Raw genomic sequence first — 57,671 nt, 5'->3', positions numbered from 1 at the left:
ACCGTTGTGAATATAAAGGTAAACGATTACGTAATCCCGCCGCCTGCCTTGCCCATTATAACTTATCCAACACCACAAAGCTATACATTGGACAATACGCCTATAAGCACATTACTTCCAACAAGCTCGGGCGGGCCAATTACAAATGGCAGTTTTAACAGTGTGATAACACTTGCAGGCAATGGCACCAGGGGCTCGTTAAATGGTACCGGAAATACCGCCAGCTTCAACAGCCCAAAGGGATTAACTGTTGACAATAGCGGTAATATTTACATAGCTGATACGGATAATTCACTGATCAGAAAAATAAGCCCAACAGGCCTTGTTACCACACTTGCAGGAAGCGGCACTGCAGCCTTTGCAAACGGCACGGGTACAGCGGCAAGTTTTAATGATCCTTTTGATGTAGCTGTAGATGCCTTTGGAAATGTATACGTTGCCGATTTAAATAACCATCGGATACGCAAAATAACGCCCGCCGGGGTAGTAACAACAGTTGCGGGTAACAATACCACAGGCAGTACCGATGGTGCAGGCACGGCAGCATCCTTTAACCAGCCGGCAGGGATAGCAGTTGATAATGCCGGAAATTTATATGTAGCCGATTTAACTGGTAACCTGGTAAGGAAAATAACGCCGGCAGGAGATGTAACCACCCTCTCCGGAAGTGGTGCTGTTGGCCACGGCGATGACATAGGCAACCATGCTTCATTCAACGGGCCCATCGGCATAGCCGTTGATGCAAACGGCTATGTGTTTGTAGCCGATAGCTACAACAATATTATCCGAAAAATAACGCCTTCAGGCATAGTTACCACATTTGCCGGCAGCGGGGCTATAGGCGATGCCGACGGTACTGGTACGGCAGCAACTTTTCATGATCCTATCGGATTGAAAATTGATCCTTATGGCAATTTATATGTAACAGATGCGCAGAATAACCAAATCAGGAAGATAACGCCTGCAGGTGTGGTAACAACAGTAACAGGAAAAAAACTTCCCGGCGCTACGGATGGCGACCTGGCTGCAGCAATGTTTAATACTTCATTTGGAATAGCCATAGATGCCGATGGGAATTTATATATAGGAGACACCAATAACAACCTGGTTAGAAAAATAACCGTTGACAAATTCACCATTGACAAACCCCTGCCACCTGGTTTAATATTTGATAAAAATACCGGCAGTATAAGCGGTACGCCTACAGCCTTATCACCGCCCACCACTTATACGGTAACAGCCCACAACGCGGCAGGCAGCGGCAGTACTGCGCTGAGTATTGAAGTTGACGCCGATCAACAATTGCCAGTGCCTCCAAAGTTCGTCTATGAAACGCCGCAAAACTACACTGTCGGAAAAACCATTGTTAATTTAAAACCAAAGCAACTGGGTGGGGATGTTCCGGCAAATGCTTACGGAGAAGTAAGTACATTTGCAGGCAGTGGTAGCATTGGATCTACAGATGGTACCGGAACGGGTGCAAGCTTTCATTCTCCGGCCGCGCTGGCGATGGATAAGCAGGGCAATATCTATGTGTCGGATTTTTCAAATTTCAGGATAAGGAAAATAACACCTGCAGGTTTGGTTACAACTTTTGCTGGCAGCGGCATAAAAGGCTATGTTGATGGCGTTGGTACGGGGGCAAGCTTTAATTTTATAGCCGGACTGGCATTTGATGACCAGGGGAATTTATACGTAGCTGATACCGATAATAACCTCATCAGGAAGATATTCCCCGACGGAACAGTAACCACACTGGCCGGAAGTGCAAATGCTGGTAGTAATGATAGCAGTGATGGTACGGCCAGCTTTTTTGGGCCGGCCGGCATACAATTTGGAAACGATGGCTACCTGTATGTATCCGATGAAGGCGGCAACCTGGTCAGGAAGGTGTCCCTTAGGGGTGAGGTGACAACAATTGCTGGAAATGGCGGAACAGTTTCAAACGACGGCATTGGCAGAGGGGCCAGCTTTGACAGACCTGTTGCCCTGGCAATTGACAAAGATGGAAACCTGATTGTTAGCGATAATGGACTTGACGGAAAAAGCGCGATCAGGCAAATAACTCCTTCAGGATCAGTTACAACCATTGCAGGACAGGCCCCAAATCACGTTGCGGCCGGCGGCCTGACTACGGATGCCTTTGGTAATATTTATTTTACTGATGTCGGCTTGCAGGAAGTAAGGATGTTAAAGCCCGATGGCACCATAGAAACTATAGCGGGAAACGGAGCAACAGGCGCAGCTAATGGTTTATGGTCTGAAGCTACATTCAACGATCCGATCGGGATAATTTCTGACGGTAACGGTAATTTAGTTGTAGCCGACTTTGATAATAACCTCATCAGAAAGGTAGCATTAACCGGTTATAAAATTGACAAACCTTTGCCCCCCGGCTTAGTTTTCGATCCAAAAACCGGAACAATCAGCGGAACGCCATCGTCAACTTCACCAGCTACAGATTATACCATTACCGGCTACAACCTGGGCGGAAGCGCCAGCTTTAAGGTTAACATTAAGGTTAGTGATAATGTAGGTCCATTGCCCCTGCCACCTGCTATCACCTACACTACCCCATTGGTTTATACCGTTGGTGTAACCAGTGCCATTTTAAAACCTAAAAACACGGGCGGTGCCGTGCCTGCAACACCTTACGGGCACTCACTTGTGTTTGCTGGCAGCGGCGCAAGAGGTAAAACTGACGCTACGGGAACCGCTGCAAGCTTTTACCAGGCAACGAGTGTGGCTACAGACATTGCAGGCAATATTTTTGTAGCAGACCGAGACAATTTTTTGATCCGGAAAATAACACCAGCCGGTGTTGTAACTACTTTTGCCGGTAGCGGCACAGCCGGATCAACTGACGGACAAGGAACCGCAGCGAGCTTTAGCGGCCCCTCGGGCATCGCAACAGATGCCGCCGGTAATATTTATGTGGCAGACACCTATGGTAACAGGATAAGAAAAATAACCCCGGCAGGTCTTGTTAGCACAATTGCAGGCGGCGGAACACAGGGAGATAACAACGGGCCGGTAGCAGGTGCAACATTTACGCAGCCACAGGGAATTGCAGTTGATGCATCAGGCAATATTTATATAGCAGAATATGGAACATGCCTGATCAGGAAGATAGGTATCGACGGAATGGTATCAACCCTGGCAGGCAGCGGTTCGCCGGGAATAGGCGATGGGCAGGGCACAGCCGCCAGCTTTAACAATCCGCAAAAATTAAGTATAGATGCAGCTGGAAACATCTATGTGGCCGACTTCGATAATAATTCTGTTCGTAAAATAACGCCATCGGGTTTTGTGACTACCGTTAACAACAATTCAGGCATCCAGGTAAGGAGCCCGGGAGGCGTAGCTGTTGATGCCATTGGCGACATTTTTATTGCGGATGCCGCAAATGCAAGGGTAGCTAAAATTGATGCAGCAGGCAATGTTACCATATTGGCCGATGGAATTGGCAATGGCGTTAACATATTCGAATTCCCACTTGGGATAAGCCTGGATGCTGCAGGCAACTTATATGTGGCGAACTTTGGCAATAACAACATCATAAAGGTTTATACCACAGGATACACCATTGACAAAGCCTTACCTCCCGGTTTGATATTTGACCCCACAACCGGGTTTATCAGCGGTAAACCAACAGCCATATCGCCCAAAACAGATTATACGGTAACAGCGTACAATACAGGTGGAAGCAGCCAGTTTACTTTAAGTATCGAGGTTGATGCTACCGGAATTGTATTTGGGCCCATCCCCGACAAAACAGTTTGTGATATGGGCGTTGATTTTGATCCCGGCGCGACGGATGACCTGCCAATTACCTACACCAGCAGCGACTTAACGGTTGCCACCATAGCAGCCGGCAAGATCCACATCACCGGCGTCGGTACAACAACCATTACCGCAAAGGATGGCGCAACGCCTGATAAAACACAAACGCTGAAGGTAACTCCTGCGCTAACCCCATCTATAATTATTTCAATGACTACCGCTGATCAGTGCATCGGCAGCGCAATAACCTTTGAAGCAACGCCGCAAAACGGTGGAACAAATCCGATTTACAAATGGCTTGTTAATGGCCAGGATGCAGGTGAAGCCGGGCCGTCATTCATAACTTCAACCTTAACAGCCGGCGACAAGGTAAGTTGTATGTTGACCAGCAGTGAAGTGTGTACCACCAGCGCAACGGCAACTTCAGGAGAGTTGACTTTTACACCTGAGCAACCTGCTATCCCTTCGGTTTCCATCACATCGTCGGCAACCGGCCCTTTTTGCGGTGGCACTGAAGTAACGTTCACAGCAACTCCATCGGCTGCTGCAGTTACCCCTGATTACCAGTGGCAGGTAAATGGAATAAACGCCGGCACCAACAGCGCCACATTTAGCAGCACAACACTTGCTGATGGCTATATAGTCACTTGTATCCTAACCAGCAAGGCAAAATGCCTTGTGAACCCGAGTGCAACTTCAAATCCTATTCCTATTACGCTCAGCCCGGTAAGCCAGTGTACCATTGTAATTCCAAATACATTTACGCCTAATGGCGATGGCATCAACGATTTATGGAATATATCAGCCATAACATCCTATCCAAACAGCAGCATAACCGTTTATACCCGGTATGGCTCGTTGGTTTACAGATCTACCGGGTATGCTAAAGCCTGGGATGGCACCTACAACGGCAGCACCTTGCCGGTGGGTACGTATTATTATTTGATCGATCTAAAAAATGGCAAAAAGCCATTATCGGGCCCAATTACAATAATACGATAAGGGTCTTTATTAATTGGAAAACAATTTGTTATCCGCTCGCCAGGAATTTCGATCGCGTCGATTTTTTTTCAAAATATTATCACAAAAAGCGATTTAGCAGCAACTTCTTCTACTCAATCCCGTAATAAAGTATTATGAGGGGATATGTAAATATACCGGGTTCGATTTATTGCAAGCTTTGTAAGGAGTGCGGTGCACGCCCGGTAATCGCCCAGGTGCAGGATATAGGATATGTTGTGAAATGTTCAAAAAATGACGACCATTACCAAACCATGCCTGGTTTAATTGATATGGAGGACTGGAATCGCCATAATACCATCACGGTGGCATCCATTGACTATAACCTGAGCCAGATGATGGCCTGGTAGCTAAATGCCTTAACACCCTTTGATAATTTTTGCCCAATTTGATAAATTACATGGCTACGCGCCGTTTAAGTGACATTTATTTTTTATGTTTAGTACCTTAAACAACCTAAAAATGAGCATTTCTTTAAAATCATCTCTCTCCAAAACAATTCGCCTTGCCGTTTTAACTATAATTTGTTCAATTGCCTTACCACTATTGGTAAAGGCTCAAGACGCGAACAACGCTAATCAGCCGGTTTTTAATCATTTTGCCTTATGCGCAAAGGATCTTAAAAAAACAGCCAATTTTTACCGCACGGTAATTCAGCTTAAGGAAATCCATCACCCGTTTAATGATACCGTACACGTTTGGCTAAAAATAGGCGAAGGGCTTGCGCTGCATATTATTAAAGGCGATTGCCCGCAGGCGGTTCATAATATTGGTGTTCATTTATGTTTTAGCGTTCCAAACCTGGATGCCTTTATTCATCACCTTGATGATATGAAGATAGTTTACGGTAACTGGGGCGGTGAGCAAAAGAAGATCCAGCTTAGGGCCGACGGGGTAAGACAGATTTATCTGCAGGATCCGGATGGTTTTTGGCTTGAGGTAAACGATGCTAAATAATTACAGAGGTTAGAATATATAAATGAGGTTGCTAAAAAACATAAAACAGTTTGTTGGATTTGATGATCCTGCCTTATCACTTGAAAATAAGCTTTTCAACGCGGTATGCCTGTTTTTAAGCATTAGTATGCTGGTTAGCATAACAAACAATATAATATTAGGGTTCCCATTATACCTTATAGCAGTTGAGTTATTTGTTTGCGGTATGTGCGCTCAGGCATTTTATCAAAGCAGGTATATTGGCTATTCAGAAAATCTGGCGCTGGGATATACTATTGCAGGCATAATGCTGTTAATACCCGGTTGGTTTTTTAACGGAGGTGTTGAGGGCTCAACCACCCATATTGGCATTTTCATGATAGTGCTGGTAATGATGCTGCTTAGACGCAAATATCATTTGTACTATATCGGCTTTTTAATGGCCGTATTTTATACCTGTTACCTGTTGGAAAAAAGTCACCCCTCGTGGGTAAGCCTGCCGGTAAATTCAACGCAAAAAGAGTCAGACCTTATCTCATCAGCCATAATGAATGTTTTAATGGCCGGTTTGTTGGTAAGCTTTCTGAAAAGAAGTCACGAAAAGGACAAAAATAAGCTTATTGGAAAAAGCGAGGAGCTGCTGTCATCACAAGCGGCGTTATCCACCGCTAAAGATCGTGCCGAGGATGCTACCGTAGCCAAATCAAACTTCCTGGCCAACATGAGCCATGAGATCCGCACGCCGTTAAACGGCATTATTGGCACCGCCCAGTTATTGTCGCTTTCAAATCTTAATGCCGAGCAGCGCGAGTTGCTCCAAACCCTGCAATCAAGCAGCAACCTGCTGATCAATATTATCAGCGATATTCTTGATCTTTCAAAAATTGAAGCAGACAAACTCACGCTTCACCCAAAATCGGCTAATATCCGCAATTGTATCAAAACGGTGCTTGAAATAAGTCAGCCGGGTATTGCAGTCCCGGGCAAGGCCATCACGTTAGATTGCAATATAAACGATAACCTTGCTGAATATTTAAAAATGGATGAGAGCCGGATACAGCAGATCCTGGTGAATTTGATAGGCAACGCCATTAAGTTTACTGATGAGGGATCTGTACAGCTTAACGTCTCTGCGTCAAACCGTGCCGGCGGCATCCAGGAAGTTACCTTTAGTGTTAAAGACACGGGCATAGGCATCAGCGAGGAATCGTTATCGCAACTTTTTAAGCCCTTTACGCAAGTAAACACAACGGCATTGCGCAAATACGGCGGCACAGGCCTTGGCCTTTCCATCTGTAAAAAACTGGTTGAAATGATGAACGGCAAGATTTGGGCCGAGAGCAGGGAAAACCAGGGTTCGGTATTCACCTTCAGCGTGCCTTTGGATGTTGTTTCTATTAATGCGCCGATTAAAGAACAATCTGACAACCAGACATTAAGGCAAATTAGACTGCTAAATATTTTAATTGCCGAAGACAATAAAATGAACCAGCTGATAGCACGAAAAACCTTTAAAAAGATGGGCTATGATGTTGATATTGCCGATAACGGCCGCATTGCGATAGATATGGTGGAGCATAAAAAGTACGACCTGATCTTCATGGATATCCAAATGCCTGAAATGGATGGCTTACAGGCTGCCGCATACATTATTGCCAGCGACCCTGCCGCACCTCCAATTATTGCCATGACGGCCAACGTACTTAGCGAAGATGAAGACAAGTGCAAAGTTGCCGGTATGAGCGACTTCATCAGTAAACCTTTCACCATTGAGCGCCTGGAGAATGTTATTTACAAATGGACTAATAAGAGCCAGGAACAAAGAGGCAAGAACCAAGAGGCAGACACCATAACAATTTAAAGGGCTAACTTGAAAGCCAATTTTATTTTCACCTTTCACCTTTCAGAAAACAATCCATAATTAATACCACAAATACTGTAAATAATACCATTACCTGTGGTGATATTGTATTTAGATTTGTATCATGTTACAAAGCACACCGGTATATGATATTTGCACCTTATCTGATTTTAGATCAGATGAGATCCTGATAAGCCGTTTTGCCCCCTACCTTGAACATCACAAAAACCTGCATGCTGCCCACAGGCACACTTTTTACCATGTGGTGTTTTTTACCGATGGCGCGGGCAGCCACACCATCGACTTTGAAAACTTCCCGGTAAGGCCTAATCAAATATATTTCATGATCCCCGGCCAGGTGCACTCCTGGAGTTTTGAGGGATTTGTTGACGGTTATATCATCAACTTCTCAAACTCCTTTTTCCAGTCGTTTTTATTGAATGCGGGTTATTGCGACGACTTTTCCTTTTTTAGCGGCGATGTTAGCGACGCTGTTATTGATCTGCCGGAGGGCCTGCATCAAAAGATAAAAAGCCTGTTTGAGGACATTATTAAAGAGTGGGAAACTCCGCAGGTGCAAAACGCAGATATGCTTCGGTTGCTGATGCTGCAGCTGTTTATTTCGGTTAACCGCTTTAGTGCGGGAGGCAGCAATAAGACCCCGGCATCGTATAACCAAACGTTGCTGAAGAATTTTCAGAAGCTTATCGAGATCCATTACAAGAGCCTCAAGCTGCCAAAGGATTATGCCACGCTGCTGTACATCACCCCAAATCATTTAAATGCCCTTTGTAAGGATCTGCTGGGAATGCAGGCTGGTGAGGTGATCCGCAACCGCAGCATACTGGAGGCAAAGCGACTGCTCACCAACCCGCAATTAACCATTACCGAAATTGCATACGAATTAAACTTTAGCGATAACTCCTACTTTACCAAGTTCTTTAAAAAAACGGAGGGAGTTACCCCTGAAGAGTTCAGGAAAAATATATTAAATCAAAATCAATCATGACAAACCAGGAAAAGGGCCTGCCTATGTGGCCGGCTGTTATACACGGAAAATGCCCCCGCTGTCGCCGTGGCGATATGTTTGCAACCCCTATGTACAGCTTTAAATCGCAGGTAATGAATAAAACCTGCCCGCATTGCGGCATGGTATATGAACGCGAACCCGGATATTTTTATGTGGCCATGCTGATTAGCTACGCCATGTTTGTTGCCGAAATGGTGACCTTAGCAGTAGCCATCCATGTATTAACCGGCAGCAACAACCCATGGGTTTATGTAACCGTTATCCTGTCGGTTGGCGTAATACTTTCTCCCTTTAACTTCAGGTATTCCAGGATCATCCTGTTACACTGGCTTACCCCGGGCTTGCACTATCACCCCGAGTTAAGCGGCGACAATGTATAAGAATCAAGAGCGCAAGAGCCAGGAGCCAAGAGAAAAAAATCTTCTGGCTCTTGATTTCTTGACTCTTGTCTCTTGACTTCCTGATTCTCTTCTAACTGCTACTACCAACTGCACTTCCTGACTATGGACTATGGACCATCGACTATGGACTCTCATATTCTCTTCCTCATGTCATTTAACGTCAGTTTCATTACAATTTCATAATAGCTCGTTACCTTGCGCTCATAAACTATTGATAATGAACAGAGCGCCCTTAACCAACTGGATCCCCTTTAACAATATCCTTTATATTGGCGATGAAGCAAAGGCCTGTATAAATATTATTGAAAAATTCAACGGCAAACTGCTTGAAATAGAGCGAATGTACTCGTCATGGTTCGATAGCCGGACTGCAAAAAATAAACCTGCTACTCACGACAAGCTTCAATACCATATCCAATACCATTTTGAGGGCGGAATAGCCGTTTTTAAGTTTAAGGGCGAGGATGACCTGCCAGCGGTTATCCGTAAGGAATGCTTCTCAGCCTGCAAGAACCTTGCTGCCGAGCAGTTGTATGCGGTTTGCTAAGGCTAATAATTTTGACGTTGAGGATTCTGCCTATTGTCAATAAAGGCAATTAATTCAATGGTATTGCTTTTGGGCTTAACGCGGTAAACAAGGGAAACCTGTTTAATAATAACTCCAATATGGGTATGTTTTAGCCTTGTTGATTTACGAAACATTAACGGTTGAGTTCGCAAGGTTGTTAAATATTCACTTACCCGTGCAATAAAATTCCGTATTTCCTTTTCTGTCCAATGTTCTTCCAAATAAGCTATTCTGTTATCAAATGTCTTAATAGCTTTCTTTGTCCATACTATTTCAGGCCCCATTTGCTGTACATTTTTACCACTTCCGAATGGGGAACAGTCTCTCCTCTGTCAGCTTCGGCTAAACCCTCTAAAACATCTTTTTGCTGATCTTCCGTTAATTCGTCAAACCAATCTGTTTTTCTGTCGGATAAAAATGCTTTAACATCCATAATAAGGCCCTCATCATTAATGTTCATGATGGCCTGTAGAATACTTAATTTTTCCGCTTGCAAATCCATAGTATTGAATTTAACGCTAATTTACCTATTTAAATTATTAATCTACCGTTTGTGTTTTTACTTTGTTAAAAAAACTGTTGCATCAATCTTTCTTTCCTGTATTTCCTCTTCATACTGCCCTATCAAAGAACACATCTCAAGCCGATACGCCATGTTATCATTCCAAAATCTCCCGTCGATGTTCAAAACAGCTTGTAACAGATCGCCTTCATAAAAATCACCTTCGGCAAAGAGATCATCTTTTAAAACTTCAAGTGCAATTGGAATAAGGTAGGTCAATCCCATTTGCTGGCCAATTGCTATCCGCAGGTCTTCAATTGTAAAATCGTTTAATACCTTCTTTCTGAGTTGATGTATTGTACTTGTCAGGTGGCTACCAAAAGTATCAGGTCCCCAATTACTTTTTTCAAGGGCTTCAAGTGTTTTATTGCGCCAGTTATTTTCGAACTTCATTGTTGTGCATATTAAATGTGTCCTGGATCGCCCAGGGAACCAATACAACGATACAGACGATACACGCGATACACGCCTACTCTACCGTCACCCACGTATAATCCTCTGGCGCAATGGTAAATGTAAAATCGATGGTATAATCCCGATTTAGCTTGTAGGTTTTAATTGCGCCATCTTTTACCCGCACATTAGCAACTGTTGTCAATCCTGTATAATACAATGGTATTTTAACCGTACGGGTTATGGTTTCCTTGGTTGGGTTGTACAGCATCATCATTCCTTTGGTTTTTAAGGCAGGATTTACGTGCAAGATCCCGTCCCAATCCCTGCCATCGGCACGGCGGAGGTGTACGATATCCGAACTCAGAATTGCGCGGTACTTTTTATACCAGCTGATCACTTTTATTACCAGCGCTTCGGTTTCCTTTGTATCGTATAGCCTTGGCCCACGGTAACAGGCCTGGACACCGCTTCCGTAATATTGCATCATCAGTTGTTCATAATCTTTTAAATGCGCAGACAACGGCTCAAGGGTAGCAGCAGCGCCACCGCCCTGGTATTGGGTAAGCGGCACAAAACCCCAGCTCATTGAGGGCGTTTTATCCCAGGTGCCATCAAAAATATTCTGGCGGTTAAGGATCTTTTGATTCGCCCTTGGCAAAGAGAAATTCACCTCGCGATAGCCTATAGCTATTTTATTACTGCCATCTAAAAAGTACCAGTCGGGGGCGTTGATGTAAACACCGCGTTGCTTTAGCCAGTGGTACAGGCCTTTCTGAATTTCCATTTGCCGCCATTGCGAATCGTCCAATCCCTTGTGGCCGGGATGGGTTGTTGAGGCGCAAACATCACCGGGGTACGGCCCGTCGTTCTCAAAAATATCGAAATTGGTTGCTGCAAAAAAGTGCTCGATGTTATCGCGGTACCACAGCCCCCATTTGCTGCCAAAGCAGGGTGCATTGCCAAAAAAAGCACCGCCGGGTTTATTTGTTTTTGGGTCGATAACATCCGTCTCGGGGTTGATGGAACGCGAGCTGAACAGGCTGTAGCAGCCGATCTTAATGTGCCTGCTGTGCGCATAATCCGCCATTTGTTTCCAGCGTTTAACGTTTGCAGCGCTGGTATCCTCCACATTTAAATGACTGCCAAAGCTCAGGATCAATGCCTCGTAGCCTGTTGCCGCGCATTGGTCGATAGCCGTTTTCACCTGTTCGTCGTTTTTGCTCACCAGGTGCATAAATATCGGGTTCTCCAGCGTCCATGGGGCTACGGCGCTGTACATCCGCCTCACCGCCATTCCCCTTGCTTCACGGTCATAGCTGTTCATCAGCAGTTCATGGGTGCGTACCGAGTTAAACTGTTCGCCGGGCGCTAATTCAATTCCCGGCGCTTTGTCTTCATAATTCTCGAACAGTACCGGCGTTTTCAAATTGTAATTCACCTGCGAGGTATAAGTCGAATCCGTTTTCCAGTGGCTCGTCTGGTCGCTTTGGGTATAGCGCATAGCGTTGTTGTAGGCGTAATTGGTTTCGAAATAAATGCCCTGCGGCTTCTTCATCGATTCAAGGCTGCCATCAACCGCGCTATCCTCCTCTACCATGCCCAGCACTTCGTTAACCACCCTATCCAGCTTGAACGTCTTATCCCCCTTGTTTGCTATCGACAGCGATTTAACTATCAAAGGCATCCCATCGTAAATTTCGTAGTTCACCCTTACTTCAAGTCCCGCCAGCTCCGGTGCACCTGCCTTAAACAAAAACGAGATCGCCTTACCTGTTCCGTACTTTGTACCAGGGCTCCAGTTGGTGCTTTTATAGGCAAGCTGCGCCGTTATCGGCTTAACTTCATAGGATACATAAGCAAAGTCCTGCGGATCGGCAGTAAAACTATCCACCCACTCCGGCAGCAAATAAGCCTTTTCCTTTTGACCTTTCAACCCGCCAACGTTATAACTTTTGCCGTTTATCACGAGCCTTGCCTCTTCGCGTATTGCCCTCAATAATTGACGTCCGGTAGTAAGATTTGTGTAATCAGTACAGGCAATATTAGGCGTAATCCGGAACACCCGCTTCAGCAGGCCGTTGTATAAAACAATGTCCCTGCCATCAGCTGTTTTAAAAACACCGGCTTTGGTGGCCACGGGTTTTACCAGCCAATCCTGCGCAATGCCAGGATGGCCTGCAGCGTTCCATACCGGTAACGTTTGTGCGTTGGCTGCAAAGCACATCGGCATAAAAAACACCAAAAAACATTGCTTAAATTTCATAATCCAGGTTATTCATTGTGCATTGCCGCAGGCTCTTCCAGCTTTAAACTTTCATCGTGGATGGCGTTCATCAGCTTCTCGATAAACTCGGCAGACAGGCCCACTTTTTTACCAGCCTCCTTTGCCTTGTCAACCACCTGTTGAAACCGGGCGGGCTGCAAAGGTGCAATGTGGTTTTTGGCTTTGTAAATACCTATTTCCCTTACAATCTGCTCCCGTTCGCCAATGGTTTTTATCATTTGGGCATCCAACGAATCGATCTTAGCACGACCGGCATCGAAGTCGGCTTTTGTGTTGATGGGTTTTGCCTGGGCATGGGTTGCGGTATAGCTTATGAGGGTGATGGTGGTAGCTATTAAAAGAGTTTTAAGTGTATGCATGGTGTATTTATTGGTAGGGCTAAAATCAGCATAAAAAATGAATTTTCTTTTATATCGATATAAAGACGCGAAGCGTCGCATAAAAGAAGCGGCCAGTGCGATTCCCGCCTTGGGGCGGAGAAGGGTGGGGTTTCTTGAACTATGATACCCCCAAAAGCTTGGCGCAGAAACCCCTCCCAGCCCTCCCAAGGGAGGGAATCGCACAAGCCCTTTCTTTTCCACCATTAAAATTCCTCCTCACCTTGGACTATGGACCATGGACCTCCCCTCCCGCCAATATTCCGCTACAACCTGCCAATTTTCCGTTAGTAAACTTCATGATGCGCGCCTATTTTTATCCTGCATTAATTTATCCTATATTTCACCCTGGCAAACAAATCACTGCGACTATGCACGTCAAAAATCTACAACAACAATTCAAACATTTGATAAAACCGGCGCTTATATTTTCTATTCTTTTTGGGTGGATAGGCCTGGCATCGGCACAAACCGTTCCGGCGAAATCACCGATGTATGAGCAGGCCAGCGAGGTGTCTGGACTGATCATCCAGTATGGGCAGGATATGGATGCCATCCGCAGTTTTTATTCGCCCTATACGTCTATCGATGGCTATGAGAACCAGTCGGTACAGACATCGCCCGAGGAACGCAAACGCCTGAACGACATCGGCAACGAATACCTGGAAAAGCTGAAGCAAAGCGACTTCGACAACATGAGCATTTATGGCAAGGTGGATTACACCCTGCTGAAGAAACAGATCGTGTTCGACCTGGGCGCTATTAAGCTTGATGACGATGAATACAACAAGATAACCGCCTACATCCCCTTTGCCGATGAGATCTACCAGCTGGAAAAGAAACGCCGTCGTGGTATCTCGCTGGATGGGCAGGAGGTTGCCCTCGAGCTGAACAACATTATTAAAGAAGTTAACACTGCACAGGCCTCGTTTGCATCGGTAAAATCATTGGATATGCCGCTGGCACGCAAGGGAAAAGCTGCGGTGCTTGGTTTGAAGAGCCGCCTTAAAAGCTTCTACGATTTTTATAATGGCTATGATCCTGCCTTTACCTGGTGGATCCCAAAGCCTTACCAAAAGCTGGATACCGCGCTTGATAAATATGCAACCCTGCTGCTCAGCAAGGGCAAGATAAACACCACCCAAAAGCCCGACAGCAGCGGCATTAAGGGTGTACCCGTTGGGCACGACGAGCTGGTGCGCCAGCTAAAGGCCGAGATGATCCCCTACTCGCCCGAAGAACTGATCAAACTGGCCAACAAAGAATTTGCTTTTTGCGACAAGGAAATGCTGAAGGCCAGCAACGAAATGGGCTTCGGTAACGACTGGCACAAGGCTTTGGAGAAAGTTAAGAACAGCTACGTACCGGCAGGCAAGCAACCCGAAGCCATCCTGAAACTGTATAACGATGCCCTTACCTTCATCAAGGGCCACGACCTGATCACCATACCGCCTCTTGCCGAAGAAACATGGGGCATGACGATGATGACGCCGCAACAGCAGCTGGTTAACCCTTTCTTTTTGGGTGGCAGCGAGATCATCATCAGCTACCCTACCAACACCATGGACGAGGCCGACAAGCTGATGAGCATGCGCGGCAACAACCCGTATTTTAGTCGCGGAACGGTGCAGCACGAGCTGTTGCCCGGTCACAACCTGCAATTTTTCATGAACAGCCGCTACAAAAGCTACCGCAATATGTTCTACACACCGTTCTGGATTGAGGGTTGGAGCCTGTATTGGGAATTGTTATTGTATGACCAGGGCTTTGCCCAAACGCCCGAGCAGCGCATCGGCATGTTGTTTTGGCGCATGCACCGTTGCGCCCGCATCATCTTCTCGCTCAACTATCACCTCGGCAACTGGACACCCCAGCAATGCATCGACTTCCTGGTAGATCGCGTGGGCCATGAACGCGCCAACGCCGAAGGCGAAGTACGCAGATCGTTCCAGGGGGGCTATAGCCCGCTGTACCAGGTGGCCTACCTAACCGGCGGCCTGCAACTCATGAGCCTGAAACGCGAAATGGTTGACGGCGGTAAAATGACCTACAAACAATTCCACGATGCCATCATCAAAGAAAACACCATGCCGATAGAAATGGTACGCGCCACCCTAATTAACCAGGCGCTTACCCGCGATTTTACTACGCAGTGGAAGTTTTATGATTTTGGGAGGTAGTTACTAGAGATTAGTTGATTGGAGATTAGAGATTAGGTTGGGATGGTGGTTAATTGTTTGCCGCCTGTTCACTCCGCGCGTCATTGCGAGGAACGAAGCAACCTCTACAAAGGACAATCAACGAACCTTTATGCTGATGGAACCTTACAGCTGCCTGATTGGTCGCCACAATATTTTCGCTCCCTGATCTGCATAGTTTTTGCTGATGGAACCTTACAGCTGCCTGATTGGTCGCCACAATATTTTCGCTCCCTGATCTGCATAGTTTAGAGTTTGCTTCGTTCCTCGCAATGACGTGGTGGTGTACTGTATCGCTGTATCGTTTCCACACAACAATACAAGCGATACAGCAGGAATTATATGAGGTTGGTGGGATTCACTCCGCACAACCCCAACTAACCTCTAATTAACTAACCCCAACTAATCAACTACTCCTTCACCTTATCCCAGCTATCCCGGTTAAAGGCCAGCACTTTGGTAACATTGCCGCTTGCGTCCTTTGTAAATTTTAGCGGAAACATGGCATCTTTATTGAAAAACTCGTTATCGGCTACGGCGATGAAGTTTATCTCCTTGTTGTCCCAAAGCTCTTTGAGCACCAGGCCATCGGCGGTGGCGGTTATGGTTAAAAAGGTGCCTTTTCTTTGGTCAAACTCATACTTGCCCTGGTAGGCCTTAAGCTGATCGGCGGTAAGTTGCAGCGCCTTTACGGGTTTATAATCCTTAACCCTTGTAAGTTGGTCTTTGTCGGCCACGGCTGCCCCGGTAATTTCGCCGGCATCGCTTTTGGTGAATGTGATTGGGATCGTTTCGTCACCATCATCATCGAGGGTTTCAAAGGCGAGGTCGCTTTTGCGGGTTAAAACAAATTGCTTTTTACCATCAATAACTTTGGCAATCAGCGTTTTATTGGCGACAGTAATTTGTACGTAGCCATACTGGTTGCTTTTGAGCTGGTAAATGCCCTCAAAGGCTTTCATGGGCGTAGTATCGGCAACTGCGGTTTTAACTACCGGCGCAATGGCCTTTGCAGCATGAACAAAACACAGGCTTAATACAAAAAAAGGCAGCAGCAATACATACCTGTACAGCCGCCTTGCGGAATTCTTTCGTAGGTTGGTCATTTTGATTAGGTTTATTTAGTTGATAACGTGCGGATTGAGGTTTAAGTATGAGGGGGGAGAATTGTTATGATGCCCTCTCTCCGCGCGTCATTGCGAGGAACGAAGCAACCTCTACAAAGGACAATCAATGAATCTTTATGTTTTTAGAGACCTTACAGCCGCCTGATTGGTTGCCACAATCTCCCCGTTCCCTGATCTGCATAGTTTAGAGGTTGCTTCGTTCCTCGCAATGACGCGCGAAGAGAGAACATCGCCAACAAACAAGCCTAACCTCTAATCAACTAACCTCTAATTAACCAACTCACATCCTCGTTAAACTAAAATCACCTGTAAGGGAATAATCTACCCGTTGGCCGTTGTTGTCTACAGTAAATCCGGAGCCGGTGAAGGTGCCGCGTACCTGGCCGCCTTTAAGGGGCATAGCGGTTATGGTTATATTGCCGCCACTCAATTCAAAAGCGGGTACGTCCGGGTAATTTGAGAGCATGATAGACAGGTGGGCGGAGTTATCGTCAAATGAGAAAGACCGCTGTTCGGCGGCGGTGATCACGCCGCTTACCGAGAGGCGGTCGTCGGTTTTGTCGTTATCGGCAGCAAAAAAGATCGTCAGCTTACCATTGTTATCAACCGGGTACAGCATGCCGTCGTGGTTTTGATATTGGGTCGAGAAAAATTCTTTATGTCCCTTGTAGTCTACCACCACATGAAACTTAGCGTCTGATACAATAGGCGCCGGCTTTTTTGCAGATCGTTTTTGAGCGATAGCAGCAACAGTGATCAATACGAGCAGGGTTGTAATAAATTGACGTTTCATAGGTAAGATGGTTAATTTAAGTGTTTGATTGCGTGGGCAATATAACAGCTTTGGCATTCACCATGTACCCCCTTTTAGGGTAGTTTTTTAACCGATGAAATTATCTTCACGTCATTGCGAGGAACGAAGCAAACTCTAAACTATACAGATAAGGGAACGAAAATATTGTGGCAAGCAGTCAGGCGGCTGCAAGGTCTCCCAAGCATAAAGGCCCGTTGATTGTCCTACGTAGAGTTTGCTTCGTTCCTCGCAATGACGCGCGGAGAGAGAGGCGCCGGCGCAACTGTCACCACCAACCTATCCAACCTCCGATCAACTAATCTCTAACCTCTGATCTCTAATTAACTAACCTCTAATCAACTAACGCACCTCCCACTCATGGATCCCCGTTGAATTATCAGCAGGTAATTGGATCTCCATCTTCAATGCAGTGGTTTCAACCGGTTCAAAGGTGAGCACGTTGTACTTGTCCTTTTCAATGGTGTATGGCGTAGTTGGTTTTACGGGCAACCATTGGTCGCCGCTTTTGTAGAAGATCTTGTAGGAAGCCGGGATGCGGCAGCCGCCGAAGGGGCCGTCGTCAAACCAGTAAACCTTTGATTCGGAAACGGTATGCGCCTTGTCGAAGTCGTACTGCACAAACTCGGCAGTGTTTTGCTTTGGCCACCAATGCAGGTAAGGCATGCTGGCGTCCTTGCTGTCGGCTGGGTCATATTGGTCGTTCAGCGCTTTCAGCATCCGTTTATTTTTTATGGAGCCTGATACCTTGCTGGTGCTGGCGATGGTTGGGGCAGGCTTTGGCATAGATGCCGATGCTTCATAAGGGATCCAAACCGTCATTTCACTCGGGCCACGGTTTGCCCAGGCATAGTACGGGATGGCGGTAACCGGCTGGTCGGTTTCTATCAGCTTATCGGTATTTAGCTGGCGTTTGCTGCTCTGTCCCTCTGCGGTAATGATCTCTACGCCGTTCAGCATTTCGGGTTTGTACAGGGCATTGCTTGCCGCCATTTTATTTACGGTGATGTTCTGCACAGTGCTGTCGCGGTTATCCGGACCCTCCAAACAATACACTATCGGCCCGCGCTGAAAGGCGAAGCGGTTAACATCGGCCTTAACCAATTTATTGGCCAATACCTTTTCGGTTTCCATCGGCAGGTTCATGGTCACCACGTCGCCTTTTTTCCATTTGCGGGCAATTACGGCATAGCCTTTTTCGGTTTGATAGGCCAGCGGTTTACCATTTACGCTGATGACCACCGGGGCAGGGTTTTGATCCATAAAGGTGTACAAGCCACCGGGAACAGGTTTGTTAAGCGCCCATCCGGGGATGCGGACACGCAGGGTAAACGTGCTGCTTTTTTCAGGATTTACGGCGATATCTACCTTGCCCTTCCATGGGTAATCGGTGGTTTGCACCAGGTTTACCTTGCCGGCAGTAAGGGTAATATCAGTGCTGTTGCTCATGAACAGGTTTACATAGAGGTCGTTCTTATCGTGCGCATACACATAGCCCGGAACGGATGGCAAAAAGCGCGTCATGTTGCTGATGCAGCAAGCGCAGCTAAACCACGCACTCCGCTGGTTCTGGCTCATGGACGACAACACATTCGGATAAAAGAACCTGTTACCACTCAATGATACACCCGACAGCAAACCATTATACAGCGTACGTTCTAAAATATCAACATACTTGGCATCGCCGTGCAATAAAAACATGCGGCTGTTCCAGTACACGTTGGCAATGGCAGCGCAGGTCTCGGCATAAGCCGACATGTTAGGCAGCTGGTACGGATCGCCAAAAGCCTCACCTGCGTTGGTTGCGCCTATACCACCGGTGATGTAAAGTTTCTTATCTACCACATCATCCCAGATATCGTCGATAGCATGCAGGTATTGCTGGTTGCCGGTTAGGGCTGCGACATCAGCCATACCGGTGTACATGTAAGCCGCACGAACAGCGTGTCCCTCAGCCTCATGCTGGTCGACTACCTTTTTATCCGCCTGGTTATAAGCCTCGCCCTTAGGTCCGCGAACATCAAGGAAGAACTTGGCAAGGTCTAAATATTTCTTGTTCCCGGTAACACGGTACAGCTTTGCCAAACCTATCTCTACAATCTGGTGACCGGGGTATTCCTCAATCTTACCATAACCAAAAGTGCGGGTAAGCAAATCGGCGTTTTTTATGGCGATGTTAAGGAAAGTGCGTTTGCCGGTAGCCTGGTAGTGTGCCACAGCCGCCTCGTAAAGGTGACCGGCATCGTACAACTCATGGCTCAGGATCTCTTCATTCTGCCAGCGTTTCTCACCGATCCACTCATGTGGTTTTTTGGCACTTATCGTGCGGAAGGTGTACAGGTAACCATCAGGCTCCTGTGCAGCGCCGATGATGTTAATAAGGGTATCAATATATCGGTCAAGTTTGGGATTACTCTTTACCTGCATGGCGTATGATGCACCCTCAATTACTTTATAAATGTCGGTATCGTCAAAGGGGTATTCGCTAACCTTGTCGCCATCCAGCATTTTTGCTGCGCGAAGAAAGTTATCAACCCTGCCATTGGCCTTGCATTGCGCCAAAACGTATGGGATGGTAACATTGGCATTCACCTCCATTTTGGGCTCCCAAAAGTTGTCGTTAACGTGCACCTGTGTAAAAGGTACGGGCTGAATGGGGTAATCTTTTTGTTGTGCCGATAAGCTGCCTGCGCAAAGTATCGAACTAAAAAAAATAAGGGATGCTATTTGCTTTACCATTTTTAAGGGCAGTTTTTATATTGATTTATTGTAAGTTAAAAGTAAGCAGTACAAGTTAGCATTACTAACTATAAATTGTCAGGTTATAACGAAATATTGACTGTATTTAATACACTTAATAAAAATTGGTGGTAAGATTTATTTGAGATAGAGATTGTGAATATAAGATTCAGGGGTGAACAGGTGAATGACCCATCGGGTCTACCGCTTTGTAGAAACAATTACCATGATTATTTTGCCTCGTAGAGGCTACCCGTGTACGCAATGCATTCCCGACGAAACATCATCTAAGTGATACTGCTATTTTTTAATTTGATACCTTGAACAACGACGAGGGGTAGCCTCTACGAGGCACTAGCCCCGTGTCTTTTGTATCCTACAAAGAGGTAGACCCTACGGGTCATTGTTTTTCGCTGGATAGAAATTGCTGTTTGTCAACAAAAAAGCCGGACGCTATTTAAAGACATCCGGCCCGATAATCAAATATACTCCCTGATTTAACTATTTCAATGGTGAGCTGCTGTACAAATGGTATTCGCCCGGGGCAAGTGTTATGGTGAACGTTAACGATGTTACGTTGATGGTGGTACCGGTAAAATTATCTATCCAGGTGCCTGTTGATGGGAATGTGATTGTGGTTGTGGCTGCCGTAACGCCAAAGTTACCCACCACCTCAATGTTGTTCGAGGCATCCAGCATCTGGATGGTTTTAACGGCTCCCCCCAAGCTATATTTAAAGTTGGTGCTTGTAAATACGGCGTTGTTCTTCTTCCAGTTTATCATCTGCGAATACACCTTAAATAAGTGCTGCCGGTTTACATCGTTCATGTATTCCCAATGCGGCAGCTTATCCTGCAATTTTACGTCATCCGTACCGATGGTAACATCATAGCCCCGTTCGCCAAACTGCCAAACCATTTTAGGGCCGGGCGATGAGAACATAAAGGCAGCACCCATTTCGTCGCGCTTTAAGCCTGTTGGCAGGTCCTTAACACTGTAGGTACCGCTGGCATTGCCATACATGCCGTTTTTATATTGCAGGCGCTCCTGGTCGTGGCTTTCAAAGTAGGCAACAAGTGCATAAGGGTTTGTAAATCCGTAACCGTCGTAAAACAGGCCCGAAATATCCCATGAGCCACCTGCGTCATTATAGCCCATAGTTGCCTGCTCACCGGGAGTGCTCAGGTTTGTCCAGGTCATCATGCCTTCGTTAGCCAGTTCGCCTTCTTCCTGGTTGCCGGCAAAATATTCCAGTATCACGTACAATTTGGGGTCGAGGGATTTGATGTAGTTATTATAGTTTTTCCAGATGGCAACGCGGCTGGCATCATAATTACCCCATGCGTTAACATCAGTACCCGAATTGGTTTGTGTAAAGCCTTTGGCCAAATCAAAACGGAAGCCATCTATCTTATATTCCGACGTCCAAAACTTCAGCACGTTTTTAACAAAGTATTTGGTAGCTGCACTCTCGTGGTTAAACTGGTACCCTACATTATAGGGATGCGTAGGTGTTGAATTATACCAGGGGTTGTTCAACGGCACGCCGTTTGCATCGGCATACATCTGCACCATTGGCGATGAACCGAACGAGTGGTTCAATACAATATCCTGGATCACCGCAATGCCGGCGCCATGGCAGGCATCAATAAATGCTTTAAGGTCGTTCTTGGTACCGTAGTATTTATCAGGCGCAAAATAATAGTTCGGGTTATATCCCCATGAATCGTTGCCCTCAAACTCATTAAACGGCATTAATTCAATAGCGTTAACACCCAGGCGCTTCATGTAATTCAGCGTATCGGTTAATGTTTTATAGCTGTGCGTCGCTACAAAATCACGCACTAATAATTCATAAACAACAAGGTTTTTAGGATCAGGGCGTGTAAAGCTGGTATTCTTCCAGGTGTAAGGCTGGTTGGCCTGCATAACGCTCACAATCCCGGTAGTTTTTCCTGTAGGATATGCCTTTAAGTTAGGATATACCGTTGTTGGGATATATTTATCATTATTCGGATCGAGTACCTTTTCGCAATACGGGTCGCCTACCTTTAATGATTTATCGATATAGTATTGATAAGCATACTCCGTGTTAGGATCAAGCCCGTCGATCTGGATCCACCAGCGGGTACCGTCAACCGAATTGGTCATGGCATATTTGGTATCGGTGGTCGACCAGCTGCTAAAGTCTCCTATCAGCGTAACCGATTTTTTATTCGGTGCATACAGGTTAAAAATGGCCGATTTGCCGCCATTAATAAAGGTTACCCCATCCCCTACTCCCGATGGAACATCCTTGCCTGTGGGGTTAGTCTTGGTGGTATCACCGGGAACGTTCCCGGAACCGTTGTTAGAAGAAGGCGTTTTTTTGCATGATGTAGCCGTTATCAGCAACGCGCCAACAAATAATAAGTATAAATTCCTCATATTCATATCAATTTGGTAATAATTGGTTTGTAAAGGTAAACTGATTTTTTGAGATTTTAGTATGGTGGGGAAAATAAGTTGGGTGAGGTTGTAAGGGTTGTAGTGGTTGTAAGAGTTGTAGTGGTTGTAAGGGTTGTAGTGGTTTGATTTGCACCTTTTTAACCTAACTCAAGTCATTAGCATTTACAACTTCTATAACTCTTACAACATTTACAACTTTCTCAAGTCATTAACATTTACAACTTCTACAACCCTTACAACATTTATAACCTAACTCAAATAACAAACTTCTTAACCATTTCAACAAGCACACCCATATCGAATGGTTTTTTAAGATAGGAATCGGCAAGGCCCTCTTCGGCAATCTCCTTAATGTTGCTTACTGCCGAAATAATGATAACGGGGATGTGGTTAGTTTGCGGGTTCGTTTTGAGCTCCTTGCTCAGCTGCTGGCCGTTGGCATCACTTTTCCATTCGGTAAGCCAGTTGTCCATCAGGATAAGGCCCGGGTTATGCTCGGTTACTTTTTTCAGGATCTTGGAATCGCCGGACGAAACTACGTCGTACCCCTCCTCTTCCAGGATATAAACAATAGTGTCCCTGATGTCCTTATCGTCCTCAATAACCAATATCTTTTTGGCCATAACCTTACAAGCTCCTTTACTTCATAACAATCAAGGGTATAGGTTTTGTTTTAGGGTGATGATTTATTTTTTTGGAGGGGTGATTTTCTATCTCGTCACTGCGAGGAACGAAGCAGCCTCTAAACTATGCAGATCAGGGAAAGGGAATTTTGTGGCAACAAACCACGCGGTTGTAAGGTCACATCAGCATAAAGGTTCGTTGATTGTCCTATGTATAGGTTGCTTGGTTCCTTACCGATGATAAGTTATTTTCAACTTGGGTGGGGTGTCACTCTGAGGCACTCGAAGAGCGACGTGCGCAGAGGCCAATCCGCGTGCTAAGCGTGGTGCAGAGGCCTATGCCCGCATGCTTCGAGTGCCTCAGCATGACACCCTTTTCTTGTCATTCCACTTCGTAATCCAGCGGATTTTACAACTTGCATGACGTTTTTAACGAAATGTTGTATCGCTTGTATCACCTGTATCACTCCCTAACGATACAATACAGCTACCTCAATTCCGGATCGTTATAACAGCTCCTGCACCTTGGCTCGTAACTTTCTTTTTCGCCAAGCAGCACTTTACTTTCACCAGGCACAAGCCGGTATGAATACATGGCCGGGTTGCCGCATCTAACGCATACGGCGTGCAGCTTGGTTACTGAATCTGCTATGGCCATAATGTCAGGCATGGGGCCAAACGGACGGCCTTTAAAATCCATATCAAGCCCGGCAACTATCACCCTTACCCCACGATTTGCCAGCACATTACAAACGTCAGGCAGCTCCTCATCAAAAAACTGGGCCTCGTCAACGCCTATCACATGCACATCGCTGGCCAGCAACAAAATAGAGGATGCGTTCTCAACCGGCGTTGATGGAATAGATGTTGCATTGTGCGATACCAGTGCGTTTTCTTCGTAACGGGTATCAGCCTTGGGACTAAAAATCTCCACCTTTAGCCTGGCTATTTTTGCGCGGTTAAGCCTGCGGATAAGTTCCTCGGTCTTACCCGAAAACATTGAACCACAAACCACCTCGATGCTGCCACCCAGTTCATTCCTCCGCTTAAAAATATCTTCTGTAAACAATGAATCGCCTTTTAGTTAGTTTTTTCGAGCCAAAAGCTTAAAGCGAAAAGCTTAAAGCACTTTTAAACAGTTCTGCTTTCCGCTTTAGTCTTTCAGCTTTTAGCTTCCCCGAACCCCAAATATCAGAATTTAATCTTATTTTTGAATAGCATTTTCCCAACATTGATCCATGAAGCAAAAGGAAGTATTTAAAAAGATAGGTGGCATTATACAAGAGCTGAGTGAGCAATATGAATACCTGGAAACAGTAGTTGATAATTTGAACGACCTGGAACTTGAGTTGTTTGTTTCAAACGCGCACTTCTTAACCGATCATATAGAAATATTGTGCAAGCTTAACTTACAAAATAAGCCAAAGCGCCCGCTGGTTGAAAAGCCTGAAACCTATCAGCAGAAATTCTTTGAGCCGGTAGTTCAGAAAATGAACCCGGTAGCCGATCTAAAAAGTTTAAGAACATCCAAACCGCCAATAAAACCGGTTGAAGTTGAGGTAGCAAAACCCGTTGAACCCAAGCCAGTAAAACAGGAGGAACAACCCATTGAAATACCGGCAGAACAACCTGTTGCAGCCGAAGAGCAACGCAGCGTACCTCAATTTGATTTTACTTCAAGAACTCCGGAAGATAGCTATTCCTTTATCCGTGAAGAGCCGGAAACCATAAGGCACGAATTGATTTTAGATGAAGCCGAAACCTGGGAGGATGAAGCGGAGCCTGTTGTTGAGGAAATTACTGAATCTGAAAAACCGGAAGAGGAAATCTCCACTATAATTGAAGAAGCTGAAGTTGTTCCCGAACCGGAAATAAAAGAACCTGAAACCATTTTTGAACCCGAAATTGCCATTGAGCCTGAACCCGAAGTGGTGCAGCCCGAGCCGGTGACAGCAATACAGGAAGAAAAGACTGTAGTTGAAGAACCTGTAAAGGATGAAGCTGAAGTAATAACCCGCAATCAAAAGATCTCTTCGCAGTTAGGCGATAAGGCATCAAAAAGCGAACAATTAAGTATAAAACCCATCAGCGATATTAAGCTTGCCATAACGTTAAACGACAAACTACTTTATGTAAAGGACCTGTTTAACGGTTACAACCTGGCCTACAGCGAAGCGATAGAGATCTTAAACCGCTTTAACACGTTCGAAGAGGCCCAACGGTTCCTGAAAACCAATTACGTTACCAAAAACAACTGGGAGGGCAAGCAAGCCACGGCGGATAAGTTTTATGCATTGCTGAAGAGAAGGTATGCTTAAGTGGCAGACTTCAGTAGCAGTAGCAGTCCTTAGTTGAGGATATTTAAACTGCTACTGCAACTAACTCCTGCTACTCCTTTTTAAACGATCCCCATCCGGTTTGAGTCCAGTTTCAGGAGTACAAACAACAAGATAGTAAAGCTTAACAATGATGATCCGCCATAGCTGATGAATGGTAGCGGGATGCCTATTACAGGCACCAACCCTATCGTCATGCCGATATTGATCATTACGTGGAAGAAGATTACCGAGGCCACCCCATAGGCATAGATCCGTGAGAACGGCGATCGCTGTCGCTCGGCAATAAAGATGAGCCGGAGGACTAAAAACAGGTAGAGGCCCAGCACGGTTAACGATCCTGCAAAGCCCCACTCCTCACCTACCGTACAGAAGATAAAGTCGGTACTTTGCTCAGGCACAAATGAATATTTGGTTTGGGTTCCCTTTAAATAACCCTTACCCCACATTTTACCGGAGCCAATCGCAATCTTTGATTGGTTAAGGTTATAACCCTTACCTCTCAGATCGCTCTTAATGCCTAATATAATATCAATCCTCACCTTTTGGTGTGGCTTTAAAACGCTGTTGTAAATAAACTTAACACTAAACACAAATACCACGCAAATAGCTAAACCAGTGAGCATGGTGTAAACCACCTTTTTGTTGCGGCGAAATAAACCAACAACAGCAAGTGTTATCGCTACAATTACCCCGATAACGGCCAGGGGTGGAAACAATATCGACGTTACAAACAGCGCAATAAATAAGGCACCGATTATCAAAAAGTAAGGCGACAATCCCTCGCGGTATAAAACAAAAACAAGCGATAAAAACACCAGCGTTGAACCCATATCGGGCTGCAGCATAATCAGGAACATGGGTACGCCAATAATTGCCACCGCTATGGCAAACGCCTTTGGCTCAGCAACGCGGATGTTGGGCCCGCTCAGATATCGCGCCAGCAATAAACACGTGGCAAACTTGGCAAATTCCGAGGGCTGCAGCTTGAAGCCGCCACCCATATTTATCCAGGCCTGGTTACCGCCTACATTACGCCCAACTACCAAAACGATGGCCAGCAGCAGCAACGTTATAATATAAAATGCCGGCGCCAATGCGGTAATAAACCTGCTCTCCAGCAATAATATAATTCCCCCCACAACTATGGAAACCACTATAAAGGTAAACTGCTTGCCGTAATTTGTATGCGCATCAATAATACTTGGGTAGCGCTCATCAAACACCGCGGCGTGAATATTAAACCAGCCAATGGTGCAAAGGCAAAGGAATATAAATACCGTTACCCAATCCACATTAAAAAAGAAGCTGCGCTGGCTATTTATCATGTTTCCTCTTCGGTAAAACGGCCAGGAGCCTGGTTGACGAATCTTTTTTATTTTGACGGGATGCTCCCTTTAAGCCTTTTATCGGCTTTTTCATTGTATCTGCTTTTTGTTTAGCGGTATCTTTTGGTGAAACTTTCCTTTTGAAACGGTTATAATAAAGTGCCGAATCGGGCAGGCGATTAGCATTTGCAAAATAATCAACGGTTATTCCAGACTCACGCGGAGAAATGCTTCCCCTTAAATATTGTTCAACTATAAAGCTGGCAATAGGCGCTGCCCAGTGCGCACCTTCGCCTGAATTCTCTACAACAACCGCTATGGCGATCTTGGGGTTTTCCCGTGGTGCAAAGGCTACAAATACAGAGTGAGCCTCGCCACCATGGTTTTGGGCGGTACCTGTTTTTCCACACATAATAATGCCGGGAATTTTTGACCGGATGCCTGTACCTCTTTCAACCACCGCCTGCATCCCATTTATCACCGGTTCAAAATATCCCGAATCTATCCCAACATAGTTGCGTAATTTATATTCTTCCTTAATTACGTTTTTAGTTCCGATGGCTTTAACCAGGTGAGGTTTGTAATAATAACCATGGTTGGCTATTGTACACTCCAGGTTAGCCATTTGCAGTGGCGTTGCCAATAGCTCGCCTTGCCCGATAGCAAGTGATAAAATTGTACTCGCACGCCAGCCGCCCTTACGGTATTGATTATCGTAATACAATGGCGTAGGCACATTACCCCTGCTTTCGCCTGGTACATCCAGATCCAATCGGCTACCTAAACCGAATTTCTTAACATTATTACGCCAATCGGTATAGGTTGCTTCTGTTTGTTTGATACCGTTGTGCTCAATAATCTTCTGGAATACCATGGAAAAATAGCCGTTACATGATTCTGCCACTGCACTGCTTAAGTTTACCAAACCATGGGCTTCTCCATTATTACATTTTACTCTCCTGTTGCCTGCCTGAAAATATCCCGGGCAATAATAAGTTGTTTGCGGTGTAATGATCCCTTCTTGCAACGCAATAAGCGCGCTTAGTGGTTTAAAAGATGAACCCGGCGGATATTTTGCCTGCACCGGTCTTACAAAAAGCGGGTTATAAACATCAGCGTACATTTTTGCAGAATTATTACCACGCTCCCTGCCAACCATCAGGTTAGGGTTATAGGTTGGGCTGCTTACATAAGCCAATATCTCGCCCGTTGATGGCTCAATGGCAACTATGCTGCCTACCTTATTTTGCATCAGCTTTTCGCCTAGCTTTTGAATGGTAATGTCTAACGATGAAGTTAAACGTTGCCCGGGAACTGCAGCAGTATCATACAATCCGTTAGCAAACTTTCCTTTTAACCGGCCTCGCGAGTCGACCATTTGGTTACTAACGCCACGCTGTCCGCGCAATACGTTTTCATAGGATTTTTCAACGCCTGTTATCCCTATAAAATCACCGGAATGGTAATATCCACCGGACGACGCAATTACATTGGGTTGTACCTCACCAATATAACCCAGGAACTGAGCGGCTACAGAATCAGGATAATTACGGAGATAACGGGTTATTGCTGAAAAACCGGGAAATTCAGATAAACGTTCAGATACCGAAGCATAGGTTTGCGCCGTAAGCTGTTTTTCGAAAATGGATTCATGTGTAGGCCCATTCTTCCATGCTTTTACCCAGCGTTTATTAAAGCCATCTTTGTCGATCCCTAAAAGCTTACAAAACTCAACAGTATCAAATGGCTTTACTTCCCGGGGGGTGACCATGATGTCATAAAAGGGCTCGTTTTGTACAAGCACTTTCCCGTTCCGATCTAAAATCGGCCCACGGGCAGGGTATATAATGGTTTGCCTTAAAACATTTTTACCGGCATATATGGCATACTTTGGGTCGACGATCTGGATATAGAACAGCCGGGCAAGCAGTACAACAACAATGGCTATAAAAATCCCAGCTATAACATAGCGTCGCTCAAAAAAACTATTCATTTACGTTCTTTCCTCTTGAAAAATAACAGGCCTGAAATTAATATTAAAAACACGGTAAATAATGAACTCAATAAAATGCGGCTTATTGTGAATTCAATTTGCGACAGGCTGAAAGCTTCCAGGTTGATGAGGAAAAAATGGTGAACAAAGGTAAGTACAACGGCATAGGTTAAGAACCACCTAACGCCCATAATGCTTAGAGTTGGCTCAGGCTCGTTATCAAAGCCATCCTTTTGAACAGTAATGCTGATGAATAAAATACGGACAAAGGCGAGTACCACACAGGCCGCTGCATGCAGGCCGGGTGTATCGTAAAAAGCATCAATGGTGAGGCCTAATATGAATGCAAGGATGAACAATAAAACGTTAGGCACCTCAAACGGTAACAACAGGATAAACAGGATATAGAAGTATGGCGTTGAAAGGTTATACAGGTCGATATTCTTTAACAGAAAAACCTGGATAAATACCAGTACTATAAAGCGCAGAAAGTTTACTATGATAGTCTTACTCATCCTTTTTTTGCTGAGCCTCCAGTCCCGTTTGCTCGGCGGCAAATTTATTGACAATTACATATACATATTGCAGCTTGGTAAAATCAACTGCAAGTGCCACATCCATATTTAATGAAACGCCGCCACCCTTAGTTTTCAAGCTGCTGATGGTGCCAATCGGAATGCCTTCCGGAAATAACGAATAACCGGAGGTTACCACTTTTTCGCCAACCTTTGGCACCGCGTTGTTTGACACATCGCGCAGCAAACCTTTGTGCGGATTAAACTCATCGCTCCATTGGATATAACCAATCTCCTTGTTAGTAGCCAGCATCGCGCTGAATTGTGAATCCTTATGCAGCAATGATTGGATCACTGAAAAATGATCGGATACAAAAACTACCTTACCTACCAGCCCCGCACTACAGATCACCCCGATTCCCTTCGTAATGCCCTGTTTACTGCCTTTGTTTATGGTGATATAGTTATTTGCGCGGTTAGTTGAATTATTGATCACCCTGCCTACAATGTATTCATATTGCTGCTTGTAAACGGTATCAACTACTCTATGCTTATTTAAGGTATCGGCGTATAACGACGACTTAAGCTGGTTACGCAACCGGGCATTTTCGAGCGCAAGGGCATCGTTATTATCCTTCAACGACAGGTAGCTCTTAAACTCACTGATACGGGCATACAATCCACCTGTAACCTGGTTTGATGAATTAATAAAGCTTGCGTTTTGAAAAGAGTTGTATTTGATATAGATCAGCAGCGCCGAAACCTCGAAAATCACAAACAAAAAGAATGCGTTATACTTAGTGATAAATATCAAGAGGTTACGCATGGTTAGAGATTAGTTAATTGGAGATTAGAGATTAGTTGCCTAAACGTTTATTAATTTGTTGTTAGAGATTAGGTTTTACTTCTGCCTGCTTTCTTAAAAAAGAAATATACCCATTTATCATTTTCATGCATTCCTCACAATCGTTTTTAAAAGAGTCTAAAATCTCTTCGTTAATAAAATTACTATCTAAGGCAATAATCAGGTGGTCTATTGTTTCCGCAGCCGAACCGCGTGCATTTAACAGAAACTTAGCCGCATCGGCGTAATGAAACCTCCCATGCCCCTCAGCAATATTGTTTCCTACAGACCTTGACGATCGAATGATCTGATCAGTTAACCTGTATTTTTCGTCCGGTGGAAATGATTTAGTTAATTCAGAGATGTTATTTCGTAAAATCCTCGCTTTTTTCCAAACCTCGAGATCAGTAAAAGAATTCATGCTAAATATTACTTAACCCGCAATAAAAGACCTAATCTCTAATCTCCAATTAACTAATCTCTACCCTACTGCATTAAGAATTTAAAATTACCAATATTCTTCAGGGCGGTACCTGTTCCGCGAACTACGGCGCGTAACGGATCTTCGGCAACGTGAACCGGCAGCTTGGTTTTTGCTGCGATACGTTTGTCTAAACCGCGAAGCAATGCACCACCACCTGTAAGGTAGATGCCTGTTTGGTAAATATCTGCCGAAAGCTCTGGCGGAGTGATCTCCAATGCCTTCAGGATCGCTTCTTCAATTTTAGAAATTGATTTGTCCAGGCAATGCGCAATTTCCGAGTATGATACCATGATCTGTTTTGGCACACCGGTCATTAAGTCACGACCCTGCACTGCAAAATCGGTTGGCGGATCGGCAAGCTCCGGCAATGCAGCGCCAACTTCAATTTTTATTTTCTCAGCAGTACGGTCACCGATCATTATGTTATGCTGGCGACGAATGTATTGTACAATATCAGAGTCGAAGTTATCACCCGCAACGCGGATAGACTGGTCGCAAACGATCCCCGACAAGGCGATAACCGCGATCTCGGTAGTACCACCACCGATATCGATGATCATGTTGCCCATTGGCTCTTCCACATCGATACCGATACCTACCGCAGCAGCCATTGGCTCGTGGATCAGGTAAACTTCTTTCGCCCCGGCAATCTCTGCAGAGTCACGTACGGCACGTTTTTCAACCTCGGTGATTCCTGAGGGGATACAGATAACCATACGCAGCGATGGAAAGAACCATCCCTTGCCCTGGTTGATCATTTTGATCATCCCGCGGATCATGTGCTCAGCAGCGTTAAAGTCGGCAATTACACCATCTTTAAGCGGGCGAACGGTGCGGATATTATCGTGGGTTTTACCTTCCATTTGCATGGCCTGGCGCCCTATAGCGATAACTTTATTTGTTGTACGATCGAAAGCTACTATCGACGGTTCGTCAACAACAACTTTGTCATTATGTATGATGAGGGTATTTGCGGTACCTAAATCGATAGCGATTTCTTGTGTAAAAAAATTAAATAGACCCATTTGGTTTTATTTCAAAAAAATAAGCGTCAAAGTTAATAATAAGGGTACGAAGTTCACGAATTTAGACTAATTAAAGCGAACTATCCTAATAAATCGCACCCTGTTTTTCAATTAATTAATGTTTAAAATGACGTACCCCTGTGGTAACCATTGAAATGTTTTTTTCATTACACATTTCAACCGAAAGCTTGTCGTTTATTGAACCACCGGGTTGTAAAACCGCGGTAATTCCTGCTTCGGCAGCCAGCTCCACACAATCAGGGAAGGGGAAAAATGCATCAGATGCCATAACCGCCCCATTCAAATCAAAACCAAAACTTTCAGCCTTAATAACTGCCTGCTTTAGGGAGTCGACCCTTGACGTCTGCCCAACGCCGCTTGCCATCAGCTGACCATTTTTCGCGAACACAATAGTGTTTGATTTGGTATGCTTAACAACCTTATTGGCGAAAAACAAATCCCGCCGCTCGTGTTCAGTTGGCTTCCGGTTGGTTACCGCCGTCATTTGTGCTGGCCCCTCAATAACTGCATCCTTGTCCTGTTCAATAACGCCGTTCAACAATGTTTTAAACAGTTTGTTCGGCAATTCAATAGCCTGACGAACCAGTATAATACGGTTCTTTTTGCCTTTTAGTATTTCAACAGCTTGGTCGGTAAACGCCGGGGCTATCAATACTTCGTAAAATATTTTGTCGATTTCGGTAGCTGTTGCTGCATCAATCTCGTCATTAGCAATGATAACGCCGCCAAATGCTGACACCGGATCACAAGCCAAAGCATCTATCCAAGCCTCTTTAATAAAATTGCGCGATGCAATGCCGCAGGCGTTGGTGTGCTTTAAAATAGCAATTGTCGGCTCTGTAAACTCATCTATCAAAGCAACAGCCGCATCAACATCGACAAGGTTGTTATAAGATAATTCTTTACCGTTCAACTTAGTGAACATTGCATCCAGATCACCATAAAAAACACCTTTCTGGTGCGGGTTTTCTCCGTAACGTAAAACCTGGCTGGTTTGGATGCTTTCCTTGAATACAGGAAGCGGCTCTTCCTGGTTGAAATATTTGAAGATCGCTGTATCGTAGTTTGAAGAAATGTTAAACGCTTTGTGAGCGAATGAACGGCGCTGATCAATTGTGGTCGTTCCTCCTTGAGTTTTAAGCAGGTCCTCCAATACCGGGTAGTCGGCCTTCGACGCTACGATCACAACATCCTTAAAGTTTTTAGCTGCTGCGCGGATCAATGAGATGCCGCCAATGTCAATTTTTTCAATGATCTCGTCTTCTTCGGCGTTCGATTTTACAGTTTCTTCAAACGGGTAAAGATCAACGATCACCAGGTCAATTTCAGGGATCTCAAATTGTGCCAGTTGCTGTTCATCGCCGGCGAAATTCCTGCGGGCCAAAATGCCGCCGAAAACTTTGGGGTGAAGGGTTTTTACACGGCCGCCTAATATTGACGGATAGGAAGTTAGGTCTTCAACGGGTATCACATTTACCCCTAAATTACGGATAAAAGTTTCCGTTCCACCGGTTGAATATATGTTAACGCCAAGGCGGTTTAACTCATGAATTATCGGCTCTAAATTATCTTTGTAATAAACAGAAATTAAAGCATTCTTTATTTGCACTGACTCGCTCATTTACAGGAAGTTTTTTGAGCCGCAAAGGTAGGGATTAGAGATTAGAGATTAGCGGCTAAAGGTTAGTTTTTTTTAACTTTTTTTAGGATAGAAAAGCACCATGTAAAAGCGCATTTAATTTTTTTTCAATTACAGGCTAAGTTTATCTGCGCAATACCAAAATGCGGGCTTACTTTCTCTATATTTGACTAAATCTTGTCTCAAAAAAAGCATGAAATCTACCTTATTCACGTTCTGTTTTATAATAGTTACCAACCTGCTAAAAGCGCAATCGGGCGAATTACCGCTTAATCAACCTGCTCCCGCAATAAACTTTCAGCAACACGTTGGCAAACAAGCACCAAAAGATTTTTCTAAGGGCAAAATCCTGGTTATTGATTTTTGGGCTACATGGTGCGCACCTTGTATAGCTAACTTTCCGCATTTTAATAAACTGGCCGACACCTATCAAAGTAAGGATGTGGTTTTCGCCATCCTGACCGAAGAAAAACTATCCACTGTTCAGCGTTTTTTTGATCGTACTAAAAAGCAAGTTCACGGTTTTAATTTAGTTGATACGAGCAAAACCACCATGAAAAACTTTAGGGTTGATTACATCCCGTATAGTGTAGTCATCGACAAAAACAATATTGTAAAATGGGCAGGCTCCGGTGAACAGCTAACAGACGAGATTTTGTCAAAAATCGTAAAAAATGAATACGTGGCACCAGTTGCCAAAGAAGTGCCAAAACCAGATGCTCCGGTAAAAAAAACGGTTAAAGCAAAACCGTTTTTCTCATTTTCAATTACCTATTCAGATACAACCCAAAAACAGTCGCCGGGTGGAAGTTCCTTAAATTCTAACGGTGACTATATCAGCGTAACAAAAAGTGATGTTCAACTCGGCGATCTTTTAGAAGACCTAACAGGCTTTGGACGGCGGGCACGCATAATCACCAACGATACCACTAAATTAAAACGTCGAATTACTGTAGATTTTAACAGTAAGTTTGATACCACGCTTTTTAAAAAATACAGGAACTGGCTCCTTACAAATAAGCCAAGGAAAAACCTCATCCTATCTTTAATGGGGGATGCTTTAAAGTTCGATGCTAAAGTAAACAAGGTAACGAAACCACATTATGAGCTCGTGGTAACTGATAGCGCCAAACTACATTCATTTATGTCGATGCAGAAGGGACACAGCAGCTTTTCTGACGACTATTTTCCAAAGTTCGAGATAGTTGGCTATCAGCTGAAAGATATAACAACTAACCTTGAGGGCAGTGCCAAAATAATCATCACCGATAATATTATCGACGTTAATCGTTACGATCTCTCGCTGGATATCTCAAACCTGAAAACAATTCAGCAAACGCTCAATTTCCATGGTTTAGGGTTAAAGGAAGTAAATGGCGAAGTAGAATTGCTGGAGATAGATTTTTATTAATGACTTTGGGTTAATTTAATATAGCCCTCTCTTAATTTTATCAAAAATTGAAACTAAAAGGGCCTGCCAATTTTTCAACTAATCACTAATCTCTAGTCTCTAATTAACCCTAACTCTTCATCTTCTTCAGCAGACTTTCAATCACTCTTGGAAAGTGCTGGTGCTCCAGTTGCTGACCTTTAAATTTTACTACTTCAAGGTTATCGTCAGGTTCAATTTTAAATTTGGATTGATGGATGATCTCACCCTCGTCAAATTTATCGCTTACAAAATGGATGGTAATGCCAGATTCTTCGTCCCCGGCAGCAAGTGCTGCCTTGTGAACATGGTCGCCATACATACCCTTACCGCCATGCTTTGGTAACAAAGCGGGATGCAGATTGATGATTTTATTGGGAAATGCATTTAATAATGAAACAGGTACCAGCCAAAGGAAACCTGCAAGCACTATCAAATCCACCTGCAGATTCTTTAAAAGCCTGATCACATCATCAGTTTCATAAAATTCCTGGCGCGTAAAAATGTGAGAGGGGATTTCAAAGTTATCAGACCGCTGTAATACGTAAGCCTGTGGATTGTTGGTAAGCACTAATACAACTTCGGCTTCTGCACTGCGTTTAAAATGCTCCATTATTTTTTGAGCATTTGATCCCGACCCCGAAGCAAAAATGGCAATTCTTTTTTTCATTAAAATCGTATACTTTTTAATGGTAAGGTAAATGTATAACTAACAGTTCAAATCGCCTTTGTTGGGTAATTTTTTTGTTACACACCACAGTTACATCGCCCAAATATAACGATTCCATCCCAATAATTGGCGGTTTAAATAGCAATAAACACGTTTTTAATTTTTACTAAATTAAAATTGCTTACCCGGAAAGATGATGTTAAAATTAATTGCCGGTTGTAGTCTTTTGCCGTATAAATCCATACTTAACAATCTTCCTCGGCTTAGTTAAGGAATAATTTGGCGCAATATCGCCCGTGTTAAGCACCATGGAATATACGCCAAGAGTTATGATCTGGGCATTTATGAATGGTTTTGTTTTGGTTGTGGTAGTACTATCGCAAGTCATATCAGCATTCAAATAAAGCTGATTGGGAGTAAGCGACCAGGTTCCGCTGGATGATTGGGTAAGACAATTAAAATTTGTGTACGTGCAGGTAAAGTCGGGTTTAAAGGTAAAAATTTGCCCACAGGTATCATTGATGGTGGTATCTGTCAGCTGTTGATTACCGGTGTAAGTAGTTGTTTCTATGGAGGCCAATTGCCAGAAACCTCCGGAAAAAAGTGCAGGAATAGCATTTTGACCCGTTTTTTTACAGGAATTAATTACGAGGCCTATTAATACTATAGAGAGGAGCAAAAAATATTTCTTTTTCATCAGGGCCATATCCGCAAAAATAAAAATTCCGCCCGTATTAACCGGTACAGTGTTGATTATAACTTCTTTTGAATATAGATTATTATTGAGGTGCAGCAATAATTTAATTTATAACAGTGCCTACCTTTACATGTGTGCTAAATTAGCTACCACAAATGACTAACTAAAAAAACATACGTATATCATTTGATAAAATGCGATCTGAATTTGAACGGGTATTACTATCGTTAAATTTCACGGTCGAAAGGGCCTATTAATGTGCTACCATTTTTTTGATTGAATAATTCGCTTAAACCATTAAATATAATAACAACCCTATTTAAATAGTTTCTTATCGTCTCAAAATATCCGGTAGTTAGATTTAGGAATCACCTTCAAACTAATTACCATCAAATGAAAAATACTGTAAGGCTAATTTGCGTTCTGGTTATCATCTCACTTAATATGGAGTCGGTGAAAGCCGCATGTAAGACAGGATTTCAATCCATTGATACCAGCAAAATCCAAACTGATGCCATTCTCTTTGCCCCGGGGCCAATCCCGGGTGTTGTCAGGCGTGCTGCCGCCCCGGCATTTTCGCCGGATGGCAAGGCCGTTTATTTCGGGCAGGCTGCTGATAAGGGTATTACGATAATGGTATCGTACCGTAAAGGCCGCAAATGGTCGGAGCCTGTGCTGGCGTCGTTTAGCGGAGATTTTCAAAACCTGGAACCCGCCTTTTCGCCCGATGGCAAATTTTTAATATTTGCCTCAAGCCGCCCTAAAACTCCCGGCGGAGCAAAACTGGATGGCTTTTGGAGCAAGAAGAGTTATCCCGGCAGCGGTGGCAACCTATGGAAGGTGGCCCATACAAAAAAAGGCTGGGGCACACCGGAGTTATTACCTGAGATCATCAACCAAAACAGTTCTATATTTAGCCCGGCTGTTACAGCAGATGGCAGCATTTATTTTATGTTGCCGGATACCTCGGGGCGGTTCCATATCCGCAGATCGCAGTTCAGGAACGGCAAATACGAAACGCCGGTTCGTCCATCGTTCAGCGTAGATAATTATGGCGATGTTGATCCGGCTGTTGCTCCTGATGAATCTTTTCTTATTTTTTCTTCAGGTCGCCCGCCTGCATTGCCACATACTGCTGATCTTTTCATTGTTTTCCACACTCCAAACGGATGGGGTGAACCGATAGACCTAAGGCAGGCAATCTCTGATAAAGTATTTGGAGTTGAAGCTCGCTTATCGCCCGATTTAAAAACATTATACTTTAGTAATCAACAGAATGCTGCGGGTGTAACCGTGTCAACAGATCAATATATATGGCAGGTAGATATTGGCGGGATTCTGAAGGCGCATGGACTGCAGTTTAAAGGAAATTAATTAACATCACCACCAATAGTGACCGCTGTCATTTAATAAAGGCTGTTATCCCTGCAACTTTGCTTCATCATCACTTATACTTAAAGGCAAAATCATGGAAGCATTGATTCAGGAAGGGGTTGCGGACAAACCCAATGTAAATTCAATATCGAACGGTTCAGGAAAAACAATGAAGGCGTTGGTTTATCATGGCCCAGGGAAAAAAGCCTGGGAAGATAAACCTAAACCTGTTATAATAAAGCCGACAGACGCCATAGTTAAAATTCTGAAAACAACCATATGCGGAACTGACCTGCACATTATGAAAGGTGATGTTCCGGAAGTTACTGACGGCAGGATAATAGGCCACGAAGGCGTTGGAATAATTGAAGAGGTAGGAAGCGCTGTAAGCAGCTTTAAGAAAGGCGATCACGTATTAATCTCGTGCATAACATCATGCGGCAAATGTGATTATTGTAAAAAAGGCATGTATTCTCACTGTACAAACGGGGGCTGGATCTTAGGGCACCTGATTGATGGTACACAGGCTGAATATGTAAGGATTCCGCATGCAGATAACAGCCTTTACCCGATTCCTACAGGCGCCGATGAAGAAGCGTTGGTTATGCTCAGCGACATTTTACCCACAGGTTTTGAATGCGGCGTATTAAACGGACAGGTAAAACCCGGCGATACAATAGCAATTGTAGGTTCGGGCCCTATAGGCATAGCTGCTTTATTAACTGCTCAATTTTACTCGCCTGCCGAAATTATTATGATAGACCAGGACGACAACCGCCTGGGTGTTGCAAAAACTTTTGGCGCAACCCAAACCATTAACAGCGCACATGAAGATGCTGTAAACAAGATAATGAGCCTTACAGATGGAAGAGGAGTTGATGTGGCTATTGAAGCCGTTGGCGTACCGGCAACCTTTGAATTATGCCAGGAAATAATAGCCCCGGGCGGCAGGATCGCAAATATTGGCGTTCACGGTAAAAGTGCAACCATCCACCTGGAAACTTTATGGTCGAAAAACATCACCATTACTACAAGGCTGGTTGATACTGTAACTACACCCATGCTTTTAAAAACTGTTCAATCAAAAAAATTACAGCCCAATCAGCTGATCACCCACCATTTCAGGTTAGATCAGGTTATGGATGCATACGATACCTTTGGGAATGCAGCAAAAGAAAAAGCTTTGAAGGTTATATTGACAAATGAATAGTGTTAAGTCGAAAGTCCTAAGTCTTGAGGAAGAAGTTGTACCGTAACTTTTGACTCAAGACTTTTGACTCGAGACTTTTGACTCGAGACTAATGACTACTCTCCTACCATCATCCCCTCAAACCGCTCCCAAAAGCCATCTTTTGGTACGGGAGCAATAATTACAACAGGTTCCTTTTTTATAGGATGGATGAACTCCAGCCGGCGGGCATGCAGGCTGATACTTTTGCGCAGGCTGCCACGCGGATAGCCATACTTATTGTCACCCACGATCGGACTGCCCAAGGTTGAAAGTTGCACCCTGATCTGGTGCGGTCTGCCGGTTATCGGATCCACCTCAATTAAATAATAGCCGTTAAGCTCGCAAACCATTTTATAGTTTAGTTCAGAGCGGGAACTGCCAACTACTTCCCTGTCATGCGCCTTGGTAACATTTTTCTGCGGATTTTTTACCAGCCAGTGAACCAGGTTTCCTGCTTCGGGTTGAGGACGGGTTCTTACAACGGCATAGTAAGTTTTGTGCATTTCGCGGCCCTTAAACATGGCGTTGATCCGCTCCAGTGCCTTGCTGGTTTTAGCGAACAGGATAACGCCGCTAACAGGTCTGTCCAATCTATGTACCACGCCTAAAAAAGCGCCATTGGGTTTGTTATATTTTGTGGCGATGTATTTCTTAACCTTATCATCCAATGACTCATCACCCGTATCATCAACCTGCACAATATCACCTGCCCGCTTATTAATAGCGATCAAATGATTATCCTCATAAAGGACATCATCGTCGGTAATCTCGTGGTTAATATATTTTATGTTGACTTTGGACATGGATTAGTTCATGGTTGATGGTTCATAGTTCATGGAAGAAACAGGGTTGATAGTAAAAGCAGCAATTGCAGCGGCTATGAACCATCAACTATTACCCATGAACTAATTAGTACTCCTCCTTCTCGTTAGGGAAGGTTTTTGCCTTTATATCGCTTACATAGTTCTGAAAGGCGCCATACATTATTTCATGCAAATTTGCGTATTGGCGTAAAAAGCGTGGTTTAAAGCCCTTGTTTATGCCCAGCATATCATGGATCACCAATACCTGCCCGTCGCAATTTTGGCCGGCACCTATACCTATGGTAGGGATGTTAATACTTTCACTTACTTCTTTAGCTAATTTGGCCGGGATCTTTTCCAAAACGATGCCAAAGCACCCAAGTTCCTGCAGCTTTAAAGCATCGTCCCGCAATTTTTGCGCTTCGGCTTCTTCCTTAGCCCTTACCGTGTAAGTTCCGAACTTATAGATAGATTGCGGTGTTAAGCCCAAATGGCCCATCACCGGGATACCGGCTGTAAGGATGCGGGTAACAGATTCAGCAATTTCAACGCCGCCTTCCATTTTTACGCCGTGGGCGCCTGATTCCTTCATGATCCGGATAGCAGAATTTAGCGCCTCCTTTGAGTTGCCCTGGTACGAGCCAAACGGCAAATCGACAATAACCAACGCACGTTTTGCAGCGCGAACTACTGATGAGGCATGATAGATCATTTGATCCAATGTAATCGGCAGCGTGGTTTCATGGCCGGCCATTACGTTTGAAGCAGAATCACCCACCAGTATAATATCCACTCCCGCTTCATCAACGATGGCCGCCATGGAGTAATCATAGGCAGTTAGCATGGCGATCTTCTCGCCACGGTTCTTCATTTCCTGCAAAATATGCGTGGTAATTCTTTTAACCTCTTTATGTGTTGACATGGGTTATAGTTTTGGACGGGACGAATTTCACTAATTATTTCGAATTTCACGAATTGCTTTCAATGTCTGCTAATATTAATTCAATCAATTCATAAAATTCCTTTGTTTTTAATTAGTGAAATTCGTGATTTTGTTATACTTTTGCGGCGTGAATCCAGAAGTAACCCACTTCAATTTTTCAATCTGTTTTCACGGAGCGCTGTACCAGGCAAACCGGATTTTTAATCATTCAATTTTTTTAGATAATGACATATTTCACCAAATTACCTGCGGTATTATTACTGGCTGACGGAACTGTTTTTTATGGAAAAGCTGCCGGGAAAATGGGAACCACCACCGGCGAGATCTGCTTCAACACCGGCATGACCGGCTACCAGGAGATCTTTACCGATCCATCCTACTTCGGCCAGATCATGGTTACAACCAATGCACACATCGGTAACTACGGCATTGCTGATAAGGAAGTGGAATCGGGGCACATCCAGATTGCCGGCCTTGTTTGTAAGAACTACAACATCGCTTACAGCCGCAAGCAGGCTAATGAATCTATCCAGGATTATTTCCAGGAGCAAAATATTGTTGGGATCTCTGATATCGATACCCGTCAACTGGTAAGGCATATCCGTGATAAGGGTGCGATGAACGCCATTATCTCTTCAGAAATACTGGATCTTGAAGAATTAAAAGCCAAGCTTGCCGAAGTACCTTCAATGGACGGATTGGAACTTTCTTCAAAGGTATCCACAACTGAAACTTATACGTTCGGAAACGAAGATGCGGCTTACCGTGTTGCGGTGCTTGACTTAGGCGTTAAGAAAAACATCCTCCGCAATTTTGACGACCGTGACGTTTATGCAAAGGTTTACCCTGCAAAAACCACCTTCGAAGAAATGGAACAGGACTTTGCCCCTACCGGCTACTTTATCTCAAATGGCCCTGGTGATCCGTCGGCTATGCCTTATGCAGTTGAGACCGTAAAAAAAGTACTGGCATCTGAAAAGCCGATGTTTGGGATTTGCCTTGGTCACCAGTTGTTGGCTTTAGCAAATGATATTCCAACTATAAAAATGTTTAACGGTCACAGGGGTTTAAATCACCCGGTAAAAAATGTGATCATTGACCATTGTGAGGTAACTTCGCAAAATCATGGTTTCGGTGTAGTGCCTGAAGCTGTAAGAGCATCTGACAAGGTAGAGATCACGCACGTTAACCTGAATGATCAATCTATCGAGGGAATCCGCGTAAAAGGTAAAAAAGCGTTCTCGGTACAATATCACCCGGAATCATCTCCTGGCCCGCATGACAGCCGGTATTTATTTGATGATTTTATTAATTTGATGAAGAATTAAAACCTCCAAAACTTGCGAAGTTTTAAAAACTTCGCAAGTTTTGCTTTTGGATTATTTCTTCAGATAATACTCCGGCACCTTCAGCGTAGGCTTCTCCACATCCCAAATAATACTCGAAACCTTCCAAACACCCTTTACCTTTATCAATTGGAAGCTATTCACCCCTCTTTCCTCCGGTTTATCCTTTGTATTTAAGTAAGTAACATAGGTGCTGATGCGATGCGCCACCCGGCCAAATTGCTCGGTGCGGCCAAACAATTCTTCTTCATAAAATAGCTTTATGTGATTGGTTTCCACAAAGCCCTTATATAAAGGATCGATGAAATGTTTAATATCTACAATCTGCGGTGTATCTGTACGAAAATTGATCAGCTGTGCCTCCGGGATAAAATAATTACCGATCTCGCTATATCTTGGTTTCTCTCCCTCCTTAAAACTGATCGCCATATAAGCATCGTGTACGGCTTTGGTTATGGCGCTGTCGTCGGGCACTTTATAGGTTTTTGTGGCTGTGGAATCATTGTCGCCGATATGTTCTTTAACAGATACGTGGCAGGATGATAAGGCAATTGCTGAGAGTAAAATAATAAATAGCGTTTTCATGACTGGCTTATTTTAAGGTAATTACAGGTTGAATTGTTTCGTTTTCTAAAGGTATAGATATTCTACCGATAGTTTTTAATCACCACCTTAAATTCGCCCATATTCGGCGACGACGGCCGATATTTCACCGACATTTTAGCCCTCTTCGCCTAATATCGCTATGCAAAAACTCATTCTCATAGCAAATTTGTGCCATAAATCAATCGTTATTATGAAAACTTTACTCGCAATACAACTCATTCACCTGGCATTAAAAGCTGCTGAACATTTGACGTCCATACTTCATTCAATCGGTCATATGATTTCGTAAAACAATACCTTTGTCATTGTAACCGGCTTACCAGCTAATTGCAATGACAATTGATTATAACGACATAAACATTTGTGTCATTTCCCTTAAAAACTCATTGATATTTCATTAATCCGTTGCATTTTTACAGCATGGCAGAAAAACCTATTATAACCGTAAAAAACCTGGTAAAAAAATATGATGATTTTACCGCTGTAAAGGGCATAAGCTTTGAAGTTTACGAAGGCGAGATCTTTGGCCTCCTTGGGCCTAACGGCGCCGGGAAAACTACCACGCTGGAGGTAATAGAGACCCTGCGGGATAAAACATCAGGCGAGATTACCGTTGACGGTTTTAACGTAGAAACCGATGCCGATGAAATTAAGCAGGTAATAGGTGTACAACTACAAGCTGCAGGATATTATCCCAACCTGAACCTGTCAGAGTTGATAAAACTTTTTTGCGGATTATATGGTATCGACAAAACGCCAATGGAGATGCTTGAAAAGGTGGCATTAACCGATAAGGCGAAATCAAAATACAAGGAACTTTCCGGCGGACAAAAACAGCGTTTTTCTATCGCTACGACGCTGATCAACAATCCCCGCATCATATTTTTAGATGAACCTACCACCGGCCTTGACCCACAGGCTCGCCGTAACCTATGGGATTTGATCCGCGAAATTCGGGATGCAGGCACCACTGTTGTAATTACCACCCACTACATGGACGAAGCCGAAGAGCTTTGCGACCGCGTTGCTTTTGTTGACGGTGGCCACATCATCGGCATCGATACACCCAACCACTTTATTGATGAGTTGGTAGCCTCTGGCTTCGAACGCAAGAAGCAGGTAAAGCTGGCCAACCTTGAAGATGTTTTCATCAACATGACGGGTAAGGAATGGCGGGAAGGATAGGAAGAAGTTGGCAGTTGCGAGTGAGCAGTTGACAGTAAGTTAACCGCCAATCGCAAAGTGACAAGCCTCCGGCTATGAACTATGAACCATTAACTATGAACAATCTGTTGAACCACTGAACTAATGAACCCCTCAAAAAAACCATACAGCAACTTTAATGCAACCATGGCTATTGCCAAAGCCAGCTTTCGTTCTATTATCCGCAGCCCATCGGCGGTGGTGTTTAGCCTGGCTTTCCCACTGATATTTATTACCGTTTTTGCCAACATTGGCAGCAGCAGTATAAGTGTTGATGTTGCTGTAGCCAAAACTTGTGACACCACAGGCCCGGTTTATAACGCTTTGAAAAAAAATCCGATAGTTCATCTCATCAGGGATAAAACCACTGCCCAGATGGCTACCAGCCTTTCACGGGGCGATATTGCGGCAATTATTGATATCCAAAAGAATAATAGCCGTCCGCCTTATACACTGAATGTTAAATACTCCAACGCATCGGCACAAAAGGGCGGGGTTTTTAAATCATTGCTTACTACAATTTCCTATGAAATCAATAGCTACGGCAATAACGCTCCTCCTGCAGTAACCGAAGTTCGCGAAACCACCATCAAAGGCAGAGAGTATAAATACATCGATTTCCTGCTGCCGGGTATGTTAGGGTTCTCCTTGTTAAGCAGCGGCGTATTTGGTACTGCGTTCGTATTTTTAAGTTTAAGGTTAACATTAGTTATCAAACGTTTTTTCGCTACACCGGTAAAAAAATACAGCATTGTTTTAGGCGAAGCGTTGGCACGTTTGGTATTTTCATTACTTGGCGCATTGTTTATCATTTTAGTTGGCCACTATTGGTTTGGCTTTACGCTGATCCACGGAGTAGTGACGGTACTTAATATGCTGATACTGGCATCAATAGGCCTTATTATATTCATGGGCTTTGGCTTTGTGATATCAGGCATTGCGAAAAACGAGAGTAGTGTACCGCCTATCTCGAATATCATTACTATGCCTCAGTTCCTGTTGTCCGGCACCTTTTTCTCGGTAACAGCGTTCCCGTCATGGTTGCAGGCTATAAGCAAGATCCTTCCGCTCACCTATTTAAACGATGCCATGCGCGAAGTCGCCTTTGAAGGAGCCGGAATAGGTGATGTTACCCATCAACTGTTGATATTGGGTGCCTGGTTCATCGGGATCTATGCTGTGGCGGTGAAGACATTTAAGTGGGAGTAGATTTTTGTCTGAACCATGATTCACCTGATTTAAAGATTAAAGGATGAAATGCGTCTCAATTCTCAATCATGAAATCCTTTAATCAAGCAAATCACCGTTCAAAATAATCAGTGAAATCATTCCTTACTAAATCGGTGTAATCCCAACTTCAAGGTTAATTTCCTGTTACCAATCAGTGAAATCATCACCCTATCGGTGAAATCATTTAATAATCTTTACACATATTTGTTTGAAAGTGTATATTTGAAAAATAATACATTCATGGTGTACTTTATACACTATGTCGCTTCTGTCAAACTAATTTTTACAAAATGAGCTTAATAATTGATGTCCATGCCCGCCAGATCCTTGATTCGCGCGGTAATCCTACTATTGAAGTAGATGTTTTAACCGAAAATGGCGCCCTTGGCCGTGCCGCTGTACCGTCTGGTGCTTCAACCGGTGTACACGAAGCTGTTGAACTTCGCGATAATGATAAATCTGTGTATATGGGTAAAGGCGTTCTGAAAGCCGTTGCTAACGTAAACGATGTTATTGCCAAGGAATTACAAGGTGTGGATGTTTTCGATCAAAACGGCATCGATGCATTAATGATCGAGCTTGACGGTACAGAAAACAAAGGTAAATTAGGCGCTAACGCTATTCTTGGTGTTTCTTTAGCAGTTGCTAAAGCAGCTGCACAGGAAAGCCGCCAGCCTTTATACCGCTACATTGGTGGTGTTAATGCTAACACGCTTCCTATCCCGATGATGAACATCGTTAACGGCGGTTCTCACTCTGATGCGCCTATCGCATTCCAGGAATTTATGATCATGCCGGTTGGCGCTACTTCATTCTCCCAGGCTTTGCAGTGGGGTACCGAAGTGTTTCATAACCTTAAAAAGATCTTACACGATCGTGGCCTTACTACAACAGTAGGTGATGAAGGTGGTTTTGCTCCAACTTTTGAAGGTACTGAAGATGGTGTTGAAACCATTTTGAAGGCTATCGAAAAAGCAGGTTTTAAACCAGGTATAGACATCTGCCTTGCATTTGATTGCGCTGCATCTGAATTTTACAAAGACGGCAAATACGATTACACTAAGTTTGAAGGCGAAAAAGGTGCTATCCGTACCAGCGCTGAGCAGGCTGAATACCTAACTCAATTAACTGAAAAATATCCTGTTATCTCTATTGAGGATGGTATGGCTGAGGATGATTGGGAAGGCTGGAAATTATTAACCGACAAAATCGGCGACAAAGTACAACTTGTAGGTGATGATCTTTTTGTAACCAATGTAAAACGCTTACAAAGAGGCATCGACGAAGATACTGCTAACTCTATCCTGGTAAAGGTTAACCAGATCGGTTCATTAACTGAAACCATCAATGCGGTCACTTTGGCACAAACCAATGGTTATACCTCGGTAATGAGCCACCGCTCAGGCGAGACTGAAGATTCAACTATTGCTGATCTTGCAGTTGCGTTGAATTGCGGTCAGATCAAAACCGGTTCACTATCACGTTCAGACAGGATCGCTAAATACAACCAGTTACTCCGCATTGAAGAGGAATTAGGCGATAGCGCTAAGTTTATCGGTAAAAACTTCAAGTATTTCAACAAAAAATAGTTGGTTGGTTGATTAGGTTCAACCTATCGAACATATAATTAAAGCTCCGCAAAACGCGGGGCTTTTTTAGTTTATAAAGAGATGAAATTATTCGGTTATTAATCCGTTAAAATATTAAATTTACGTCTGTTTAAATCCAAAAAATCCGCTTAATCCCGGTTCCGTTATGCAATTAAAAGGTTTTTCAAGAATAGTGCTGATCCTGCTGATGCTGAGCGTCAACATTGGTTGCGATCAGTTATCAAAATCTGTCGTGCGGCATAAACTGGATGATAACGTGCAGATCAGCTACTTTAACGATCATTTTAACTTGATCAAGGTAGAGAATACAGGCGCATTTTTAAGCGTAGGCAATTCACTCTCCGGCCCCACGCGACTGATATTGTTAAACCTGCTGCCCCTGCTGGCTATTGCTGCCGGACTGGTTTTTATTTTAACTCACGAGCTTAACCGTGTAACCTTATTTTGTGTTATCCTAATCATTGGCGGAGGATTCGGTAATATTTACGACAGGATAGCCCACGGCTCGGTAACTGATTTTATGCATATTGATTTTGGACTCTTCCAAACCGGTATTTTTAATGTGGCAGATGTTTCTATAACGACAGGCGTGTTGGTTTTGCTGGTACATGCTATGTTTAAAAAGCCGGTAAAGGCAGAACCTGTTGACAGCATTGAGGAGGCTTAAATAATTGACTTTAGATGAGATCATTAGCCCTCCTGTTTTGTTTTTTGATCTCGTTGAGCGTTTATCCCCAGGGAACAAAAAAAGCACCTAATTCGATAGCGGGCTTATCGGCACAACAAAAAAACAAAACAGATGCGATATTTAAAGAATACAACAAAAAGAACTCTCCCGGTTACGCTATCGGAATAGTAAAGGATAGTCAGATTTTATATGCAAGGGGCTATGGCTCAGCTAACCTCGACTATGAGATTCCAATAACAGTTAATTCGTCGTTCGATATCGCCTCTGTTTCCAAACAGTTTACCGCGGCCTGTATTGCGTTGCTAATTATGGATGGAAAACTGTCGCTCGAAATGCCGGCTAGTAAGTTTATCCCGGAACTAGCCAAATACAAGGACACTATCCGCATAAAGCACCTCATTTATAACACCAGCGGTATTATCGATTATTTCAAACTTCCCCGCCCTGATGGTAAAACATGGATCACCTTTAATTATTTCGACATAGATTACTGTATAAAAACCTCGCTGGCACAGGATACCCTCGCCTTTAAACCCGGCGACAAATGGGATTATTGCAACGTAAACTTTATGCTTCTGACAAAAATTGTAGAGAAGGTTAGCGGGCAATCATTCAGTGAGTTTTCACGAAAGCGGTTGTTTGGCCCCCTTGGCATGACCCACACAATAATTAATGACGATATCACCACCGTTATAAAAGACCGGGTAACACCATACAACAAACGAACAAAGGAATATGTAGATGCATACCGCAAGGAGGGCATTTATGTGAGTTACGATGGCGATTGGATCCAACACCCGAGAAATTCACCTACCTATGGCGGGAGCGGCGTTGCCACAACAGTTAATGACCTGGTTAAATGGAGTGAAAACTTTTTCAGCAAAAAGTTTGGCGGACAGCAGTTTTACGACCTGATGCACAAAACCATGAAATTTAACCACGACATTGATAACCAGTCATTTGGACTCTACTTCGGCAAGTATAAAAACAGGACGTATGTAGCATGGGATGGCGGCGATTTCGGCATAAGCTCACAACTAATTCGTTTTCCCGATAGTAAAATAGCGATAATTGTGCTCTCGAACCTTGGAACAGGTGGCGCTGCCGATAAAGCGAATAGAATTGCTGATGTGTTGATTGCAAATAAAACACTTTAGAAGCACCGCGATTAGTCACTCCAAACTCCTATAATCCGCCTATCGTACAAATCTTAGTTTAAAAGTGTATCTTTGCGCCTAATTACCCGTTAGCTTACGGTTTTGATTTATCAGACGACTCTTCAGATCCGCTTATGCAACCGCGTTAGCACATATATTAAAAATATTACATGTTATTTCAAGATTTAAATTTAATTGAGCCTATTTTACGGGCTCTAAAAACAGAGGGTTATACAAGCCCTACCCCTATACAGGAGCAAGCCATACCAATTTTATTACAACATAAGGACTTGCTTGGCTGCGCACAAACCGGTACCGGTAAAACCGCTGCCTTTGCTATTCCTATTTTACAGTTGCTTTACCAGGACAGGTTGCAACACAAGGAGCAAAAGACTATTAAAGCCCTGATCCTAACCCCAACCCGCGAGCTGGCTATCCAGATAGACGAAAGCTTCGCGGCTTATGGTAAGCATACCGGCTTAAAACACCTGGTTATATTTGGCGGTGTTAACCAAAACCCGCAAACCGATGCATTACGCAGGGGCGTTGATATTTTGGTGGCAACTCCTGGTCGTTTATTGGATCTGATGAACCAGCGTTTTGTAAACCTGGAGCACATCAAAATGCTGGTATTGGACGAAGCCGACCGTATGCTTGACATGGGTTTTGTGCATGATGTTAAAAAGATCATTGCAAAAGTTCCTGCTAAAAGACAAACGTTGTTCTTCTCGGCTACTATGCCTAAAGAGATCCAGCAACTGGCTGACAGCATGCTGAACAAACCTGAAAAAGTAGAAGTTACCCCGGTTTCATCTACTGCCGACACCATTCAGCAAGCGCTTTACTATGTTGAAAAAAACGACAAAAGAGCATTGCTTGCCCATATTTTAAAGGACAAGGAAATTAAAACTGCGCTGGTATTCACCCGTACTAAACATGGCGCAGATAAAGTGGTGAAGGACCTGGTACGCGTAGGCATTACTGCCGAAGCTATCCATGGTAATAAATCACAAAACGCCCGTCAGCGTGCGTTAACTAATTTCAAGAACCGTACAACACGTGTGCTGATAGCGACTGACATCGCAGCACGCGGGATAGATATCGACGAACTTACCCACGTAATCAACTACGAGCTGCCGAACATCCCGGAGACTTATGTGCACAGGATTGGCCGTACAGGCCGTGCAGGAGCAAGCGGCATAGCAATGTCGTTTTGTGATGAAGAGGAAATTGAATTTTTAAAGGATATCCACAAGCTGATCTCGAAGGAGATCCCTGTTGAGGAAGGCCATCCCTACCCTATGAGCCCGCAAAGTATTGTTGCGAAACATGCAGAAGGCAAAAAGAAGGGCGGCTCAGGCAACGGCGGCGGCGGACAAAGAGGCCGCAGCTTCGGCAGGGCCGATCGCGGTCGTGGTGGCAGCGGAGGCGGTAAACCTGCAGGCGGCAGCGGTATGAGCGGCGCAAGTCGCGGTGGCAACCGTGATCGCGGCGGAAGAAGAGATTAATTTTGGTTGAAATGGTTGTAGAAGTTTTAAGAGTTGTAGAAGTTAAACTCTTAAAACCTTTGCAACCACTACAACACTTATAACCTCTCCAACCAACTTGTTGAAAAGTTCATAACCAAACTTGTATTCGATGCGTATTTTAGATAGCTTTAGGTCAAATTTTAGTGATATGGGATTTCGTCGCTTAATCAACCTGTTCAGGAACAAATATTTTTTGATCTCCTTTGCTTTTTTGGTGTGGATGATCTTCTTTGATAAGAATGACCTGTTCTCGCAATATCAATATCACCAGGAGGTTAACAAGCTGAAGCACGAGCGTGATTTCTACCAAAAGGAAACCGCCAAAGTATCCCAGGATCTTGACGAACTTACCTCTAATCCCCAGAAATTGGAAAAATTCGCCCGCGAAAAGTATTTAATGAAAAAGGATAACGAGGATGTGTTTGTGATAGTGCAGCCGAAGAAGGATGAGTAGATTTTAGTGATTAGTGGCTAGAGATCAGAGATTAGTTCGTTGTTATCGAAAACCGCATAACGACTAACATATTTAAGTAATACATACTTCTCTAATTTATAGCCAATTCCGCTACTTTCTTTTCCTTCATCCTCGCCAAAATCCTATTCCTCAATCTCAATGCAGGTTTTTCAACTGAATATTTCATCAAAACTGCAGCCAATATTGTTGTAACAAAACAACAAGCCATCATCAGGTTACTATTTTTGTCTACTCCAAATTTTGCCAGTTGCACTTGCGTAACGTGGATCACTATCTTGTGGACGAGGTATAAAGAATAGGACAACGCTGCAATTTGCGATGTAACTGCAGATTTTACGTTGTATAATATATTAGCCGGACAAACCATCGCAGCCAAAATAATTCCATAAGCTACTGAAATTAAGGTAAAGCCATATAAGGTTGTATGATAACCCTCTTTGTTTGCGCAAACGAAGTAAGCGGCGGTTATTGCGATTATACCTACCAGCAGCACTAAGTTATTATGCTTATTTACCCAATCCTTTACTTTTGGATAAAAGGTAAAAAGCCCGGCGATACTCACACCTGTAAGCAAGCCATCCAAGCGGTTATAGGTTGGATAATAAATGTATAAATTAAACAGTGAACGGGTTTCATTTCCCTCAAGGTTTGGTTCAACCTGGTATTTCCAGCATAAAAAACGGATGATAAAACCTGCTATAAATAAGGTTATTATGAGGTATATCGATTTGCTGCCGGCTTTAAAATAAGTAAACAGCCAGAAGCACAAGGGCAGGATCAAATAAAATTGCTCCTCGACGCATAACGACCATGCATGGCTAAAAGTGCCGTACTGTTTCAGGTCGAGGCCAAAATTTAGAGTAAACGTAAGATACCGCCACATGGGTGAAAGGTGTCCCCATTCGCTTAATGCCGGGAGGGAAAAATATAAGATCAGCACCACAAAATAGGGCGGAATGATCCTGAAAAAACGCTTGATAAAAAACTCTTTTACCGGGATGGGATTACCCTTTTTTACGGTTTCAAACAGCTGCCCGGCAATTAAAAAGCCGCTTAATACAAAAAATAGATCCACACCCGTCCATCCGAAGCTGTTTATTTTGGTTACCCAGTCGGGGTGCCCGAAGAATTTGTAGTGAAAAATAACAACAAACGTTATAGCAAATGCCCGTAGATGATCCAAACCTAAGAGCTTGTTTTTTTCCTGTGGACCGGCTGAAGAGGAAAGGTCGGATTGGGGCATTGTGGTTTGGTTAGCTATATATCTGAAACATTCTTACATCAGTTCCTCAAAAATAGTTCGATGCGGCTAATTCGCCCTTTGTCATCCTAAGTTTGCATAGAATTACAAAATATACTATATCTCCCCTTCTCTCTTCCTTAAAAACCACTCGAGGCTCAGCAGCAGCAATATAATCACAAAAACCCATTTCACATCAATAATATCGCTATAGCGCTTGTCCTCATAAACCACCGTCTTTATGTTTTCATTTTTGCGGATAAGGTCTGCAAGCTGGTTTATTTGTGATGGCTGCAGCATTTGTCCGCCGCTTTGTTTGGCAATGGTATTTAAAAGCTGGTGATTAGCCGCACTCTGCCGCGATTCCAGGTTTAATGGCTTTACCGTGAGTTGCCCGGTGGCTGTAAATTGCTTAGCACCAATTTTCGTAGTGGCAGTATAGCTATACTCCCCAATGGGTAATGTGCCTGCATCCAACTGGTAGCTCTTATCGTTGCGACTAAAAAGGAAGCTATAGTCCTTACCTGCGGCATTTTTCAACTCTATGCGAACGTCCGGGGTGTTTACAAGTTCAAGCGCATCGTTATAAAGCTCAGCGTTTATCAGCACGTTTTCTCCCTCATCAAATACATGCTTTGCGGTGTATACTATAAATCGCTGGCGGCTTGCGTTGGCAGTAAGGTATTGTACGCCCTGGCTCAGCAGTTCTTCCACAGCATGATGGTTGCCGAATGCCTCATATTCCGCCAATTGCCAGCGCCATAAGCCTTCACCGTTCAGGACGCCGATGCGCTGCCCGGCTGCGTCTCCAAAGGATAACAAGGGAAACGTTGTTTCTACGCTGCCTATCCGCTGCCTTAACAACACGCTTCCGGCAGGTGGAGAGCCGTAATTGCCGTATGGTGCAAGCAGTGGCGGGAAGCTGCTGATCTTTTTGCGCGATGAGTCGGATAAGGTAAAGGCCGTAAAATCGGTTGTGGGTTGTGCAAATACTTCCTGCATCTCCGGCCTGCCCGAACTGATCCGCACTATTTTTTGCTGGTCATTCAAATTGTTCAGGTCCGTTTGCGCGCCTGCAATGTACCACAACGGCACTTTGCTTTTTGAAAGATTCTGGATAACGCTATTACCGGCTGCAGAGAGTTGGTAAAGGATCACCAGGTTATAATCTGCGGGCTTTATCCCGGCCAAATCAGACAACAAACTTGCCTTTACTTCGTAATTTTTATTACTCTCGATAGCCTGCCTGATTACGCTGAGATCCGGGTGAGGCGCTTCATATAGCAGCAACACCTTTTGTTTGGCATCCAGTACATCCACATAAATGGTTTCGGAATTATTTAAAGTCGAGATCTCGTTTTTAATCGGCGCTATGGTGATGTTAAACCTCCGGAGACCTTTTTTATCTGCATTAAGTTTTGCGATAACTTGTTTTTGAAAACTGTTTGAAGTTACCGCGATGTTTTGCGAGTTTACCTGTTTGCCATCTTCAGTAATGCTTATCCGGATGTTTTCTCCTTTGCTTTGGTAAGCCTCTGCTAAGATTTCCACCTCGAAATCGTTCCCTAAAAAAGCAGTTTTGTTATAATTGATGTTACCGATCAGCAGGTCGCGTTTGGCAACAGTGTCGCCCTCGGCAATGGTGTAAATGCTGTTTTTAAAGTTCTTCGCCTCGTATTGCGGATCACTGCCCTGGTTATATAAGCCATCAGAAGCAATTACCAGTGCGCCGATGTTCTGGTTTACAAAGCGATCGTTTAGCTGGTGCAGCGCGTTGGAGAGATTTGTCTGTTTACCGTTAAAGGCTTTGCTTAAGCCATTATTAAGATCCTTATCAAAATTGAATTCCTGTACATCGTATTTATCGCCGAGCTGTTCCTTCAAGCCGGCTAGTCCAGCCACAACTGCCACGCTCGAGTTTGCCGGCAAGGGAGTTTTAAATAAATTAATCGATTCAGAATTATCCTGCAAAACCAACACCAGCGGTTTTTGCGGGTTATAGCTTACCGACTTTACGAGTGGTGACACCAGCAGTAATGCTATAAAGGCGACAACTATTGCCCGGACAGCAAACAATCCGATGCGGAATTTTTTTGCCAGGTTTACCGGCTGCCGGTACAGCAACCATGCATATAGCAAACCCAATACCAGGCAGGCAGGTACCCACCACCCCGAAACCGTTCCCCAAGTGATTGAAAATAAAAACAGCATATCTGTAAGCCAAATATGCTGTTTTTAATTTGAAGAATTTAATTTGAGGATTTGAAAATGTGCTGATTTGAAAATGAAATTGTCTGAATCAGAATTTTCAGGATTTAAGAATTTCCGGAATACTTATTTAATTGCAATTATCGAAAAACCATTCCTCCAGGTTTATATTAACAGGTATAGAATATAAAAATGGCACAGCTTTCCCTTTACAAAAAGCTGGAGTCCATTTAATTTCGTCTATAATTTTGAAGAGTTGTTTACTTAGTAGTTGTCCTTTTCCAGACGGGTCTTTTATTATTCTTTTGCCGTCAATTTTTCCATTTGGCTCGATGACAAAAGCAATAATTATTTTTCCGATATACTCCGAATCACCGGATGGGTATTTTAATTCTTTAGCAATCAGTCTGCTGACAGCTGCCATACCTCCCTCAGGTTCTGGAATTATATCAGCCTGTTTATAAATAATTTTATGGAGTAACGTATCCTTAAATACAGAACAATTAAACTTTTTTGTTTGCGCCGAAGCGGCGTTAAAAACAAAACATGACAGGCAAATCGCAAATATCATAAATCGATTAAATTTGCTAATGACTGTCATGTCTCTTTTATTTAAAATCCGAAATCGAAATTCAGAAATCCGAAATCTTATAACATTCCCCCATCAACAGGAATTACCTGCCCGGTGATGTAGGCGGCCATGTCTGATGCCAGGAATACACAGCAATTGGCTACGTCTTCTGTTTCGCCGCCACGCTTTAGCGGGATAGCTGCTGCCCAGCCTTCAACCACCTTAGGGTCCAGCACTTCGGTCATTTCTGTTTTTATGAAGCCCGGCGCAACAACGTTGGTACGGATGTTACGTGAGCCTAATTCCTTTGCTATTGATTTTGAGAAGCCGATGATACCTGCCTTAGAAGCTGCATAATTGGCCTGGCCTGCATTACCCTGTACACCAACTACCGAGCTCATGTTAATAAACACGCCGTTACGGTTCTTCATCATTATTTTTGACGCTGCCTTGGTAACGTTAAAGATCGATTTGAGGTTCACATCCAAAACTTCATCCCATTGGGCTTCTGTCATACGCATCAGCAAACCGTCTTTGGTAATGCCGGCGTTGTTAACCACTATATGAAGAGTGCCAAAATCGGTGATAATATCATTGATCAGTTTTTCTGCTTCATCAAATTTCGAGGCATCTGAGCGATAGCCTTTTACCTGTGTGCCGAAGCTTTGCAGCTCCTGCTCAAGGGCCTCGCCCTTTTCAACAGATGATAAATAAGTGAAAGCCACATTAGCGCCGTGCTCTGCAAACTTTTCAGCAATTTTACGCCCTATCCCTTTAGATGCTCCCGTGATAAGTGCGGTTTTTCCTTCTAATAATTTCATGAAGTTTAGAAAATGAGTTTCGAACGGCGAAGATAGTTATTTAGTCCGAAAGTCGGAAAAGTCCGGAAAGTCCGGAAGATTTAATTGGAGATTTAAGCTTCCATATAACTTTCCTGTTACTGAGGTAATTAATTACTATGAATTAAGGCTTCGATGTCAATATCCTATTAAATTTTACCGGTTAAAACTGATAATTTCAAAATCGGAATCTCCTGGTATCAGCAGAAACCGTAATTATTGAATCTATCCCATGAAAAACCTAAAGCTTCTGTTCAGCCTGTTTTTATTGCTGTTGGCAAAATCAATATCTGCTCAATACAAATACCCTTTTCAAAACCCAGCCATGCCAACCGAAGACCGGATCACAAACCTGATCTCCTTAATGACGCTGGATGAAAAAGTAAATTGCCTCAGTACTAACCCTACAATTGTTCGTCTGGGCGTTAAGGGAACCGGCCATGTTGAGGGTCTCCACGGCCTCGCCATGGGATTAGAAGGGAACTGGGGCCGCAAAACGCCCGTACCAACCACCATATTTCCGCAATCGATAGGCATGGCAGAAACCTGGGACCCGGACCTGCTACAACAGGCCGGGGCTATTGAAGCTTATGAAACCCGCTACATGTTTCAAAGTGAAAAGTACCATAAAGGCGGGCTGGTAGTGCGTGCCCCCAATGCAGATATAGGCCGCGACCCGCGCTGGGGCCGCACCGAGGAATGTTATGGCGAGGATGCCTTTTTCAACGGAACCTTAGCCGTTGCCTATATAAAAGGACTGCAAGGTAACAACCCAAAATACTGGACCACCGCAGCCCTAATGAAACACTTTTTAGCAAACAGTAATGAAAACAGCCGCGACAGCAGTTCGTCTGATTTTGATGAACGGTTGCTGCGCGAATACTATTCCGTACCGTTCCGCATGGGGGTTGAACAGGGTGGATCACGGGCGTATATGGCATCGTACAACCGCGTGAACGGCACCCCGCAAACAGTAAGCCCAATACTGAAGAATATGACCGTTAACCAATGGGGGCAAAATGGTATCATCTGCACCGACGGCGGCGCATACCGCTTACTGGTTAATGCACACCATTATTACCCTACCCTTGCCGAAGCTGCTGCCGGTTGTATAAAGGCAGGGATCAACCAGTTTTTGGATACGTACAAACCCGGCACGATGGAGGCCTTGCAAAAAAAGCTGATCACAGAGGCCGATATAGATGCTAACCTTCGCGGTGTCTTTAGGGTGATGATAAAATTAGGGCAGCTCGATCCGCCTGAAATGGTGCCTTACAGCAATATCGGCAGCGGGCCGGAGCCATGGCTCACCAAAAAAAACCGTGATTTTGTAAGGCTCATCACCCAAAAATCAATTGTGCTGTTAAAGAATCAGGATAACTTATTGCCGCTTGATAAAACTAAATTAAAGTCGATTGCTGTGGTAGGTGCCCGGTCAGCGGAGGTATTACAAGATTGGTACAGCGGCGTTCCGCCATACAGTGTAAGTATTCCGGAGGGGATAAAAAACAAAGTGGGTACTAATGCTGTCGTAAGTCATACTACCAACGATAACCTGGCAATTTCCATGGCGCAAAGCGCTGATGTGGTGGTGGTTTGCCTCGGAAATAATCCCACCGGCAACCTCGGCTGGAAAAAAGTCGACGGACCAACCGAAGGCCGTGAAGCGGTGGACCGGCAAAGCATTTCATTAGACAGTGCGCAAGAGGCTCTAATAAAAAATATCTACGGTGTTAACAAACACATCGTTTTGGTGATGGTGAGCAATTTTCCATATGCCATTAACTGGGAGCAACAGAATATCCCAGCTATTATCCATATTACACATTGCAGCCAGGAACAGGGTAGTGCCTTGGCCGATGCCATATTTGGCGATATAAACCCCGGTGGCAGGCTCGTACAAACCTGGCCCGATTCATTGGCACAGCTACCGGCTATGATGGACTATAACATTCGCCATGGCCGCACGTATATGTATTTAAAGGATAAGCCGCTTTACCCCTTTGGCTTTGGATTGAGCTATACCACCTTTCAATACAGCAATCTTAAAACGAGCGCTGATAAAATAGATAAGAACGGTGAGGTTACTGTAAGCATTGACGTAAAAAATACCGGCAACCGCAGCGGCGATGAAGTAGTGCAGCTTTATGTAAAGCACCTGAAATCAAAAGTAGAAAGGCCGATAATGGAGCTTAAGGGCTTTAAACGAATAACGCTCAACACGGGTGAACAACAAACAGTCGGGATAAAGCTCCCCGCTTCGTCATTGTCCTATTGGGACGTGGCAAAAAAGGCCTTCATTGTAGAACGGGAACCAGTGCAGCTAATGATTGGTCGTTCATCGGCGAATATTATCGCTGATAAAACAATTGAGATAAAGTGACTTCATCAAACTTACCTTTAGATTAGCTTCAACAAGAATTAATATGTTATTATTATTGTTGAAGCTTTCTTTTTGCTTCTTTTTCTTTGT

Annotated in this window: 49 protein-coding genes (1 of these 49 running past the window's edge); 21 read left to right on the top strand and 28 right to left on the bottom strand. The window is 44.1% G+C overall.

The annotated features are described in order from the left end of the window. The 7 genes from KXD93_RS28775 to KXD93_RS28745 form a co-directional block, all read left to right on the top strand. Positions 1-4,785: the 3' portion of an FG-GAP-like repeat-containing protein gene (locus tag KXD93_RS28775; RefSeq protein WP_258141022.1), read on the top strand. Its footprint begins 4,173 nt before the window's first position; 4,785 of the gene's 8,958 nt are visible here — the last part of the coding sequence; the start codon falls outside the window, past its left edge; it ends in the stop codon at positions 4,783-4,785. 134 nt (positions 4,786-4,919) lie between these two features. Further along, complete coding sequence (locus tag KXD93_RS28770; protein WP_258141021.1) at positions 4,920-5,153, top strand: hypothetical protein; 234 nt, start codon at positions 4,920-4,922, stop codon at positions 5,151-5,153. 112 nt (positions 5,154-5,265) lie between these two features. Next, positions 5,266-5,760 carry a VOC family protein gene (locus KXD93_RS28765; RefSeq protein ID WP_258141020.1) on the top strand — a complete coding sequence of 165 codons (495 nt, stop codon included), beginning with the start codon at positions 5,266-5,268 and terminating at the stop codon, positions 5,758-5,760. 22 nt (positions 5,761-5,782) lie between these two features. After that, positions 5,783-7,600 carry an ATP-binding protein gene (locus KXD93_RS28760; protein ID WP_258141019.1) on the top strand — a complete coding sequence of 606 codons (1,818 nt, stop codon included), beginning with the start codon at positions 5,783-5,785 and terminating at the stop codon, positions 7,598-7,600. Positions 7,601-7,724: 124 nt separating this feature from the next. Next, positions 7,725-8,609 (top strand): helix-turn-helix domain-containing protein, encoded by an 885-nt coding sequence (locus KXD93_RS28755; protein WP_258141018.1) that lies wholly within the window; start codon positions 7,725-7,727, stop codon positions 8,607-8,609. Further along, complete coding sequence (locus KXD93_RS28750) at positions 8,606-9,010, top strand: DUF983 domain-containing protein (RefSeq protein ID WP_258141017.1); 405 nt, start codon at positions 8,606-8,608, stop codon at positions 9,008-9,010. The genes KXD93_RS28755 and KXD93_RS28750 overlap by 4 nt, the downstream gene beginning before the upstream one ends. Positions 9,011-9,248: 238 nt before the next feature. Then, positions 9,249-9,578: a hypothetical protein gene (locus tag KXD93_RS28745; protein ID WP_258141016.1), complete on the top strand. Its 330-nt coding sequence runs from the start codon at positions 9,249-9,251 to the stop codon at positions 9,576-9,578. A gap of 2 nt (positions 9,579-9,580) precedes the next feature. On the opposite strand, the gene KXD93_RS30680 is transcribed toward KXD93_RS28745, so the two are convergent. The 5 genes from KXD93_RS30680 to KXD93_RS28725 form a co-directional block, all read right to left on the bottom strand. Beyond that, a complete protein-coding gene (locus tag KXD93_RS30680; RefSeq protein WP_373417380.1) occupies positions 9,581-9,883 on the bottom strand; it encodes a type II toxin-antitoxin system RelE/ParE family toxin in 303 nt (100 codons plus the stop codon). Further along, positions 9,868-10,101 carry a hypothetical protein gene (locus KXD93_RS28740; protein WP_258141015.1) on the bottom strand — a complete coding sequence of 78 codons (234 nt, stop codon included), beginning with the start codon at positions 10,099-10,101 and terminating at the stop codon, positions 9,868-9,870. The genes KXD93_RS30680 and KXD93_RS28740 overlap by 16 nt, the downstream gene beginning before the upstream one ends. Positions 10,102-10,158: 57 nt before the next feature. Next, complete coding sequence (locus tag KXD93_RS28735; RefSeq protein WP_258141014.1) at positions 10,159-10,554, bottom strand: contact-dependent growth inhibition system immunity protein; 396 nt, start codon at positions 10,552-10,554, stop codon at positions 10,159-10,161. Positions 10,555-10,630: 76 nt separating this feature from the next. Next, complete coding sequence (locus KXD93_RS28730; protein ID WP_258141013.1) at positions 10,631-12,820, bottom strand: alpha-galactosidase; 2,190 nt, start codon at positions 12,818-12,820, stop codon at positions 10,631-10,633. A gap of 8 nt (positions 12,821-12,828) precedes the next feature. Further along, a complete protein-coding gene (locus KXD93_RS28725) occupies positions 12,829-13,200 on the bottom strand; it encodes a chorismate mutase (protein WP_258141012.1) in 372 nt (123 codons plus the stop codon). 389 nt (positions 13,201-13,589) lie between these two features. On the opposite strand from KXD93_RS28725, the gene KXD93_RS28720 reads away from it, so the two are divergent. Further along, entirely contained in the window at positions 13,590-15,398 is a 1,809-nt protein-coding gene (locus KXD93_RS28720) for a DUF885 family protein (protein ID WP_258141011.1), read from the top strand. 128 nt (positions 15,399-15,526) lie between these two features. Here the strand turns inward: KXD93_RS28720 and KXD93_RS28715 are convergent, their stop codons facing one another. From KXD93_RS28715 to KXD93_RS28685, 7 genes are all read right to left on the bottom strand, one after another. After that, positions 15,527-15,661 carry a hypothetical protein gene (locus tag KXD93_RS28715; protein ID WP_258141010.1) on the bottom strand — a complete coding sequence of 45 codons (135 nt, stop codon included), beginning with the start codon at positions 15,659-15,661 and terminating at the stop codon, positions 15,527-15,529. Positions 15,662-15,826: 165 nt separating this feature from the next. After that, positions 15,827-16,522 carry a hypothetical protein gene (locus tag KXD93_RS28710; protein ID WP_258141009.1) on the bottom strand — a complete coding sequence of 232 codons (696 nt, stop codon included), beginning with the start codon at positions 16,520-16,522 and terminating at the stop codon, positions 15,827-15,829. A gap of 301 nt (positions 16,523-16,823) precedes the next feature. Further along, entirely contained in the window at positions 16,824-17,336 is a 513-nt protein-coding gene (locus tag KXD93_RS28705; RefSeq protein WP_258141008.1) for a hypothetical protein, read from the bottom strand. Positions 17,337-17,696: 360 nt separating this feature from the next. After that, positions 17,697-20,093, bottom strand: coding sequence for a glycoside hydrolase family 127 protein (locus KXD93_RS28700; protein ID WP_258141007.1), 2,397 nt, complete (start codon positions 20,091-20,093; stop codon positions 17,697-17,699). A 501-nt stretch (positions 20,094-20,594) separates the two neighbouring features. Next, a complete protein-coding gene (locus tag KXD93_RS28695) occupies positions 20,595-22,520 on the bottom strand; it encodes an alpha-amylase family glycosyl hydrolase (RefSeq protein ID WP_258141006.1) in 1,926 nt (641 codons plus the stop codon). 275 nt (positions 22,521-22,795) lie between these two features. Continuing rightward, positions 22,796-23,164 carry a response regulator gene (locus KXD93_RS28690; protein WP_258141005.1) on the bottom strand — a complete coding sequence of 123 codons (369 nt, stop codon included), beginning with the start codon at positions 23,162-23,164 and terminating at the stop codon, positions 22,796-22,798. A gap of 487 nt (positions 23,165-23,651) precedes the next feature. Continuing rightward, positions 23,652-24,233 carry a thymidine kinase gene (locus KXD93_RS28685; RefSeq protein WP_258141004.1) on the bottom strand — a complete coding sequence of 194 codons (582 nt, stop codon included), beginning with the start codon at positions 24,231-24,233 and terminating at the stop codon, positions 23,652-23,654. A 169-nt stretch (positions 24,234-24,402) separates the two neighbouring features. Between KXD93_RS28685 and KXD93_RS28680 the strand changes: the two genes are divergently transcribed. After that, positions 24,403-25,482, top strand: a complete 1,080-nt coding sequence (locus KXD93_RS28680; protein WP_258141003.1) for a DUF8457 domain-containing protein — start codon at positions 24,403-24,405, stop codon at positions 25,480-25,482. 80 nt (positions 25,483-25,562) lie between these two features. On the opposite strand, the gene rodA is transcribed toward KXD93_RS28680, so the two are convergent. The 7 genes from rodA to purH form a co-directional block, all read right to left on the bottom strand. Then, positions 25,563-26,828, bottom strand: coding sequence for a rod shape-determining protein RodA (rodA, locus tag KXD93_RS28675; protein ID WP_258141002.1), 1,266 nt, complete (start codon positions 26,826-26,828; stop codon positions 25,563-25,565). Continuing rightward, positions 26,818-28,821: a penicillin-binding protein 2 gene (mrdA, locus tag KXD93_RS28670; RefSeq protein ID WP_258141001.1), complete on the bottom strand. Its 2,004-nt coding sequence runs from the start codon at positions 28,819-28,821 to the stop codon at positions 26,818-26,820. The genes rodA and mrdA overlap by 11 nt, the downstream gene beginning before the upstream one ends. Continuing rightward, positions 28,818-29,336, bottom strand: a complete 519-nt coding sequence (gene mreD, locus KXD93_RS28665) for a rod shape-determining protein MreD (protein WP_258141000.1) — start codon at positions 29,334-29,336, stop codon at positions 28,818-28,820. Before mreD ends, mrdA begins: the two co-directional genes overlap by 4 nt. Further along, positions 29,329-30,162, bottom strand: coding sequence for a rod shape-determining protein MreC (gene mreC, locus KXD93_RS28660; RefSeq protein ID WP_258140999.1), 834 nt, complete (start codon positions 30,160-30,162; stop codon positions 29,329-29,331). Before mreC ends, mreD begins: the two co-directional genes overlap by 8 nt. A 61-nt stretch (positions 30,163-30,223) precedes the next feature. Next, the gene (locus KXD93_RS28655) at positions 30,224-30,601 is read right to left on the bottom strand and encodes a four helix bundle protein (protein ID WP_258140998.1); all 378 of its coding nucleotides are present in this window, start codon (positions 30,599-30,601) and stop codon (positions 30,224-30,226) included. Positions 30,602-30,666: 65 nt separating this feature from the next. Continuing rightward, a complete protein-coding gene (locus tag KXD93_RS28650; protein WP_073405201.1) occupies positions 30,667-31,689 on the bottom strand; it encodes a rod shape-determining protein in 1,023 nt (340 codons plus the stop codon). Between the two features lie 115 nt (positions 31,690-31,804). Continuing rightward, positions 31,805-33,331, bottom strand: a complete 1,527-nt coding sequence (gene purH / locus KXD93_RS28645) for a bifunctional phosphoribosylaminoimidazolecarboxamide formyltransferase/IMP cyclohydrolase (RefSeq protein WP_258140997.1) — start codon at positions 33,329-33,331, stop codon at positions 31,805-31,807. Positions 33,332-33,542: 211 nt separating this feature from the next. Between purH and KXD93_RS28640 the strand changes: the two genes are divergently transcribed. Then, on the top strand, positions 33,543-34,760 hold the full coding sequence (locus KXD93_RS28640; protein WP_258140996.1) for a TlpA family protein disulfide reductase: 1,218 nt from the start codon (positions 33,543-33,545) through the stop codon (positions 34,758-34,760). A 109-nt stretch (positions 34,761-34,869) separates the two neighbouring features. Here the strand turns inward: KXD93_RS28640 and purN are convergent, their stop codons facing one another. Both purN and KXD93_RS28630 read right to left on the bottom strand, forming a co-directional pair. Further along, on the bottom strand, positions 34,870-35,448 hold the full coding sequence (purN, locus tag KXD93_RS28635; RefSeq protein ID WP_258140995.1) for a phosphoribosylglycinamide formyltransferase: 579 nt from the start codon (positions 35,446-35,448) through the stop codon (positions 34,870-34,872). Positions 35,449-35,653: 205 nt separating this feature from the next. Continuing rightward, positions 35,654-36,145 carry a hypothetical protein gene (locus tag KXD93_RS28630; RefSeq protein WP_258140994.1) on the bottom strand — a complete coding sequence of 164 codons (492 nt, stop codon included), beginning with the start codon at positions 36,143-36,145 and terminating at the stop codon, positions 35,654-35,656. Between the two features lie 393 nt (positions 36,146-36,538). Here KXD93_RS28630 and KXD93_RS28625 point away from each other — a divergent pair, with 393 nt between their 5' ends. Together KXD93_RS28625 and KXD93_RS28620 are read left to right on the top strand one after the other, a co-directional pair. Then, complete coding sequence (locus tag KXD93_RS28625; protein ID WP_258140993.1) at positions 36,539-37,519, top strand: TolB family protein; 981 nt, start codon at positions 36,539-36,541, stop codon at positions 37,517-37,519. Between the two features lie 94 nt (positions 37,520-37,613). Continuing rightward, positions 37,614-38,729, top strand: a complete 1,116-nt coding sequence (locus tag KXD93_RS28620) for a zinc-dependent alcohol dehydrogenase family protein (RefSeq protein ID WP_258140992.1) — start codon at positions 37,614-37,616, stop codon at positions 38,727-38,729. A gap of 95 nt (positions 38,730-38,824) precedes the next feature. On the opposite strand, the gene KXD93_RS28615 is transcribed toward KXD93_RS28620, so the two are convergent. Together KXD93_RS28615 and panB are read right to left on the bottom strand one after the other, a co-directional pair. After that, complete coding sequence (locus KXD93_RS28615; RefSeq protein ID WP_258140991.1) at positions 38,825-39,553, bottom strand: RluA family pseudouridine synthase; 729 nt, start codon at positions 39,551-39,553, stop codon at positions 38,825-38,827. Positions 39,554-39,659: 106 nt separating this feature from the next. After that, positions 39,660-40,475 (bottom strand): 3-methyl-2-oxobutanoate hydroxymethyltransferase, encoded by an 816-nt coding sequence (panB, locus tag KXD93_RS28610; protein WP_258140990.1) that lies wholly within the window; start codon positions 40,473-40,475, stop codon positions 39,660-39,662. Between the two features lie 245 nt (positions 40,476-40,720). Here panB and carA point away from each other — a divergent pair, with 245 nt between their 5' ends. Next, complete coding sequence (gene carA / locus KXD93_RS28605) at positions 40,721-41,824, top strand: glutamine-hydrolyzing carbamoyl-phosphate synthase small subunit (protein WP_258140989.1); 1,104 nt, start codon at positions 40,721-40,723, stop codon at positions 41,822-41,824. A gap of 51 nt (positions 41,825-41,875) precedes the next feature. Here the strand turns inward: carA and KXD93_RS28600 are convergent, their stop codons facing one another. Beyond that, the gene (locus tag KXD93_RS28600) at positions 41,876-42,427 is read right to left on the bottom strand and encodes a hypothetical protein (protein WP_258140988.1); all 552 of its coding nucleotides are present in this window, start codon (positions 42,425-42,427) and stop codon (positions 41,876-41,878) included. A 441-nt stretch (positions 42,428-42,868) separates the two neighbouring features. On the opposite strand from KXD93_RS28600, the gene KXD93_RS28595 reads away from it, so the two are divergent. The 7 genes from KXD93_RS28595 to KXD93_RS28565 all read left to right on the top strand — a co-directional run bounded on the left by KXD93_RS28595 (position 42,869) and on the right by KXD93_RS28565 (position 50,319). Further along, positions 42,869-43,633, top strand: a complete 765-nt coding sequence (locus tag KXD93_RS28595) for an ABC transporter ATP-binding protein (protein WP_258140987.1) — start codon at positions 42,869-42,871, stop codon at positions 43,631-43,633. Positions 43,634-43,756: 123 nt separating this feature from the next. Beyond that, complete coding sequence (locus KXD93_RS28590) at positions 43,757-44,860, top strand: ABC transporter permease (RefSeq protein WP_258140986.1); 1,104 nt, start codon at positions 43,757-43,759, stop codon at positions 44,858-44,860. Positions 44,861-45,171: 311 nt separating this feature from the next. Next, on the top strand, positions 45,172-46,470 hold the full coding sequence (eno, locus tag KXD93_RS28585; protein WP_258140985.1) for a phosphopyruvate hydratase: 1,299 nt from the start codon (positions 45,172-45,174) through the stop codon (positions 46,468-46,470). 166 nt (positions 46,471-46,636) lie between these two features. After that, positions 46,637-47,158 (top strand): signal peptidase II, encoded by a 522-nt coding sequence (gene lspA / locus KXD93_RS28580; RefSeq protein WP_258140984.1) that lies wholly within the window; start codon positions 46,637-46,639, stop codon positions 47,156-47,158. Positions 47,159-47,172: 14 nt separating this feature from the next. Then, positions 47,173-48,336, top strand: a complete 1,164-nt coding sequence (locus KXD93_RS28575; protein WP_258140983.1) for a serine hydrolase domain-containing protein — start codon at positions 47,173-47,175, stop codon at positions 48,334-48,336. Between the two features lie 170 nt (positions 48,337-48,506). Then, positions 48,507-49,844, top strand: coding sequence for a DEAD/DEAH box helicase (locus tag KXD93_RS28570; RefSeq protein WP_258140982.1), 1,338 nt, complete (start codon positions 48,507-48,509; stop codon positions 49,842-49,844). 169 nt (positions 49,845-50,013) lie between these two features. Further along, the gene (locus KXD93_RS28565) at positions 50,014-50,319 is read left to right on the top strand and encodes an FtsB family cell division protein (protein WP_258140981.1); all 306 of its coding nucleotides are present in this window, start codon (positions 50,014-50,016) and stop codon (positions 50,317-50,319) included. A 91-nt stretch (positions 50,320-50,410) separates the two neighbouring features. Here KXD93_RS28565 and KXD93_RS28560 read toward each other — a convergent pair whose 3' ends face one another. The 4 genes from KXD93_RS28560 to fabG form a co-directional block, all read right to left on the bottom strand. Next, the gene (locus KXD93_RS28560; protein ID WP_258140980.1) at positions 50,411-51,583 is read right to left on the bottom strand and encodes an acyltransferase family protein; all 1,173 of its coding nucleotides are present in this window, start codon (positions 51,581-51,583) and stop codon (positions 50,411-50,413) included. Positions 51,584-51,697: 114 nt separating this feature from the next. Further along, positions 51,698-53,791 carry a hypothetical protein gene (locus tag KXD93_RS28555; RefSeq protein WP_258140979.1) on the bottom strand — a complete coding sequence of 698 codons (2,094 nt, stop codon included), beginning with the start codon at positions 53,789-53,791 and terminating at the stop codon, positions 51,698-51,700. Between the two features lie 127 nt (positions 53,792-53,918). Next, the gene (locus tag KXD93_RS28550; RefSeq protein ID WP_258140978.1) at positions 53,919-54,389 is read right to left on the bottom strand and encodes an energy transducer TonB; all 471 of its coding nucleotides are present in this window, start codon (positions 54,387-54,389) and stop codon (positions 53,919-53,921) included. A gap of 47 nt (positions 54,390-54,436) precedes the next feature. Next, positions 54,437-55,180 (bottom strand): 3-oxoacyl-[acyl-carrier-protein] reductase, encoded by a 744-nt coding sequence (fabG, locus tag KXD93_RS28545; protein WP_258140977.1) that lies wholly within the window; start codon positions 55,178-55,180, stop codon positions 54,437-54,439. 250 nt (positions 55,181-55,430) lie between these two features. Between fabG and KXD93_RS28540 the strand changes: the two genes are divergently transcribed. Beyond that, positions 55,431-57,581, top strand: a complete 2,151-nt coding sequence (locus KXD93_RS28540; RefSeq protein ID WP_258140976.1) for a glycoside hydrolase family 3 C-terminal domain-containing protein — start codon at positions 55,431-55,433, stop codon at positions 57,579-57,581. The last annotated feature ends 90 nt before the right edge of the window (positions 57,582-57,671 follow it).

It is taken from the genome of Mucilaginibacter phenanthrenivorans (assembly GCF_024721155.1).
GTDB lineage: Bacteria > Bacteroidota > Bacteroidia > Sphingobacteriales > Sphingobacteriaceae > Mucilaginibacter > Mucilaginibacter phenanthrenivorans.
This window is presented reverse-complemented; position numbering and strand designations above follow the sequence as displayed.

Bases quoted from the DNA above. Each gene is read 5' to 3' on its own strand.
- KXD93_RS28770 (WP_258141021.1), top strand. From the start codon at position 4,920: ATGAGGGGATATGTAAATATACCGGGTTCGATTTATTGCAAGCTTTGT.
- KXD93_RS28765 (WP_258141020.1), top strand. From the start codon at position 5,266: ATGAGCATTTCTTTAAAATCATCTCTCTCCAAAACAATTCGCCTTGCC.
- KXD93_RS28760 (WP_258141019.1), top strand. From the start codon at position 5,783: ATGAGGTTGCTAAAAAACATAAAACAGTTTGTTGGATTTGATGATCCT.
- KXD93_RS28755 (WP_258141018.1), top strand. From the start codon at position 7,725: ATGTTACAAAGCACACCGGTATATGATATTTGCACCTTATCTGATTTT.
- KXD93_RS28750 (WP_258141017.1), top strand. From the start codon at position 8,606: ATGACAAACCAGGAAAAGGGCCTGCCTATGTGGCCGGCTGTTATACAC.
- KXD93_RS28745 (WP_258141016.1), top strand. From the start codon at position 9,249: ATGAACAGAGCGCCCTTAACCAACTGGATCCCCTTTAACAATATCCTT.
- KXD93_RS30680 (WP_373417380.1), bottom strand. From the start codon at position 9,883: ATGGGGCCTGAAATAGTATGGACAAAGAAAGCTATTAAGACATTTGAT.
- KXD93_RS28740 (WP_258141015.1), bottom strand. From the start codon at position 10,101: ATGGATTTGCAAGCGGAAAAATTAAGTATTCTACAGGCCATCATGAAC.
- KXD93_RS28735 (WP_258141014.1), bottom strand. From the start codon at position 10,554: ATGAAGTTCGAAAATAACTGGCGCAATAAAACACTTGAAGCCCTTGAA.
- KXD93_RS28730 (WP_258141013.1), bottom strand. From the start codon at position 12,820: ATGAAATTTAAGCAATGTTTTTTGGTGTTTTTTATGCCGATGTGCTTT.
- KXD93_RS28725 (WP_258141012.1), bottom strand. From the start codon at position 13,200: ATGCATACACTTAAAACTCTTTTAATAGCTACCACCATCACCCTCATA.
- KXD93_RS28720 (WP_258141011.1), top strand. From the start codon at position 13,590: ATGCACGTCAAAAATCTACAACAACAATTCAAACATTTGATAAAACCG.
- KXD93_RS28715 (WP_258141010.1), bottom strand. From the start codon at position 15,661: ATGCAGATCAGGGAGCGAAAATATTGTGGCGACCAATCAGGCAGCTGT.
- KXD93_RS28710 (WP_258141009.1), bottom strand. From the start codon at position 16,522: ATGACCAACCTACGAAAGAATTCCGCAAGGCGGCTGTACAGGTATGTA.
- KXD93_RS28705 (WP_258141008.1), bottom strand. From the start codon at position 17,336: ATGAAACGTCAATTTATTACAACCCTGCTCGTATTGATCACTGTTGCT.
- KXD93_RS28700 (WP_258141007.1), bottom strand. From the start codon at position 20,093: ATGGTAAAGCAAATAGCATCCCTTATTTTTTTTAGTTCGATACTTTGC.
- KXD93_RS28695 (WP_258141006.1), bottom strand. From the start codon at position 22,520: ATGAGGAATTTATACTTATTATTTGTTGGCGCGTTGCTGATAACGGCT.
- KXD93_RS28690 (WP_258141005.1), bottom strand. From the start codon at position 23,164: ATGGCCAAAAAGATATTGGTTATTGAGGACGATAAGGACATCAGGGAC.
- KXD93_RS28680 (WP_258141003.1), top strand. From the start codon at position 24,403: ATGAAGCAAAAGGAAGTATTTAAAAAGATAGGTGGCATTATACAAGAG.
- rodA (WP_258141002.1), bottom strand. From the start codon at position 26,828: ATGATAAATAGCCAGCGCAGCTTCTTTTTTAATGTGGATTGGGTAACG.
- mrdA (WP_258141001.1), bottom strand. From the start codon at position 28,821: ATGAATAGTTTTTTTGAGCGACGCTATGTTATAGCTGGGATTTTTATA.
- mreD (WP_258141000.1), bottom strand. From the start codon at position 29,336: ATGAGTAAGACTATCATAGTAAACTTTCTGCGCTTTATAGTACTGGTA.
- mreC (WP_258140999.1), bottom strand. From the start codon at position 30,162: ATGCGTAACCTCTTGATATTTATCACTAAGTATAACGCATTCTTTTTG.
- KXD93_RS28655 (WP_258140998.1), bottom strand. From the start codon at position 30,601: ATGAATTCTTTTACTGATCTCGAGGTTTGGAAAAAAGCGAGGATTTTA.
- KXD93_RS28650 (WP_073405201.1), bottom strand. From the start codon at position 31,689: ATGGGTCTATTTAATTTTTTTACACAAGAAATCGCTATCGATTTAGGT.
- purH (WP_258140997.1), bottom strand. From the start codon at position 33,331: ATGAGCGAGTCAGTGCAAATAAAGAATGCTTTAATTTCTGTTTATTAC.
- KXD93_RS28640 (WP_258140996.1), top strand. From the start codon at position 33,543: ATGAAATCTACCTTATTCACGTTCTGTTTTATAATAGTTACCAACCTG.
- purN (WP_258140995.1), bottom strand. From the start codon at position 35,448: ATGAAAAAAAGAATTGCCATTTTTGCTTCGGGGTCGGGATCAAATGCT.
- KXD93_RS28630 (WP_258140994.1), bottom strand. From the start codon at position 36,145: ATGAAAAAGAAATATTTTTTGCTCCTCTCTATAGTATTAATAGGCCTC.
- KXD93_RS28625 (WP_258140993.1), top strand. From the start codon at position 36,539: ATGAAAAATACTGTAAGGCTAATTTGCGTTCTGGTTATCATCTCACTT.
- KXD93_RS28620 (WP_258140992.1), top strand. From the start codon at position 37,614: ATGGAAGCATTGATTCAGGAAGGGGTTGCGGACAAACCCAATGTAAAT.
- KXD93_RS28615 (WP_258140991.1), bottom strand. From the start codon at position 39,553: ATGTCCAAAGTCAACATAAAATATATTAACCACGAGATTACCGACGAT.
- panB (WP_258140990.1), bottom strand. From the start codon at position 40,475: ATGTCAACACATAAAGAGGTTAAAAGAATTACCACGCATATTTTGCAG.
- carA (WP_258140989.1), top strand. From the start codon at position 40,721: ATGACATATTTCACCAAATTACCTGCGGTATTATTACTGGCTGACGGA.
- KXD93_RS28600 (WP_258140988.1), bottom strand. From the start codon at position 42,427: ATGAAAACGCTATTTATTATTTTACTCTCAGCAATTGCCTTATCATCC.
- KXD93_RS28595 (WP_258140987.1), top strand. From the start codon at position 42,869: ATGGCAGAAAAACCTATTATAACCGTAAAAAACCTGGTAAAAAAATAT.
- KXD93_RS28590 (WP_258140986.1), top strand. From the start codon at position 43,757: ATGAACCCCTCAAAAAAACCATACAGCAACTTTAATGCAACCATGGCT.
- eno (WP_258140985.1), top strand. From the start codon at position 45,172: ATGAGCTTAATAATTGATGTCCATGCCCGCCAGATCCTTGATTCGCGC.
- lspA (WP_258140984.1), top strand. From the start codon at position 46,637: ATGCAATTAAAAGGTTTTTCAAGAATAGTGCTGATCCTGCTGATGCTG.
- KXD93_RS28575 (WP_258140983.1), top strand. From the start codon at position 47,173: ATGAGATCATTAGCCCTCCTGTTTTGTTTTTTGATCTCGTTGAGCGTT.
- KXD93_RS28570 (WP_258140982.1), top strand. From the start codon at position 48,507: ATGTTATTTCAAGATTTAAATTTAATTGAGCCTATTTTACGGGCTCTA.
- KXD93_RS28565 (WP_258140981.1), top strand. From the start codon at position 50,014: ATGGGATTTCGTCGCTTAATCAACCTGTTCAGGAACAAATATTTTTTG.
- KXD93_RS28560 (WP_258140980.1), bottom strand. From the start codon at position 51,583: ATGCCCCAATCCGACCTTTCCTCTTCAGCCGGTCCACAGGAAAAAAAC.
- KXD93_RS28555 (WP_258140979.1), bottom strand. From the start codon at position 53,791: ATGCTGTTTTTATTTTCAATCACTTGGGGAACGGTTTCGGGGTGGTGG.
- KXD93_RS28550 (WP_258140978.1), bottom strand. From the start codon at position 54,389: ATGACAGTCATTAGCAAATTTAATCGATTTATGATATTTGCGATTTGC.
- fabG (WP_258140977.1), bottom strand. From the start codon at position 55,180: ATGAAATTATTAGAAGGAAAAACCGCACTTATCACGGGAGCATCTAAA.
- KXD93_RS28540 (WP_258140976.1), top strand. From the start codon at position 55,431: ATGAAAAACCTAAAGCTTCTGTTCAGCCTGTTTTTATTGCTGTTGGCA.